54 protein-coding genes and 1 pseudogene (2 of these 55 only partly in view) are annotated in these 56,185 nt (G+C 60.4%); 36 read left to right on the plus strand and 19 right to left on the minus strand.

Annotated features, from left to right (window positions below; all coding sequences use genetic code 11):
• From J3P91_RS03930 to J3P91_RS03975, 10 genes and pseudogenes are all read left to right on the plus strand, one after another.
• On the plus strand, positions 1-5,254 hold the 3' portion of the coding sequence (locus J3P91_RS03930) for a hemagglutinin repeat-containing protein (RefSeq protein ID WP_434602806.1). 7,160 nt of this gene lie to the left of the window's left edge; the window shows 5,254 of its 12,414 coding nt (coding positions 7,161-12,414); its start codon lies off the left edge, out of view; the stop codon is at positions 5,252-5,254.
• Positions 5,255-5,674: 420 nt separating this feature from the next.
• Positions 5,675-5,797, plus strand: a pseudogene (locus J3P91_RS03935) (IS3 family transposase); the annotation flags it as partial.
• Between the two features lie 267 nt (positions 5,798-6,064).
• Positions 6,065-6,358, plus strand: coding sequence for a hypothetical protein (locus J3P91_RS03940; protein WP_434602807.1), 294 nt, complete (start codon positions 6,065-6,067; stop codon positions 6,356-6,358).
• 318 nt (positions 6,359-6,676) lie between these two features.
• Complete coding sequence (locus tag J3P91_RS03945; protein ID WP_434602808.1) at positions 6,677-7,114, plus strand: hypothetical protein; 438 nt, start codon at positions 6,677-6,679, stop codon at positions 7,112-7,114.
• 87 nt (positions 7,115-7,201) lie between these two features.
• Positions 7,202-7,609, plus strand: a complete 408-nt coding sequence (locus J3P91_RS03950) for a hypothetical protein (protein WP_434602809.1) — start codon at positions 7,202-7,204, stop codon at positions 7,607-7,609.
• Positions 7,610-7,936: 327 nt separating this feature from the next.
• Positions 7,937-8,302 (plus strand): hypothetical protein, encoded by a 366-nt coding sequence (locus tag J3P91_RS03955; protein ID WP_434602810.1) that lies wholly within the window; start codon positions 7,937-7,939, stop codon positions 8,300-8,302.
• A gap of 34 nt (positions 8,303-8,336) precedes the next feature.
• Positions 8,337-8,897 carry a hypothetical protein gene (locus J3P91_RS03960; RefSeq protein WP_434602811.1) on the plus strand — a complete coding sequence of 187 codons (561 nt, stop codon included), beginning with the start codon at positions 8,337-8,339 and terminating at the stop codon, positions 8,895-8,897.
• Positions 8,898-9,367: 470 nt separating this feature from the next.
• Positions 9,368-9,754, plus strand: coding sequence for a DUF6124 family protein (locus J3P91_RS03965; RefSeq protein WP_434602812.1), 387 nt, complete (start codon positions 9,368-9,370; stop codon positions 9,752-9,754).
• A 90-nt stretch (positions 9,755-9,844) separates the two neighbouring features.
• A complete protein-coding gene (locus J3P91_RS03970) occupies positions 9,845-10,135 on the plus strand; it encodes a hypothetical protein (protein WP_434602813.1) in 291 nt (96 codons plus the stop codon).
• A gap of 66 nt (positions 10,136-10,201) precedes the next feature.
• Positions 10,202-10,456, plus strand: coding sequence for a hypothetical protein (locus tag J3P91_RS03975; protein ID WP_434602814.1), 255 nt, complete (start codon positions 10,202-10,204; stop codon positions 10,454-10,456).
• A gap of 146 nt (positions 10,457-10,602) precedes the next feature.
• Here J3P91_RS03975 and J3P91_RS03980 read toward each other — a convergent pair whose 3' ends face one another.
• The gene (locus J3P91_RS03980; RefSeq protein WP_434569824.1) at positions 10,603-11,319 is read right to left on the minus strand and encodes an SIMPL domain-containing protein; all 717 of its coding nucleotides are present in this window, start codon (positions 11,317-11,319) and stop codon (positions 10,603-10,605) included.
• Between the two features lie 241 nt (positions 11,320-11,560).
• Here J3P91_RS03980 and J3P91_RS03985 point away from each other — a divergent pair, with 241 nt between their 5' ends.
• The 4 genes from J3P91_RS03985 (at position 11,561) to J3P91_RS04000 (ending at position 16,200) form a co-directional block, all read left to right on the plus strand.
• The gene (locus J3P91_RS03985; RefSeq protein WP_434602815.1) at positions 11,561-12,823 is read left to right on the plus strand and encodes an ATP-binding protein; all 1,263 of its coding nucleotides are present in this window, start codon (positions 11,561-11,563) and stop codon (positions 12,821-12,823) included.
• Positions 12,816-13,376 (plus strand): response regulator transcription factor, encoded by a 561-nt coding sequence (locus J3P91_RS03990; RefSeq protein WP_003177957.1) that lies wholly within the window; start codon positions 12,816-12,818, stop codon positions 13,374-13,376. The genes J3P91_RS03985 and J3P91_RS03990 overlap by 8 nt, the downstream gene beginning before the upstream one ends.
• Before the next feature lie 91 nt (positions 13,377-13,467).
• Entirely contained in the window at positions 13,468-15,195 is a 1,728-nt protein-coding gene (locus J3P91_RS03995) for an ABC transporter ATP-binding protein/permease (RefSeq protein ID WP_434602816.1), read from the plus strand.
• A 258-nt stretch (positions 15,196-15,453) separates the two neighbouring features.
• Positions 15,454-16,200, plus strand: a complete 747-nt coding sequence (locus J3P91_RS04000) for a FadR/GntR family transcriptional regulator (protein ID WP_305496837.1) — start codon at positions 15,454-15,456, stop codon at positions 16,198-16,200.
• Positions 16,201-16,296: 96 nt separating this feature from the next.
• Here J3P91_RS04000 and J3P91_RS04005 read toward each other — a convergent pair whose 3' ends face one another.
• Complete coding sequence (locus J3P91_RS04005; protein ID WP_434602817.1) at positions 16,297-16,686, minus strand: hypothetical protein; 390 nt, start codon at positions 16,684-16,686, stop codon at positions 16,297-16,299.
• A 371-nt stretch (positions 16,687-17,057) separates the two neighbouring features.
• On the opposite strand from J3P91_RS04005, the gene kdgD reads away from it, so the two are divergent.
• From kdgD to J3P91_RS04030, 5 genes are all read left to right on the plus strand, one after another.
• Positions 17,058-17,969, plus strand: a complete 912-nt coding sequence (kdgD, locus tag J3P91_RS04010) for a 5-dehydro-4-deoxyglucarate dehydratase (RefSeq protein WP_186613371.1) — start codon at positions 17,058-17,060, stop codon at positions 17,967-17,969.
• 67 nt (positions 17,970-18,036) lie between these two features.
• A complete protein-coding gene (locus tag J3P91_RS04015; protein WP_434569820.1) occupies positions 18,037-19,482 on the plus strand; it encodes an aldehyde dehydrogenase family protein in 1,446 nt (481 codons plus the stop codon).
• Positions 19,483-19,567: 85 nt separating this feature from the next.
• Complete coding sequence (locus J3P91_RS04020) at positions 19,568-20,932, plus strand: MFS transporter (protein ID WP_434602818.1); 1,365 nt, start codon at positions 19,568-19,570, stop codon at positions 20,930-20,932.
• Between the two features lie 12 nt (positions 20,933-20,944).
• Entirely contained in the window at positions 20,945-22,498 is a 1,554-nt protein-coding gene (gene garD, locus J3P91_RS04025; RefSeq protein WP_434602819.1) for a galactarate dehydratase, read from the plus strand.
• A gap of 311 nt (positions 22,499-22,809) precedes the next feature.
• Positions 22,810-23,751 carry an AEC family transporter gene (locus J3P91_RS04030; RefSeq protein WP_434602820.1) on the plus strand — a complete coding sequence of 314 codons (942 nt, stop codon included), beginning with the start codon at positions 22,810-22,812 and terminating at the stop codon, positions 23,749-23,751.
• 115 nt (positions 23,752-23,866) lie between these two features.
• On the opposite strand, the gene J3P91_RS04035 is transcribed toward J3P91_RS04030, so the two are convergent.
• From J3P91_RS04035 to gatC, 6 genes are all read right to left on the minus strand, one after another.
• Complete coding sequence (locus tag J3P91_RS04035; protein WP_072430755.1) at positions 23,867-24,247, minus strand: carboxymuconolactone decarboxylase family protein; 381 nt, start codon at positions 24,245-24,247, stop codon at positions 23,867-23,869.
• Positions 24,244-25,302, minus strand: coding sequence for a calcium/sodium antiporter (locus tag J3P91_RS04040; protein ID WP_434604992.1), 1,059 nt, complete (start codon positions 25,300-25,302; stop codon positions 24,244-24,246). The genes J3P91_RS04035 and J3P91_RS04040 overlap by 4 nt, the downstream gene beginning before the upstream one ends.
• Positions 25,303-25,351: 49 nt before the next feature.
• The gene (locus J3P91_RS04045) at positions 25,352-25,729 is read right to left on the minus strand and encodes a septal ring lytic transglycosylase RlpA family protein (protein ID WP_434569816.1); all 378 of its coding nucleotides are present in this window, start codon (positions 25,727-25,729) and stop codon (positions 25,352-25,354) included.
• Between the two features lie 185 nt (positions 25,730-25,914).
• The gene (gatB, locus tag J3P91_RS04050; RefSeq protein ID WP_434569815.1) at positions 25,915-27,360 is read right to left on the minus strand and encodes an Asp-tRNA(Asn)/Glu-tRNA(Gln) amidotransferase subunit GatB; all 1,446 of its coding nucleotides are present in this window, start codon (positions 27,358-27,360) and stop codon (positions 25,915-25,917) included.
• Positions 27,361-27,370: 10 nt separating this feature from the next.
• Complete coding sequence (gene gatA, locus J3P91_RS04055) at positions 27,371-28,822, minus strand: Asp-tRNA(Asn)/Glu-tRNA(Gln) amidotransferase subunit GatA (RefSeq protein ID WP_434602821.1); 1,452 nt, start codon at positions 28,820-28,822, stop codon at positions 27,371-27,373.
• A 16-nt stretch (positions 28,823-28,838) separates the two neighbouring features.
• Positions 28,839-29,126, minus strand: coding sequence for an Asp-tRNA(Asn)/Glu-tRNA(Gln) amidotransferase subunit GatC (gatC, locus tag J3P91_RS04060; RefSeq protein WP_072388421.1), 288 nt, complete (start codon positions 29,124-29,126; stop codon positions 28,839-28,841).
• A 214-nt stretch (positions 29,127-29,340) separates the two neighbouring features.
• Between gatC and mreB the strand changes: the two genes are divergently transcribed.
• From mreB to tldD, 8 genes are all read left to right on the plus strand, one after another.
• Positions 29,341-30,378 carry a rod shape-determining protein MreB gene (gene mreB, locus J3P91_RS04065; RefSeq protein ID WP_002555108.1) on the plus strand — a complete coding sequence of 346 codons (1,038 nt, stop codon included), beginning with the start codon at positions 29,341-29,343 and terminating at the stop codon, positions 30,376-30,378.
• A gap of 169 nt (positions 30,379-30,547) precedes the next feature.
• The gene (gene mreC / locus J3P91_RS04070; protein ID WP_434602822.1) at positions 30,548-31,636 is read left to right on the plus strand and encodes a rod shape-determining protein MreC; all 1,089 of its coding nucleotides are present in this window, start codon (positions 30,548-30,550) and stop codon (positions 31,634-31,636) included.
• Positions 31,633-32,121 carry a rod shape-determining protein MreD gene (mreD, locus tag J3P91_RS04075; protein ID WP_305496816.1) on the plus strand — a complete coding sequence of 163 codons (489 nt, stop codon included), beginning with the start codon at positions 31,633-31,635 and terminating at the stop codon, positions 32,119-32,121. Before mreC ends, mreD begins: the two co-directional genes overlap by 4 nt.
• Positions 32,122-32,284: 163 nt before the next feature.
• Entirely contained in the window at positions 32,285-32,881 is a 597-nt protein-coding gene (locus J3P91_RS04080; protein ID WP_434602823.1) for a Maf family protein, read from the plus strand.
• Positions 32,882-32,937: 56 nt separating this feature from the next.
• Entirely contained in the window at positions 32,938-34,395 is a 1,458-nt protein-coding gene (rng, locus tag J3P91_RS04085; protein WP_305496813.1) for a ribonuclease G, read from the plus strand.
• 61 nt (positions 34,396-34,456) lie between these two features.
• Positions 34,457-38,260, plus strand: coding sequence for a YhdP family protein (locus tag J3P91_RS04090; protein ID WP_434602824.1), 3,804 nt, complete (start codon positions 34,457-34,459; stop codon positions 38,258-38,260).
• Between the two features lie 135 nt (positions 38,261-38,395).
• Positions 38,396-39,259, plus strand: a complete 864-nt coding sequence (locus tag J3P91_RS04095) for a carbon-nitrogen hydrolase family protein (protein WP_434602825.1) — start codon at positions 38,396-38,398, stop codon at positions 39,257-39,259.
• A 5-nt stretch (positions 39,260-39,264) separates the two neighbouring features.
• Positions 39,265-40,707 carry a metalloprotease TldD gene (tldD, locus tag J3P91_RS04100; protein ID WP_003197828.1) on the plus strand — a complete coding sequence of 481 codons (1,443 nt, stop codon included), beginning with the start codon at positions 39,265-39,267 and terminating at the stop codon, positions 40,705-40,707.
• A gap of 155 nt (positions 40,708-40,862) precedes the next feature.
• Here tldD and yjgA read toward each other — a convergent pair whose 3' ends face one another.
• The gene (gene yjgA / locus J3P91_RS04105) at positions 40,863-41,387 is read right to left on the minus strand and encodes a ribosome biogenesis factor YjgA (protein ID WP_014336624.1); all 525 of its coding nucleotides are present in this window, start codon (positions 41,385-41,387) and stop codon (positions 40,863-40,865) included.
• A gap of 108 nt (positions 41,388-41,495) precedes the next feature.
• Here yjgA and pmbA point away from each other — a divergent pair, with 108 nt between their 5' ends.
• The 6 genes from pmbA (at position 41,496) to J3P91_RS04135 (ending at position 46,866) form a co-directional block, all read left to right on the plus strand.
• Positions 41,496-42,842 (plus strand): metalloprotease PmbA, encoded by a 1,347-nt coding sequence (gene pmbA, locus J3P91_RS04110; RefSeq protein ID WP_434569808.1) that lies wholly within the window; start codon positions 41,496-41,498, stop codon positions 42,840-42,842.
• A gap of 259 nt (positions 42,843-43,101) precedes the next feature.
• A complete protein-coding gene (locus J3P91_RS04115; RefSeq protein WP_434569807.1) occupies positions 43,102-43,497 on the plus strand; it encodes a FagA protein in 396 nt (131 codons plus the stop codon).
• Positions 43,490-44,866: a class II fumarate hydratase gene (locus J3P91_RS04120; RefSeq protein ID WP_434602826.1), complete on the plus strand. Its 1,377-nt coding sequence runs from the start codon at positions 43,490-43,492 to the stop codon at positions 44,864-44,866. The genes J3P91_RS04115 and J3P91_RS04120 overlap by 8 nt, the downstream gene beginning before the upstream one ends.
• A gap of 27 nt (positions 44,867-44,893) precedes the next feature.
• Complete coding sequence (locus tag J3P91_RS04125) at positions 44,894-45,334, plus strand: hypothetical protein (protein WP_434602827.1); 441 nt, start codon at positions 44,894-44,896, stop codon at positions 45,332-45,334.
• Between the two features lies 1 nt (position 45,335).
• A complete protein-coding gene (locus J3P91_RS04130) occupies positions 45,336-45,947 on the plus strand; it encodes a superoxide dismutase (RefSeq protein WP_434569804.1) in 612 nt (203 codons plus the stop codon).
• 28 nt (positions 45,948-45,975) lie between these two features.
• Entirely contained in the window at positions 45,976-46,866 is an 891-nt protein-coding gene (locus J3P91_RS04135; RefSeq protein ID WP_434569803.1) for a ZIP family metal transporter, read from the plus strand.
• A gap of 70 nt (positions 46,867-46,936) precedes the next feature.
• On the opposite strand, the gene J3P91_RS04140 is transcribed toward J3P91_RS04135, so the two are convergent.
• From J3P91_RS04140 to J3P91_RS04185, 10 genes are all read right to left on the minus strand, one after another.
• Positions 46,937-47,212 carry an HPr family phosphocarrier protein gene (locus J3P91_RS04140; RefSeq protein WP_434602828.1) on the minus strand — a complete coding sequence of 92 codons (276 nt, stop codon included), beginning with the start codon at positions 47,210-47,212 and terminating at the stop codon, positions 46,937-46,939.
• A 15-nt stretch (positions 47,213-47,227) separates the two neighbouring features.
• The gene (gene rapZ, locus J3P91_RS04145) at positions 47,228-48,085 is read right to left on the minus strand and encodes an RNase adapter RapZ (protein ID WP_434569801.1); all 858 of its coding nucleotides are present in this window, start codon (positions 48,083-48,085) and stop codon (positions 47,228-47,230) included.
• A gap of 2 nt (positions 48,086-48,087) precedes the next feature.
• On the minus strand, positions 48,088-48,552 hold the full coding sequence (gene ptsN, locus J3P91_RS04150) for a PTS IIA-like nitrogen regulatory protein PtsN (RefSeq protein WP_210642854.1): 465 nt from the start codon (positions 48,550-48,552) through the stop codon (positions 48,088-48,090).
• Between the two features lie 12 nt (positions 48,553-48,564).
• A complete protein-coding gene (hpf, locus tag J3P91_RS04155; RefSeq protein WP_039592236.1) occupies positions 48,565-48,873 on the minus strand; it encodes a ribosome hibernation-promoting factor, HPF/YfiA family in 309 nt (102 codons plus the stop codon).
• Positions 48,874-48,949: 76 nt separating this feature from the next.
• Positions 48,950-50,443: an RNA polymerase factor sigma-54 gene (locus J3P91_RS04160; RefSeq protein WP_434602829.1), complete on the minus strand. Its 1,494-nt coding sequence runs from the start codon at positions 50,441-50,443 to the stop codon at positions 48,950-48,952.
• A gap of 163 nt (positions 50,444-50,606) precedes the next feature.
• On the minus strand, positions 50,607-51,332 hold the full coding sequence (gene lptB, locus J3P91_RS04165) for an LPS export ABC transporter ATP-binding protein (RefSeq protein WP_305496791.1): 726 nt from the start codon (positions 51,330-51,332) through the stop codon (positions 50,607-50,609).
• The gene (lptA, locus tag J3P91_RS04170; RefSeq protein WP_305496790.1) at positions 51,332-51,880 is read right to left on the minus strand and encodes a lipopolysaccharide transport periplasmic protein LptA; all 549 of its coding nucleotides are present in this window, start codon (positions 51,878-51,880) and stop codon (positions 51,332-51,334) included. The genes lptB and lptA overlap by 1 nt, the downstream gene beginning before the upstream one ends.
• Positions 51,867-52,439 carry an LPS export ABC transporter periplasmic protein LptC gene (gene lptC / locus J3P91_RS04175; RefSeq protein ID WP_434602830.1) on the minus strand — a complete coding sequence of 191 codons (573 nt, stop codon included), beginning with the start codon at positions 52,437-52,439 and terminating at the stop codon, positions 51,867-51,869. The genes lptA and lptC overlap by 14 nt, the downstream gene beginning before the upstream one ends.
• Before the next feature lie 7 nt (positions 52,440-52,446).
• Entirely contained in the window at positions 52,447-52,971 is a 525-nt protein-coding gene (locus J3P91_RS04180) for a KdsC family phosphatase (protein ID WP_305496788.1), read from the minus strand.
• Positions 52,972-53,946 carry a KpsF/GutQ family sugar-phosphate isomerase gene (locus J3P91_RS04185; protein ID WP_434569798.1) on the minus strand — a complete coding sequence of 325 codons (975 nt, stop codon included), beginning with the start codon at positions 53,944-53,946 and terminating at the stop codon, positions 52,972-52,974.
• A gap of 273 nt (positions 53,947-54,219) precedes the next feature.
• On the opposite strand from J3P91_RS04185, the gene J3P91_RS04190 reads away from it, so the two are divergent.
• The 3 genes in view from J3P91_RS04190 to mlaD are tightly spaced (each overlapping or abutting the next) and all read left to right on the plus strand, a layout consistent with a single transcriptional unit that may run on beyond the window.
• The gene (locus tag J3P91_RS04190) at positions 54,220-55,029 is read left to right on the plus strand and encodes an ATP-binding cassette domain-containing protein (RefSeq protein WP_305496786.1); all 810 of its coding nucleotides are present in this window, start codon (positions 54,220-54,222) and stop codon (positions 55,027-55,029) included.
• Positions 55,029-55,826 carry a lipid asymmetry maintenance ABC transporter permease subunit MlaE gene (gene mlaE / locus J3P91_RS04195; protein WP_434561153.1) on the plus strand — a complete coding sequence of 266 codons (798 nt, stop codon included), beginning with the start codon at positions 55,029-55,031 and terminating at the stop codon, positions 55,824-55,826. The genes J3P91_RS04190 and mlaE overlap by 1 nt, the downstream gene beginning before the upstream one ends.
• Positions 55,826-56,185, plus strand: the 5' portion of a protein-coding gene (gene mlaD, locus J3P91_RS04200; RefSeq protein ID WP_030139861.1) for an outer membrane lipid asymmetry maintenance protein MlaD. 108 nt of this gene lie beyond the right edge of the window; the window shows 360 of its 468 coding nt (coding positions 1-360); the start codon lies at positions 55,826-55,828; its stop codon lies off the right edge, out of view. Before mlaE ends, mlaD begins: the two co-directional genes overlap by 1 nt.

Below are 56,185 nucleotides of genomic sequence, written 5' to 3' on the forward strand. Positions count from 1 at the left end.
CCAGGCCGGTGGCGCCGTCAATATTAATGCGCAAAACAACATCGACAACAGCGTTGTGCGGCCTGGTTACAGCTACGTCGGCAGCGGTCCACGGACCAATACCGGGGCAGCCGGCAGCCCGTACTCCACGCGCATCACACTTAATCAACAACTACCGCCCAATCTGGCGCAACAACAAGTCAATCCGGTAGCCCTGCCTGGTTTCAGCCTGCCCACTGGCCAGAACGGCCTGTTCCGCCTGAGCGGGCAGCGCGGTGGTGCACCAGCCATCAGCGGCCCGCAAAGCTGGACACTGGGTAACGCAAGCCTGACTCCGGTTCAGCGCCAACAGGGCCTGCCTGCCGTCCATGCCAGGGACCTGCAAGCAGGCAACGTCCCTCAAGCCAGCGCCAGCAACCTTGACCTGAGCATCGCAGCACGCCAGGCAACCAATGTTGGCGACCAGGCCAGCACATTCGACACCAGCACCGGCGGCGCCCCCGTGGCCGGCGCCATGCCTGGCCGCACCACCGCGTTTACGGTCAACCGCGTCCAGGGCCTGCCTACGCACACCGTTCCGGCCAACCCGCATAAGTACTTGATCGAAACCAACCCGGTGCTCACCGACCTCAAGCAATTCATGAGCTCGGACTATCTGCTGGCAAACCTCGGCTACGACCCGGACCAGAGCGCCAAGCGCCTGGGTGACGGGTTGTATGAGCAGACCCTGATCCAGCAAGCCGTGGTCGCCCGCACCGGCCAGCGTTTCATCGACGGCCAGACCTCCAACGAGGACATGTTCAAGTACCTGATGAACAACGCCATCGCCAGCAAGCAGACGCTCAACCTGGCCCTGGGCGTCAGCCTCACCTCCGAGCAAGTCGCGGCGCTGACCCACGACATCGTCTGGATGGAAAACGTCGAGATCAATGGTGAACAAGTTCTGGTCCCCGTCCTGTACCTGGCTAACGCCAACAACCGCCTGGCGGCCAACGGCGCGCTGATCCAGGGCAGCGACGTCACTCTGATCGCCGGCAAGGACCTGAATAACGCCGGGACCCTGCGTGCCAGCAACAACCTGTCCGCGACCGCCACCAACGACCTGGTCAACAGCGGTCTGGTGGAAGCGGGCAATCGCCTCCACCTGCTGGCGGGCAACAACCTCGTCAACAAGGCCGGCGGCATCATTGCCGGACGCGAGGTCACGCTCACCGCCACCCGGGGCGACGTGATCAACGAACGCACCGTCACCACCCACGAAAGCGACAGCGGTTACCGTCGCGAACGCACCGATTTCATCGACAGCGCCTCACGTATCGAAGCCGCGAATAACCTGACCATCAGCGCCGGACGTGACATCAACAACGTTGGCGGCGTGCTCAAAAGCGGAGCCGACACCACCCTCAACGCCACCCGCGACGTCAACCTTGCCTCCGCCGAGCGCATCACCAGCGGCAATCGTGGCACGCATCGCAACGAAACCATCACCCAGTACGGCTCCAGCCTCGACATAGGTCGCGACCTGACCGCCAACGCCGGCCGCGACCTCACCGCTGTAGCCAGCCAGATCGACGCCAAGCGCGACATCACCATGAGCGCCATCGGCGACCTGACCTTGGCGTCTGCGGCGGATGAGCAGCATTCGTATGGCAAGAGCAAGAAGGTCACGGCTCAGGAAGACCATGTGAGCCAAGTCTCCACCAGCGTGACGGCGGGTGGGAACGTGACGCTGAGTGCCGGGAAAGATCTGGGGTTGATCGCCAGTCGGGTGAGCGCTGGGGATGAAGCGTATCTGGTCGCCGGTGCGAACCTGGTGCTGCAATCGGCTGAGGATTCAGACTACAGCTTCTATAGCAAGACCAAGAAGTCTTCTTCCGGGAAGAAGTTTCGGTTGGATGAGACCAGTAGTGTCACCAACGTTGCCAGCTCGGTTACCTCCGGAGGCAACAACGTCCTGACCGCCGGCAACGACCTGCTGATCAAAGGCAGCAACGTCATTTCCGAAAAAGGCAGCGTCGGCCTGGGGGCTGGCAACGATGTGGAAATTCTTGCCGTTACCGACTCCGAGAGCGCTCGCCACGAGCGCAGCAAAAGCAAAAGCAGTTGGGGCGGTTTGAAGTCGAGCAAGGTCCAGGACAAGTTGGCCGAAACTCAGACAACCGCCGTCGGTAGCCTGATCTCGGGCGACACCATCGCCGTCAGCGCCAAACGCGATGCCACTGTCACTGGCTCTGCGCTGGTCAGCACCAATGACCTGGCGGTACGCGCGGGCCGCGACCTGACCATCGATGCGGCAGAAAACACTTTCTCCCGCACCCAAATGCACAAGGAGAAAAATCGCGACCTGACGGGCGTGTTAACAGGCAACAATTTGGGCCTCGACGACATTACCGGCAACCAGCACCTGTCGATCAGCAACCAGAAACACAACGGTACCGCCTCACAGACCACCCTGACCGGCAGCACCATCGGCTCCAGCAAAGGCAACGTCAGCCTCGTTGCCGGTGGCGACCTCAACGTCATCGCCAGTGACTTGGTCAGCACCAAGAACATGAGCCTTCGCGGTTCGAACGTCACCATCGCCGCAGGCATGGAAACGGCGAAGCAAAGTACTGCCGATAAATCCAGCAGCCTGGCCGTGGGGCGTGTCGTCGGTGGGGCGATCATCGACACGGTCAATACCATTCGCTCGTCGGTCGAAGCCGCGAAGGATGCCGATGACCCTCGGCTCAAGGCCGTGAAGCTCGCGCAAGCGGCGCTGGCGGCTTACAACCTTGGCGGGATGGCTTCGGAGGCCAACGATCAAAAAAACGGTTTCGCCGATAAACAGGGCGGTACCGCGAGCAACGGCTCGTTGATCAAAATCGGTACCGAGCTCGCCAGTACCCACAGCAAAAGTACCAGCGATTACGCCAGCCAAACCGCCAAGCAAAGCACCCTTAACGCGGGCGCCACGTTATCCATCATCGCCAACGGCAATGCGGCGGCAAACGACGGCGATCTACACGTCATCGGCAGCAGCATCAAAGCGGCCAATACTTCGCTGCTCGCCAGCAACGACATCATCCTGGAAAGCGCACAGAACACGGCGGATTGGTCCAACCGTAACAGCAACAACAAAACCGCTATCGGCGCGAGCTTCAACATCGGCCAGCAAAACGGCTTCACCTTGGACCTCGGTGCACAACTTGCCAAAGGCATGGGCAATGGCAGTTCCGTCACGCAGGTCAACACGACGGTCGATACCGGTTCGTTGCTGTTGCGCAGCGGCGGCGACACCACGCTGGCGGGCGCTCAGGTTCGTGCTGATGAAATCAACGCGCTGATCGACGGCAACCTCAACATCATTTCCCGCCAGGACACCCAAGACCAGAAAAGCAAGCAAAGCAGCGGCGGTTTTGGTGCGAGCATCTGCATTCCACCGTTCTGCTACGGCACACCTGTAGCCGCCTCGGCCAACCTGGCCGCTGGCAACATGAACAGCGAATACAAAGCCGTCACGGACCAGACCGGCCTGTTCGCGGGAACGGGTGGCTATACCGTTGATGTGGGCAAGACCACCACCCTTGAAGGCGGGGTGATTGCCAGTGATGCCTCGGCGGATAAAAACACGCTGATCACCGACCGACTCATCGCGCGCGACATCAAGAACGTCAGTGAAATCGAGGCTCAGTCCGCAGGTATCAGCATCTCGGGCAGTTACGGTGGCGCTGGGGCGAGCGCCTCGGTGGGGGGCTTGTACGGCATTGCCCTAAGCGAATCCGACAAGAGCCATACACGTAGCGCGGTGAGTGAAGGCACGATCATCGTCCGCAATCCGGAGGGGGCACTGGACACGGTTGGCCTGAATCGCGATACGAAGAATGCCAACGAGCTTTTGGACAAGCCTGATGAAGAGGCGATGAACGAGCGTATCGAGCTGGTGAAGAGCTCGGTGGAGTTGGTGAAGGGGATTGGGGACGCGGTTGCGGCGGCCAAGATCAAGGAGGCTCAGAATCCCGAGAGCGAAGCGTCAAAAGTTGCTGTCGAGAAACTCAAGGATCAAGGGATTTTCAATCCGACAGAAGAGCAGATCAGCCAGCAGGTTCAACGTGACTATGGAATGGGCAGCAGCTTCCAGAAAGCGTCCCAGGCCATCGCTGCGATTGTACAAGGCGTTCTTGGGGGAAATATCACGGGAGCGTTGAGTGGCGCGGCGGCGCCCTACATTGCCCAAGAGATCAGAGACGCTACCGAAGGTGATCCGACTGCAAACCTGATGGCTCATGCGGTGCTGGGCGCATTGGTTGCCAGGGCCAGCGGTAACTCAGCCCTTGCCGGAGCAGTAGGGGCGGTTGCGGCGGAAGAGACCGCGCGGATTATTAAGGAGCAGTTGTACGGAGGTGTGAGCAACGACCAGCTCACGCCGGAGCAGAAGCAAACCATATCCAGCCTTGCCACGTTGGTTGCGGGTATCGGTGGGGCATCTGCCGGGACAAGTTCGCTTGACGCGGTGACTGCGGCGCTGGTTGGGAAGAACGCGGTAGAAAACAACCAACTGAGCTTCCAGGATGTAAATAATTTCGCACAAGAAATCATAAAGGCTAACAAGGAAGGGAAGTCCACCGAACCCATTTGGGAAAAATACAAGGCGTTGAGCGCCAAGCAACGTGCGGAGATGTTGGCTTCAAATTGTGGGGCGAGTTGCTCAATTTATTATCAAGCTGAAATGGATGGCGGTATTGTTGCTGCGGATGGGCTCAGTAGCCTGACGTGGTTCTTTGACCTGTCGACTGAAGATGCGCAGCGGATACGTCAGTTTGTCACCGAGGAAAATCAGGATGACATGGCGCTGCTCTATAACTCCTTGCCAGCCTGGGAAAAGGTTGCCCTGGTGGCGAAGGATACCGCCGAGGCGTTGGGTGCGGGTGGCTTGGCATCTAGGGGCAAGACGTCTGTTGCGGCGGTGGTTGCCAAAAATACGGGTAAAACCAACGGAACTGGCGCAAGGTTCGCCGATCAAGCCAAGCTTGACGACCATTTTGCACGTCATGGCAGTGACTTCGGCGCCAAAAGCGCTATCGAATACCAAGCGCAGGCTGACAGGTTTTTGACCACTCCGAAGGCCGCCAGCGTTCTAGAGAAAACTAGGGCAAATGGAGATGTCGTGCGATATAACCCTGGTACTGATGAGTTTGGTGTCGTTTCGAGCAGCGGAAGCATTCGCACCTACTATAAGCCTGATCCTGCGGTGCATGGTAAAGGCTCAAATTTGGATTACTTTAATGGTCAATGAAAATCACGATTATGTTTGCCCTGTTTGTGGGTACGACCGTCTTGATGAGCCGGCTTACGATAGCTTCGGCTGTGCCACGTACAATATTTGTCCGTGCTGTGGCACAGAGTTTGGATACGATGACTCGACAGTAGCGCATGCAGAGCTACGCAAAAAATGGATTTCTGAGGGTAAATTGTGGTGGAGTAAGCATCAATTGAAACCTAATGATTGGGATCCGGTAAGGCAGTTAAAAAAACTAGCCTCGTAATTGGCGAGAATTAGAAGAGAGAAAATAAAAACGAATAAAAACGGTACGGATTTATTTCGCGGGGGAGCCAAGGGTAGCCATCACCTCAAAAAGGGGACGGATTTATTTTAAAGCAGTGTCCCGTCCTGAATAAGGTTTACACCTTCTGATCTGCTTTTCAGGAGGACATAATGGAATCAGTAAAAAGGCGCAGTAAGCGAGACTACACGCTGACCTTCAAATTGTCGGTCGTCGATCAGGTCGAAAAAGGCGAGCTGAGTTATAAAGAGGCTCAGGAGCGCTACGGGATTCAATAGAGAAAAGGGGACAAGAAAAGGGGACAGATTTGTTTTCTGCCACAAAGGGGACTGCCACAAAGAAAAAGGGGACAGGTTTATTTTCTTTCGGATAAAAAGGGACAGATTCATTTTCTGAGCCTGTCATGACGGGGAATGATCAGGCCCTGATTGATTATGTAGGGGCAGAAGCTGATCGGAAAATAAATCTGTCCTTTTTTTTCGCCCTTTTTTCCTCCATTTTTTCAAAGTAAAAAATATTCTATATCATAGACAGGAAGTAAGGTGTTTGTGGACGGTTCTTGGTTTGATGAGTTTATAAAGCCTAGGCTAGGTGGGTATTCATTTGAGTGCTCAATATTTGTTAATGGTGACTTTGGTGATCTTGAGAGGATAGAGCTGGAAGGTTTAGATAAATTAGGAACGGTAGAGTTTTGGTCCAAAGGTTGGGTGGGGTTAGATGTGTATGACTGTGCTTGTGATGGGCAGATTATGAATGTATTGCTTTCGCCTGAGGAGAAGGACTCCGTTTTGCAAGAGTTTGAAAGATTTATTGGTGTGTTAATGCAGAGTGGTTAGGGAGTAAGGCAATCGCCACATTGACTCTGATGGTGATTAATGATGTTGGACCAAAAAGGGGACGGATTTATTTCTTGAGAAAAGGGGACGAGAAAAGGGGACAGATTTGTTTTCTGAGCCTGTGATGATGCGGAGTGGTCAGGCCCTAGTTTGATCGTGTAGCGGCAAAGCTGATCGGAAAATAAATCTGTCCCCTTTTTTTTCTCTGGCGACCAGAAGAGGTGTTCCGGACCTGAACCTGGTTAGCAGTGAAGGAAATAAATCTGTCCCCTTTTTTTCTTTTTTCGATGTTGGATTATGCGTCTAGGTTGAATCCAGATGATTTTAGGAAAAAGTAGTGATGAGCTTCGACTGTTGGGTTTTGGTGATTTAGGTCCGGTGCATATCGGTATGACTCGCGATCAATCGCGGGCGATATTGGGAGGTAATTTTGACGAATTCTTCAAAACGACAGGCTCTACAGTTCCGACTGACGCCTACGATGATCTAGGAGTGCATGTTTATTTTGATGAGGGTTTCACCATCATCGGCGTGGAATTTTTGAAATGGAGCGACCTCAGCTGGCGCGGACAGCGTTTGTCCGGTGCGGATGTACTTGAAGTTCAGCAGCATATGGTTGCGCGAGGCGAGGTCCTGAACTTTAATAGTTCAGGATTTGATGTGGACGGATTGGGTCTTAGGATTTATGCGCCTGATATCGGTGAGGAGGACGCTGTGATAGAGGCGGTTTATGTCAGCTTTGTAAAAAACAAATAAGTTTGCTAAAAGAAAAAAGGGCGAAAAAGGGGGGCATATTTATTTTATTTCGGAAAAAAAGGGACAGATTCATTTTCTGAGCCTGTCATGACGGGGAATGATCAGGCCCTGATAGATTATGTAGGGGCAAAAGCTGATCGGAAAATAAATCTGTCCCCTTTGTTGTTCTTTATGAGATTAATGTTCGGAATGGAATTATCAATACGGTTTTCCCAAAGTGATGGAGAGGCTATGGTCAATAACAGTTTAATTGAGCGATTTATTGCTCAAGAGTTGAGCCCTCATGTTCGTAAGGTTTTAAGTGAGGCCCTTCAGCAAAGAGCTGATTCCGATAAGGTTTTAGCTAGGCAGTGTGAGTTTAATTGTTTTGATGTTGAATTTGATTTTTTAAAAGGAATGGTTGTTGTTCAAGATATTCTCGACTCAGGGGAAGAGAGTAGCGTGGAACTGCCGATTGCAAATTTTGTTATTCTCTGTAGTTTGAATGATCGTTAATGGGGTGGTGGGGACGGACCATTTGGCCGAAATGTGGGTTTCTCAGGGACAGACCACGTTTCCGGGCAATACTTTTAATTCGACCAAAAAGGGGACGGATTTATTTCTAGCGAGAAAAGGGTACAGATTTGTTTTCTGAGCCTGTGATGATGCGGAGTGGTCAGGCCCTGGTTTGATCGTGTAGAGCAAAGCTGATCGGAAAATAAATCTGTCCCCTTTGTTCGTCCCCTTTGTTCACTTTGTTCATCGAGCCCGAGTTCGCCGTTGTTTGATCTTCCCCATTTGTCAAATCAAGGAACATTTAAATATTTAATTCTGGTGGGCCGAATGAGTGAATCAGATTGCATAACCTGTGAGCGGTGCGGAGGGGGGCTAAAGCTCTTCAAAAAGGCTAGCGCTCAAGGGTTGAAGTGCTATGACTGCGGTTGGTCGGTGGTTACGACGCATATAGCGGATATTAAGCTCGATGAGGTTGAATATAGCGTTAGCTGCGTCGGCGATTATAAAAATGAAGCGCACGTAAGAATTGTTTCTGATGTCGCGGGTTGTAATTTTTTAGTGGCTAGGAAAAAACTTCAGAGCGGTCGTTTTCTCGTGTTTGTCGGCCAGGCAGAGGGGGTTTTACGGGTTCGTAATGCTCTAGTTAATGTTGGGATTGAATGTAGTATTTCTCCTGTTTTTAACTGGGGGTAGGATGTGTTTTCAAGACTATGCGCATGGAGCAGTTATGAGTAAATTTTCACTGATGATCTTAGCCCTGATCCTGATCCTGACCTTACCCGCCTGCAAATCCAACGTCAGAGATTCCTCCCCCTCGCTGCTCAACAACGGCATCCAGTTCCAGCAAAACAAAGTGACTGTCGATGCACAGCACGCCAAGGTCATCATGAAAGCGTCCGGGGCCACTTATCCGGTGGAGTTTTCCATCAGACGTGCGGCGGATCCTGATCAGCGTTTGGATGTGCAGGGAACCGTGGTGGATACCGGTCGGGGCAAGGTGTTTGGCTGGATTGCCAAGGTCAACGAGACGGTGCACAGCGCAACCTTGAAGCACTTTCCGCAATTGGAGGTAGAGGCTGACGTTGATCAGCCCTTCGAGGTGTCAGGCTTCGCCAGTGGCGGGAGCATCGGTAATGGGTACCGCTGTGGTCCGGTCCGAAGCACTTTTACGCCGCAGCGAAGCAAGGTTTATTTGGTGGAATTCCAGTTTGTGGGCAGCCGGTGCGGGCAGCATGTGTTTGATGTCACGCAGCCACAGGAGCGTGTTCCTGTGGCGAGCTTGCCTTAGCTCGGAGCGAGTGGGCTGGGTGGCTTGATGTTGTCATGTCGTACTGAGGTGTCTGGTTTGGGGCTGCTGTGCAGCCCAGCGGGAGCAAGCTCCCTCGCCACGGAGGTTGTGTCGGGTTGTTAGGTGGCATGCGTCCTTCGAGAGTGTAGGAGCGTTCGACCTTAGATAAGGAAATGTCCGACGTGTTTTTAAGGTTGCCGGTCGGAACTGCGCTCTCTAGTCTTTTGCTTGTCGCTGCTACTCAGCGGCCGGGCGTGAGAAACCCGAATAATAGGCATCCAGCCTCGGTACCTGCATAATTGCAGCCAGCTTATCCGCTGCCTGTAGATGCGTTATGGCGGCTGTGTGCGGGCAGACCTCGGTCTGGCCGAGTACCTATTCTCGGATTTCTCACCCCTGCACACAGCTGCCACCCATTTGCCGAGTGAGAAACGGTAAGTGATGGCTCTCATCACTAATAGGTAAAAAAAATGGATAAGCCAGTCCCCGACCCACCCTTCAACAAAACCAACCCGCTTGCCGGCTTCGATTCCATCGAAGAGCTGCTGAAAGACCGCGCCGCCGCCGAGCGAGTCCTTGATCATTACCTCAACCCGAAACCACCTGAAACAAGTACCGATCCACGCATTGACAGTCTGTTCTCCGTCACGGCGGATGCCGACGCCGACACACTACTGACCAGCACCTCCGAAACCCTGGCCTCGATAAAAGCCATGGCCGAGGACCTCGCTTTCGAAGTGGAGGGCACGCGGCGCAGCGTGGCGCTGGGGATTCATCAGTTGGTGGAGTTGTGCCAGTTGTTGGTGGACAAGGCGCTGGACCAGTTGGAAGCGACGGTCCGTCCCGCCGAGGGTTAGCGCCAGCTCCCGCTGTACGGCCATCCACCTGTAAGTTCTGACAGTAGACGTGTTGTGCGCCTGGCCATACGGTGATCACAGGCGCGCTTCATGTATAGCGACGTCAAAACATTTATCTATGGAAGGGGCGTAACGATGGCCGCTAGAGAAATTCGCATGTCGTTTGAAGACTTTGAGGGTGACGGGAAAAAGGAGATGGTAGTTGAGTTCTATTCGAGGAAAAAACTCGAATTTGCAACTTATCTCACTTCGTCAAAGAGCAATGGAGTTTACGATCAGGTGGAGGTAAAGGGGGACATCGACGGTGACGGCGACTTCGATGCGCGTGACAAGAAACTGATCCGCAAGCTCGCTGAGGCGGCCGTGGCGATGCTGAAGTAAACCGCCGCTTATGCGGCACTTGCTATTACTGCCGTTCCGATTCGACTCGATGGACGAGGTATGTTGATGCCTGCCGAAGAAGTTCGCATAATACTCAGAAGTTTGGACGGTGACGAATACCCTGCGGTGCGGCTCGAGTTTCACCGCGAGGGACGTTGTTATTTCGTCACCTTTGTTTCTTCTCCGTCAAAGGATGGAACGTACGACAAGGTGGGTATAAAAATCGACTTGAACGAGGACGGCATGCGCGACGCACAAGATATTGAGTTGCTCACCCGCCTCGCTCAAGCGGCTGTGCCCTTGCTGAAGATGGCTCCATAGCAGACGCTCAATAGACGGTACTTTCTATCTGACACCGAGGTGTCTGCTTTGGGTCTGCTGCGCAGCCCAGCGGGAGCAAGCTCCCTCGCCACAGAGGCCCTCGGGGTTTCAGCCAGTAAGCGAACTGGCTGAAACCCCCGCCAACTTTACTGCATCAACACCTCAACCACCCCATCCGCCGTCATCGTCACCTTGCTGGTGCCCGCTTCAACTTCCGGCGTCACCGACTCGGCATCCATCGACGCCGCTTTCATCATCATTTGCGGGCGCATGTACGGTTGCGGGTAACCGTTGGTGTTGAAATTCAGGTTGACGATCTTGTAGCCCTTGCCACCCAGGGCCTCGGTGGCGAGTTGGGCGCGGGCCTTGAAGGCGTTGACGGCGTCCTTGAGCAGGGCGTCTTCGCTGGTCTGGCGGGTGGCGGTGGCGATGGCGAAGTCCATGCCGGCCATTTTCATGTCGCCCAGCAGTTCGCCGGTGAGTTTGGACAGGGCGGCGAAGTCGGCGCTTTCCAGGCGTAATTCGGCGCGTTCGCGCCAGCCGGTGATTTTCCCGCCTTTGTTGTCATAGACCGGGTAGCTGTTGCGGCTGCCCTGGCGCAGGTTGATGTCCTTGACTTGCTTGGCCTGGCCGATGGCTTTGTTCAGCGTGGTGCTGACGGCGGCGGCGAGTTTGGCCGGGTCGGTGTTCTGTTCCTCGGTGTAGAGGGTGACGATCATCAGGTCGCGGGCCACTTCCTGGCTGGCTTCGGCGTGCAGGGAAATCTGGTTGTAGTGCAGCTCATCGGCGGCCAGGGCCGGCAGGCTGGCGACGGCGCCGAGGCTGAGGGCGAGCAGGGCGGCGGGGCGACTGAACGTGTGCATGAAAGCTCCTTGGGATGATGCGCAGGGGTAGGTTCCGAGCCTGCGTGAACGATAAGACTCTAGCTTTTATAAGCGGGTTCGCACAGTTACAACTTCTATACAGATTGCGGGTGAGTGGCTTTTGTGGCGGAGGGGATATATAGCCTTCAGGGCTGTGGCGCTTTGCCGCATCTTCGCCTCTGCCTGCCGCGCCTTGGTTATACTCCGTGCGATCCGCCTGGAGCGCTCATCAGGAGAGCTCATGCTCGCCCCTTTGCAAATGACTTCCGCTTCGCGCCAGAACCTCTGGCGTCTGACGTTCATCCGCATTCTGGTCCTCGCGGCCCAGGCCGGCTCCGTGGGGCTTGCCTATTGGTTCGACCTGCTGCCGCTGCCCTGGCTGCAACTGGCGATTACCCTGGTGTGCTCCAGCGTACTCTGCGCATTGACGGCGATTCGCCTGCGCACTTCCTGGCCAGTGACCGAGCTTGAATACGCCGTGCAACTGGCCTGCGACCTGTTTATCCACAGTGCGCTGCTGTATTTCTCCGGCGGGTCGACCAATCCCTTCGTGTCGTATTACCTGGTGCCGCTGACGATTGCGGCGGTCACGCTGCCGTGGCGTTTTTCGCTGATCCTGTCCGGCATCGCCCTGGCGCTGTACACCTTGTTGCTGGCGCGGTTCTATCCGCTGGAAACCTTTCCCATTGCCCGGGAAAACCTGCAGATCTACGGCATGTGGCTGAGTTTTGCCCTGGCCGCCGCGGTCATCACGTTTTTTGCCGCGCGTATGGCCGAAGAGCTGCGTCGCCAGGAAGAGCTGCGGGCGATTCGCCGCGAAGAAGGCCTGCGCGACGAGCAACTGCTGGCCGTGGCGACCCAGGCCGCCGGCGCCGCCCATGAATTGGGCACGCCGCTGGCGACCATGAGCGTGCTGCTCAAGGAAATGCGCCAGGACCATCATGATCCGGCGTTGCAGGAAGACCTCAGCGTGCTGCAGGACCAGGTCCAGCTGTGCAAGGAAACCCTGCAATACCTGGTGCGTGCCGCCGAGGCGAACCGCCGGTTGGCCATCGAAATGCAGGACGTCACCGACTGGCTCGACGAGGCGCTGAATCGCTGGCACCTGATGCGCCCCGAAGCCAGTTATCGCTTCCAGTGCCTGGGCCAGGGCACGGTGCCGCGCATGGCGCCGCCGCCGGACCTGACCCAGGCCTTGCTGAACCTGCTGAACAACGCCGCCGACGCCTGTCCGGAAGGCCTGGAAGTGGTGCTGGACTGGAACGCCTATGAACTGACGATCTGCATTCGCGACCACGGCGCCGGTGTGCCGCTGGCGATTGCCGAGCAGATCGGCAAACCGTTTTACACCACCAAGGGCAAGGGTTTCGGCCTCGGCCTGTTTTTGAGCAAGGCCAGCGTGACACGCGCCGGCGGCTCGGTGAAACTCTACCCCCATGAGGAGGGCGGCACGCTCACCGAGCTGCGCCTGCCCCATGCCGACCGAGGAGACGAATATGAGTGACGAGATCCAAGTCGACGGCGAAGAACTGCCGCACCTGTTGCTGGTGGACGACGACGCCACCTTCACCCGCGTCATGGCCCGGGCCATGTCCCGACGCGGTTTTCGCGTCAGCACCGCCGGCTCCGCCGAAGAGGGCCTGACCATCGCCCAGGCCGACCTGCCCGACTACGCCGCCCTCGACCTGAAGATGGATGGCGACTCAGGGCTGGTGCTGCTGCCCAAGCTGCTGGAACTCGACCCGGAAATGCGCGTGGTGATTCTCACCGGTTATTCGAGCATCGCCACGGCGGTCGAGGCGATCAAGCGCGGCGCCTGCAATTACCTGTGCAAACCGGCCGACGCCGACGATGTGCTGGCCGCGTTGTTGTCCGAGCACGCCGACCTGGACACGCTGGTGCCGGAAAATCCGATGTCGGTGGACCGGCTGCAGTGGGAACATATCCAGCGGGTGCTGACCGAGCACGAAGGCAACATCTCCGCCACCGCCCGCGCCCTGGGCATGCACCGGCGGACCTTGCAGCGCAAATTGCAGAAGCGTCCGGTACGTCGCTGAACCTGCGCTGAACGAATGCTGTCCACCCTCGCGACACATCGGGCCGTTGCTTTATGATCGGCCCGAGTTTTCCCCTTATCGAGCCTTAACCATGAATCAGAACGCTGAATATTCCGCGGTCAATGACGCGGTGCGCGGCCAGTTTTTCCGCCGTGTCTGGCAAATGACCACGCCATACTGGCGCAGTGAGGAGAAGGGCAAGGCCTGGACGCTGTTGATCGCCGTGATTGCGCTGTCGCTGTTCAGCGTGGCGATTTCGGTGTGGCTGAACAATTGGTACAAGGATTTTTATAACGCCCTGCAGGAAAAGAACAGTGAGGCGTTCTGGAAGTTGATCCTGTATTTCGGCGGCATCGCCACGGTGGCGATCCTCGGCGCCGTGTATCGTCTGTACCTCACCCAGATGCTCACGATTCGCTGGCGGGCCTGGCTCACCGAGCAGCATTTTGCCCGTTGGCTGAACGACAAGAATTATTACCGGCTGGAGCAGGGCGGTTACACCGACAACCCTGACCAGCGGATTTCCGAAGACCTCAACAGCTTCACTTCCACCACGTTGAGCCTGGGCTTGGGGCTGCTGCGTACCGTGGTCAGCCTGGTGTCGTTCTCGATCATTCTGTGGGGCGTGTCGGGCAGCATCGAAGTGTTCGGCTACACGATCCCTGGCTATATGTTCTGGTGTGCGCTGCTGTATGCGGCGGTGGGCAGCTGGCTGACGCATTTGATCGGGCGCCGCCTGATCGGCCTGAACAACAACCAGCAGCGCTTCGAAGCCGACCTGCGTTTTTCCATGGTGCGGGTGCGGGAAAATGCCGAGAGCATTGCGCTATACAACGGCGAACCCAACGAGAACCGCCGCCTGAGCGAGCGTTTCGGCCTGGTGTGGCACAACTTCTGGGACATCATGCGCGTGTCCAAGCGCCTGACGTTCTTTACCTCTGGGTATGGGCAGATCGCGATCATCTTTCCATTTATCGTCGCTGCGCCGCGTTACTTTTCCGGAAAGATCCAACTGGGCGAGCTGATGCAGATCAACTCGGCGTTCGGCAATGTGCAGGACAATTTCAGCTGGTTCATCGATGCTTACGCCTCGCTCGCCGCCTGGCGCGCCACTTGTGACCGTCTGCTGAGTTTCCGCCAGGCCATGAGCGACAACGAAGACCGGGTACCGGCCATCGATGTGCAGAACCAGGGCAACGAACTGAAAGTCCGCAACCTCGGGCTGGACCTGAGCGACGGACGCCATTTGCTGACCCGCGCCGAATTGAGTGTCGAACCGGGCGAGCGGGTGATGCTCAGCGGTCGTTCCGGCAGTGGCAAGTCCACCTTGCTGCGGGCGATGGGACATTTGTGGCCCGCCGGGCACGGCAGCATCCTGCTGCCTTCGGCGCGTTATCTGTTCCTGCCGCAAAAGCCTTACCTGCCGATTGGCAGCCTGCGCGAGGTATTGAGTTATCCACAAGCGGGCGATATCTACCCCAACGAACGTTATGCACAGGTGCTGGAAACCTGTCGCCTGCCGCATCTGATTTCGCGGCTGGACGAAAGCAACCATTGGCAACGCATGCTCTCGCCGGGCGAACAGCAGCGCCTGGCCTTTGCCCGGGCATTGCTATACGCGCCACTGTGGTTGTACATGGACGAAGCGACGTCGGCGATGGATGAGGAGGACGAGGCGACGCTGTACCAGGCGTTGATCGACCAGTTGCCGGGCTTGAGCATCATCAGCGTCGGCCACCGAAGCAGTCTGAAACGTTTCCATGCACGACATGTGCGCATCGAGAATGGCCGACTGGTGGAGCAGGCCGTAACCGCCTGAAACCCCCAAACCTGATGTGGGAGCGAGCCTGCTCGCGAAGGCGGCGTGTCAGTTGCGGTTAAGTACTCTGACACATCGCATTCGCGAGCAGGCTCGCTCCCACAAGGGTTGCTGGTGAATCGCAGATTTATGTCTACAGCCGGTCTCCGTGTGAGCTTGCTCGCGATGAAAGCAACTCGGTTTCTGCACCAACGGTGATCGTACAACCACGTTGCGCTATGATGCGTATTCAGCCGCTCGTCAAAATAGAGATACACCATGGAAAACCCGCTCAACGTCCCACGTCTTCCCCGCAAGCGCCGCAGCCTGGCGCAGGAGCTGGTGACGGTGCTGTCCGAGCAGATTCGCGACGGTCTGCTCAAGCGTGGCGATAAATTGCCCACCGAGTCGGCGATCATGGAGGCCCATGGTGTCAGCCGTACCGTGGTGCGCGAGGCGATCTCCCGTTTGCAGGCGGCAGGGCAAGTGGAAACCCGCCACGGCATCGGTACATTCGTGCTCGATACGCCAAGCCCGAGCGGCTTTCGCATCGACCCGGCGACGGTGGTCACCTTGCGTGACGTGCTGGCGATCCTGGAATTGCGCATCAGCCTGGAGGTGGAATCAGCCGGGCTGGCGGCGCAGCGCCGCAGCGACGAACAATTGGCAGCGATGCGCGCGGCACTCGACGCGTTGAATGAAAGCGCGGCCCACGCCAGCGACGCGGTGGCCTCGGACTTCGCTTTCCATCTGGAAATCGCCCTGTCCACTGGCAACCGCTATTTCACCGACATCATGACCCACCTGGGCACCAGCATCATCCCGCGCACCCGGCTGAACTCGGCGCGCCTGGCCCATGACGACCAGCAACACTACATGGATCGCCTGAGCCGCGAGCACGAGGAAATCTACGAAGCCATTGCCCGCCAGGACTCCGACGCGGCCCGAGCGGCCATGCGTTTGCATTTGACCAACAGCCGTGAGCGGCTGCGTCAGGCCCATGAAGAGGCGCAGGCGCAGGGTTAACGCTCACTACTCTGGTGGCAAGGATGCTTTTGTGTGACTTCGGATCCTTGCGTCGACCTGACGTGCAGGTAAGCACTAGAGCTTGGGCTGAACGGCTTACGCCTGGATATTCAGCGTTATTGGCTCGGAGTACCTGTATTGCTGCGTCTCACCGTATGTCCGATAGCGTAGCTGGACCTCTTTGCCTACGTACGGTATCAGTGCCTCCCTGGGCAAAGTCATCAATGTGACCTCGGTCTTTGGCTGAGGATTTTCACGGTCCGTTATGTCGACCAATGGCGATCCATGTCTTTTCTCCCACTCAGGTTTTTCCCCATCGGGACCCAGTATCAAAAAGGCATCGTGGTCGTATTGAGGTACTTCTTGCTTTGCCGGAACCACAACGGTGAATGTACTTTCTTGCGTTGCTGACAGGTTGATGTCGACCGTCCTTGTCGATGTGTTTTCCGGGTAGTTCTGAACGGTTGGCTTCGCATATATTTCCATGATGTCATTCCCGTGAGGCGGCCCTGATCGTCGCGTACGGGCGGCTCACTTAAAAGATTGTGAAAGGGACTACGGCCGGGTACGGCACGGCCATACGTGGGTTATGCCCCCTCGCCGTAACGGCGCCTACTGGCAGAGTTGACAGTGGCGACGAGCGGTCCTGGTTCTCGGTCGGCAAGTTTCATCCGTCTCCCCTTCAAACCCAAAGCCCCGGTTTGCAAGGCTGCAAGGCGATTTCCCCTGGGCCAGAACCCGACAAAAGACAAAATGCAGTTGACGTTCATATTTTAAGTTGTACGATGACCTACAACTTCTCGCGAAGCTGAACCGCTTTCCTACAACACAACATTTGCGTCCAGGGTGTTCGAATAATGAATCCACAAGAACTGAAGTCCATCCTCTCGTCTGGCCTGCTGTCGTTCCCGGTCACCGATTTCACTGCCAATGGCGATTTCAATCGCGACAGCTACATCAAGCGCCTCGAGTGGCTGGCCCCGTATGGCGCCTCTGCATTGTTCGCAGCGGGCGGCACCGGTGAATTTTTCTCCCTGGCCGCCAGTGAGTATTCGCAAGTCATCAAGACCGCCGTCGATACCTGCGCCACCAGCGTGCCGATCCTCGCCGGTGTTGGCGGTGCGACCCGCCAGGCCATCGAATACGCTCAGGAAGCCGAGCGTCTGGGTGCCAAGGGCTTGCTGCTGCTGCCGCACTACCTGACCGAAGCCAGCCAGGACGGCGTTGCCGCCCACGTTGAAGCCGTGTGCAAATCGGTGAAAATCGGCGTGGTGGTCTACAACCGTAACGTCTGCCGCCTGAACGCCACCCAGCTGGAGCAGCTGGCCGAGCGTTGCCCGAACCTGATCGGCTACAAGGACGGCCTGGGCGATATCGAATTGATGGTGTCGATCCGTCGTCGCCTCGGTGATCGTTTCAGCTACCTGGGCGGCTTGCCGACCGCCGAAGTCTACGCCGCGGCCTACAAGGCCCTGGGCGTACCGGTCTACTCCTCGGCGGTGTTCAACTTCATCCCGAAAACCGCGATGGACTTCTACCACGCCATTGCCCGCGAAGATCACGAAACCGTCGGCAAGATCATCGACGATTTCTTCCTGCCGTACCTGGACATCCGCAACCGCAAGGCCGGTTACGCGGTGAGCATCGTCAAGGCCGGTGCGAAAATCGTTGGCTACGACGCGGGCCCTGTGCGCACGCCGCTGACCGACCTGCTGCCAGAAGAATACGAAGCCCTGGCCGCGCTGATCGACAAGCAAGGCAAGCAGTAACAGACCCGACAAAGCCGCTGAGCAATCAGCGGCTTTTTGCGTAAGGCTTATTGTAAGGAGAGCACTCGTGGCAGATTCAAAGCGTTTCGATAACTACATCAACGGTCAGTGGGTAGCCGGTGCCGACTATTGCACCAACATCAACCCGTCTGACTTGTCCGATGTCATCGGTGAATACGCCAAGGCTGACGCCGCTCAAGTCAACGCCGCCATCGACGCTGCTCGTGCTGCGTTCCCGGCCTGGTCGACCTCGGGTATCCAGGCCCGTCACGACGCGTTGGATAAAGTTGGCAGTGAAATTCTCGCCCGCCGCGAAGAACTCGGCCAATTGCTGGCCCGGGAAGAGGGCAAGACCCTGCCCGAAGCCATTGGCGAAGTGACCCGCGCCGGCAATATTTTCAAATTCTTCGCCGGCGAGTGCCTGCGCCTGTCGGGCGATTACGTGCCGTCGGTGCGTCCAGGCGTCAACGTTGAAGTCACCCGTGAAGCCCTTGGTGTGGTTGGCCTGATCACCCCGTGGAACTTCCCGATCGCGATCCCCGCGTGGAAAATCGCCCCGGCCCTGGCCTACGGCAACTGCGTGGTGATCAAGCCCGCCGAGCTGGTGCCGGGCTGTGCCTGGGCCTTGGCCGAAATCATTTCCCGCGCCGGTTTCCCGGCCGGTGCGTTCAACCTGGTCATGGGCAGCGGCCGCGTGGTCGGTGAAGTCCTGGTCAACAGCCCCAAAGTCGACGGCATCAGCTTCACCGGTTCCGTGGGCGTGGGCCGGCAGATCGCGGTCAACTGCGTGTCGCGCCAGGCCAAGGTGCAGTTGGAAATGGGCGGCAAGAACCCGCAAATCATCCTCGACGACGCCGATCTCAAGCAGGCCGTCGAGCTGGCGGTGCAGAGCGCGTTCTACTCCACCGGCCAGCGTTGCACCGCGTCGAGCCGCCTGATCGTCACCGCCGGTATCCACGACAAGTTTGTCGCGGCGATGGCCGAGCGCATGCAGTCGATCAAGGTCGGTCATGCCTTGAAGGCCGGCACCGATATCGGCCCTGTGGTCTCCGAGGCCCAGCTCAACCAGGACCTGAAGTACATCGACATCGGCCAGAGCGAAGGTGCGCGGTTGGTCAGCGGTGGTGGTGTGGTGACCTGCGATACCGAAGGTTATTTCCTGGCGCCGACGCTGTTCGCCGACAGTGAAGCCTCGATGCGCATCAGCCGTGAAGAAATCTTCGGCCCGGTCGCCAACGTCGTGCGCGTGGCTGACTACGAGGCGGCGCTGGCGATGGCCAACGACACCGAGTTCGGTCTGTCGGCCGGTATCGCCACCACCTCGTTGAAGTACGCCAACCACTTCAAGCGCCATTCCCAGGCGGGCATGGTAATGGTCAACCTGCCGACCGCCGGCGTGGATTACCACGTGCCGTTCGGCGGACGCAAAGGATCGTCCTATGGTTCGCGCGAGCAAGGCCGCTACGCGCAAGAGTTCTACACCGTGGTGAAGACCTCCTACATCGGCTCGTAATACGCAACACCGGTCGGTGCCGGGCTCCGGCGCCGACCGTACAATTTGATTTCCCGCATAAAAATAAATAGTGGAAGTAGATTACATGCAAGAGACCAAGCCGACGCACGTCCGCTATTTGATCCTGCTCATGCTGTTTTTGGTGACAACGATCAACTATGCCGACCGTGCCACCATCGCCATCGCTGGTTCCAGCCTGCAAAAAGACCTCGGCATCGATGCCGTCACCCTCGGTTATATCTTCTCCGCCTTCGGCTGGGCCTACGTGGCCGGGCAGATTCCTGGCGGGTGGCTGCTCGACCGTTTCGGTTCGAAAAAAATCTATGCCCTGAGCATTTTCACCTGGTCGCTGTTCACCGTGCTGCAAGGCTATGTCGGTGAATTCGGCATGTCCACGGCCGTGGTTGCGCTGTTCATGCTGCGCTTTCTGGTCGGGCTGGCCGAAGCGCCTTCCTTCCCAGGCAACGCCCGTATCGTCGCGGCCTGGTTCCCCACCGCGGAACGCGGCACCGCCTCGGCGATCTTCAACTCGGCGCAGTATTTCGCCACCGTACTGTTCGCACCGCTGATGGGCTGGATCGTCTACCGCTTTGGCTGGCAGCACGTGTTCATCGTGATGGGCGTGATCGGTATCGTGTTCTCGCTGGTCTGGCTGAAGGTGATCTACAGCCCGCGCCAGCACCCGATGATCAACGAGGCCGAGTTCAATCACATCGCGTCCAACGGCGCGATGGTCGACATGGACCAGGACAAGGGCAAGGAAAAGAAAGCCGATGGTCCGAAGTGGGATTACATCCGCCAGCTGCTGACCAACCGCATGATGCTCGGCGTGTACCTGGGCCAATACTGCATCAACGGCATCACCTATTTCTTCCTCACCTGGTTCCCGGTGTACCTGGTGCAGGAACGCGGCATGACCATCCTCAAGGCCGGTTTCATCGCGTCTTTGCCGGCCATTTGCGGCTTTATCGGCGGCGTGCTTGGCGGGGTGATTTCCGACTACCTGCTGCGCAAGGGCCACTCGCTGACCTTCGCCCGCAAGGCGCCGATCATCGCCGGCCTGCTGGTGTCCAGCAGCATCGTGGCGTGCAACTACGTGGACATCGAATGGATGGTGGTGGGCTTCATGGCCCTGGCCTTCTTCGGTAAAGGCGTCGGTGCACTGGGCTGGGCCGTGGTCTCCGACACCTCGCCAAAACAGATCGCCGGCTTGAGCGGTGGCCTGTTCAACACCTTCGGCAACCTGGCGTCGATTACCACGCCAATCGTCATCGGCTACATCATCAGCTCCACCGGTTCGTTCAAGTGGGCGCTGGTGTTTGTCGGTTGCAACGCGCTGATGGCGGTGTTCAGCTACCTGGTGATCGTGGGCCCGATCAAGCGTGTCGTGCTCAAGGAACCAACGGCCAGGGATGTCGACATTTCCGGCCTGTCTGAAGCCAAATCCTGAGGAGCGGCGTCGATGAATCTGATTGAACATGCCGATTCGCCCCGTTACATCCGCCTGCATGAGCGGGACAACGTAGTGATCGTCGTCAACGACCAGGGCGTACCGGCCGGGACCGAATTCCCGGACGGCCTGGTTACTGTCGACTTCGTGCCGCAAAGCCACAAAGTCACCCTGGAGGATATTCCCGAGGGCGGCGAGGTGATTCGCTACGGCCAGGTCATTGGCTACGCGCTGCAGCCGATCCCGCGTGGCAGCTGGGTCAAGGAAGACCAACTGCGCATGCCCACCGCGCCACCGCTGGACAGCCTGCCGTTGTCCACCGATGTGCCGGCCGCCGATGCGCCGCTTGAGGGCTACACCTTCGAGGGTTATCGCAACGCCGACGGTACCGTCGGCACGCGCAACATCCTGGGTATCACCACCACGGTGCAGTGTGTGACCGGCGTGCTGGACCATGCGGTCAAGCGCATCAAGGATGAGCTGCTGCCCAAGTATCCGAACGTCGATGACGTGGTGGCGCTGACCCACAGCTACGGCTGTGGCGTGGCGATCACCGCCACCGATGCCTATATCCCGATTCGCACCGTGCGCAACCTGGCGCGCAACCCGAACCTGGGCGGCGAGGCGCTGGTGATCAGCCTGGGCTGCGAGAAATTGCAGGCCGGGCAGGTCATGCACGAGGGCGACAGTTCGGTGGATCTCAGCGAGCCGTGGCTGTATCGCTTGCAGGACTCCAGCCACGGTTTCACCGAAATGATCGAGCAGATCATGGAGCTGGCCGAGACCCGCCTGAAAAAGCTCGACCAGCGCCGTCGCGAAACCGTGCCGGCCTCGGAGCTGATCCTGGGCATGCAATGCGGCGGCAGCGATGCGTTTTCTGGCATCACCGCGAACCCGGCCCTGGGCTACGCCTCGGATTTGCTGCTGCGGGCCGGTGCGACGGTGATGTTTTCCGAAGTCACCGAAGTGCGCGATGCGATCTATCTGCTGACGTCCCGGGCGCAAACCCGTGAAGTCGCCGAGGAGCTGGTGCGCGAGATGGACTGGTACGACCGCTATCTGGCCAAGGGCGAAGCCGATCGCAGCGCCAACACCACGCCGGGCAACAAGAAGGGCGGGCTGTCTAACATCGTCGAAAAATCCCTGGGCTCGATCGTCAAGTCCGGCAGCAGCGCGATTAACGGCGTGCTCGGCCCGGGCGAGCGCTTCAAGCAGAAGGGCCTGATCTTCTGCGCCACGCCGGCCAGTGATTTTGTCTGCGGTACGCTGCAACTGGCGGCGGGGATGAACCTGCATGTGTTCACCACCGGACGCGGTACGCCGTACGGTTTGGCGATGGCGCCGGTGGTGAAGGTCTCGACCCGCACCGAACTGGCCCAACGCTGGCCCGACCTGATTGATGTCGACGCCGGCCGGATCGCTACCGGGCGTGCAAGCATCGAAGAGTTGGGCTGGGAGCTGTTCCACTACTACCTGGATGTGGCCAGCGGCAAGAAGCAGACCTGGGCCGAACGGCACAAGCTGTACAACGACATCACGCTGTTCAACCCGGCGCCGATTACCTGATCTGGCGCTGATCGCGAGCAAGCTCGCTCCCACAGGGATATGGGGTGCATGTGGATTTTGTGATCGCTGGAGATCCAGTGTGGGAGCGAGCTTGCTCGCGATGGGGGCGGTACATTCAGCATTGATGCAAGCTGACCTGGCGCCTTCGCGAGCAAGCTCGCTCCCACAGGGATATGTGGTGAGTGTGGATTTGTGTCCGATCCAGTACAAATGTGGGAGCGAGCCTGCTCGCGAAGAGGCTCGACCAGACGCCAACGCCGTGAGTGGCTATCATTAGCCACCTAACGACACCCTCCTCAAGGTCCCCCGGCATGCTGGCAATTTTCCTCGAAACCCTGAACATCACCGCGCCGGTGTTTGCCATGCTGTTTCTGGGGACGCTGCTCAAGCGTATCAATTGGATCAACGACAACTTCATCTACATCGCCTCGTCGCTGGTGTTCAACGTCACCATGCCGGCGCTGTTGTTCCTCGGCATCCTGCATGCCGACCTGCATGCGGCGTTGCAGCCGGACCTGCTGATCTATTTCTCGATCGCCACCCTGGCGAGTTTTGCCATGGCCTGGGGCTGGGCGATCTGGCGGTGTCCGCGTGAAGATCGCGGTATCTACACTCAGGGCGCGTTTCGTGGCAACAACGGGGTAATCGGCCTGGCGCTGGCGGCAAGCATGTACGGTGACTACGGCATTTCCCTCGGCGCGATTCTCGCGGCGCTGGTGATCCTGTTCTACAACACCTTGTCGACCATCGTGTTGGCGGTCTACAGCCCGGTGATCAAGTCCGACCCATGGAGCATCTGCAAAAGCGTGGTCAGCAACCCGCTGATCATCAGCGTGCTCGCCGCCGCGCCGTTCGCCTATTGGCAAATCGGCCTGCCGAACTGGTTCGAGACCTCGGCCAGGTACTTGTCGCAAATGACCTTACCCCTGGCGTTGATCTGCATCGGCGGCACGCTGTCGCTGGCGGCCTTGCGCAAAAGCGGCAAGATGGCCCTGAGTTCGAGCCTGGTGAAAATGGTCGGCCTGCCCCTGGTGACCACGTTGGGCGCCTGGCTATGGGGCTTTCGCGGCGCCGAGTTGGGGATCCTGTTCCTGTACTTCGGCAGCCCCACCGCCGCCGCCAGCTTCGTCATGGCCCGCGCGGCCGATGGCAACCATGAGCTGGCGGCGGCGATCATCGTCATCACTACGCTGATGGCGGCGATTACCACCAACGTGGGGATTTTTGTGTTGCAGTGGGGTGGGTGGATCTAGCCGCGGATTTGCAGTGCCCTTTCGATCCATTCGCGAGCAGGCTCGCTCCCACAGGTGACTGCGATACCCTCTGGCCCTTGTGGGAGCGAGCCCGCTCGCGAAGGCAATCCCACAGTCACTCAGGCTTCTGATAGCTATCAATCACTTCCTGCGCCGCCCGAAACGCATCGATCGCCGCAGGCACGCCCGCGTATACCGCGCAATGCAGCAGTGCCTCACGAATCTCCTGTACCGTGCAGCCGTTGTTCAAGGCGCCGCGCACGTGGCCTTTGAGTTCCTGGGGGCACTTGAGGGCGGTGAGGGCGGCGAGGGTGATCAGGCTGCGGGTTTTCAGCGGCAGGCCTTCGCGGCTCCAGACACTTCCCCAGGCGTGCTCGTTGACGAAATCCTGCAGTGGCTGGGTAAACTCGGTGGCGTTGCCCAGGGCGCGATCGACGAAGGCGTCGCCCATCACCTGGCGACGCATGTCAAGGCCGGTCTTCGGAGTGTCGGTCATGGCAAATCCCTCTTGTGGTGTTGGCGGCGCCAGGCGCGCACGGAAGTGAACAGCAAGAACGCCAGCAGCGCCGGCAGCACGTAGAACAGCATCAGCCGTTCCAGTTGGCCGGCCAGGGGCATGCCGGTGGTGAACGACACCACGTGCAGCCCGTAAGCCAGGTACAAGCCCAGCAACAGCAGCCCTTCGGCGCGGGTGACGCGGTAGCCGGAATAGAATACCGGCAGGCACAGCACCGCCACGCCGAGCATTACCGGCAGGTCGAAGTCCAGGGCATTGGGCGAGACCGAGAGCGGCGAAGGGGCGGCGAGAGCGGTCACGCCGAGTACGCCCAGCAGGTTGAACAGGTTGCTGCCGATCACGTTGCCCACCGCAATGTCCCGCTGGCCACGCAGTGCGGCGATCAGCGAGGTGGCGAGCTCCGGCAGCGACGTGCTGACGGCAACGATGGTCAGGCCGATGATGCGCTCCGACAGTCCCAGGTCCGTCGCCACTTCCACTGCGGCGCCCAGTAACAGGTGCCCGGCGAAAACCAGCATGGCCAGGCCCGACGCGATCATTACCAGGCTTTTGGGCCAGGCCATGTCGACCACTTCGCCCAGCGGATGCGGTCGTCCCGAATGCCGGGACTGGCGCAGCAGCAGCGCCAGGTACACCGCCAGGGCTATCAGCAGCAGCGCTCCGTCCAGTCGGCTCAGCTCTTCGTTCCAGGCCAGTACGAAAACCAGCAGGCACGCGCCGATCATCAGCGGGATGTCCAGGCGCACCAGTTGTCGCGAGACGCGCAACGGAATGATCAGCGCCGACAGGCCTAGAGTCACAAGGAGGTTGAAAATCGTGCTGCCGATGACGCTGCCCACGGCGATGTCGGCGTTCTGCGCCAGGGTCGCCTGCAGGCTGACGGCCATCTGTGGCGCGCTGCTGCCGAAAGCGACGACGGTCAGGCCGATTATCAATGGACGCACCTGCAAGCGCGCCGCCAGGCCGACAGCGGCACGCACCAGCAGCTCGGCGCCGGCGATCAGCAACAGCAAGGCGCCGAGCAATTCGATCAGGCTGAGCAGGGATAAAGCGTTGATCAGGGAAATGGCCGGACTCCGTCTGTCAGTCGTCGAGGGCTTGTACGCGCACCCGCGCGGTACCGCTACGCAGCATGCCCAACTGTTCGGCAGCGGCGCGCGATACATCGATCAGTCGGCCGCGTGAATACGGACCACGGTCGTTGATGCGGACCACGACGCTGTCGTTGTTTTTCAGGTTGGTGATTTTCACCCGGGTGCCGAACGGCAACTGGCGATGAGCGGCTGTCAGGCCGTGCTGGTCGAAACGTTCGCCGCTGGCGGTGCGTTTGCCGTGATGCCGGGAACCGTAATAGGAGGCGACGCCGGTCTGGTCGTAGCCGTGTGGATCGACCGTCCCGCTCTGGCTGGCACAGCCGGCCAGCAGGGACAGCAGGGCGCAGGCGCCGAGGAGACGCTTCATGTAGGGGGTTTCCACATCAGTGTGGTTGTGAAAGTTATTGTGGCGAGGGAGCTTGCTCCCGCTGGGTCGCGGAGCGACCCCCAACAATCCGTTGCCAGATAGAGGGGACTGCTGCGCAGTCCAGCGGGAGCAAGCTCCCTCGCCACGGGGGATCGAGCCAGACAGCGAGACTGGCTCCATGGCCATCAGCCCTCGAGCTTGCTTTTTAGCAGTTCGTTGACCTGTTGCGGGTTGGCCTTCCCCTTGGAGGCTTTCATGGCCTGGCCGACGAAGAAGCCGAACATCTTGCCGCGCTTGGCTTCGTCCGCCGCGCGGTACTGTTCGACCTGCTCGGCATTGGCCGCAAGCATTTCATCGAGCACGGCGCTGATCGCACCGGTGTCGGTGACCTGTTTCAAGCCGCGCTTCTCGATGATCTCGTCGGCGCTGCCTTCGCCATTGGCCATGGCTTCGAAGACCATCTTGGCGATCTTGCCGGAAATGGTGTTGTCCTTGATCCGCAACAGCATGCTGCCCAGTTGCTCGGCCGAGACCGGCGACTCGTCGATTTCCAGGCCCTGCTTGTTCAACAGGCTGCCCAGTTCGACCATCACCCAGTTGGCCGCCAGCTTGGCGTCGCCGCCGATGCTCACGACTTTCTCGAAGTAATCGGCCTGTTCGCGGCTGGTGGCCAGGACGTTGGCGTCATAGCTCGACAGCCCGAACTGCGCCTGGAAGCGCTCGCGCTTTTGCGGCGGCAGTTCCGGCAGGGTGGCGCGCACTTCGTCGAGGAAAGAGTTCTCGATGACCACTGGCAGCAGGTCCGGATCGGGGAAATAACGGTAGTCGTTGGCTTCCTCCTTGCTGCGCATCGGACGGGTCTCGTCCTTGTTCGGATCGTACAGGCGAGTCTGCTGGATGACCTTGCCGCCATCCTCGATCAGTTCGATCTGGCGCTGGATCTCGCTGTTGATCGCCTTCTCGATGAAGCGGAACGAGTTGACGTTCTTGATCTCGCAGCGGGTACCGAACTCGGTTTGGCCCTTGGGACGGATCGACACGTTGCAGTCGCAGCGCAGCGAGCCTTCGGCCATGTTGCCGTCGCAGATGCCCAGGTAACGCACCAGCGCGTGGATCGCCTTGACGTAGGCCACGGCTTCCTTGGCGCTGCGCATGTCCGGCTCGGAGACGATTTCCAGCAGCGGCGTGCCGGCACGGTTCAGGTCGATGCCTGTGGCGCCGTTGAATTCTTCGTGCAGGCTCTTGCCGGCGTCTTCTTCCAGGTGCGCACGGGTGATGCCGACGCGCTTGACCGTGCCGTCTTCCAGCGCGATGTCCAGGTGGCCCTTGCCGACGATCGGCAATTCCATCTGGCTGATCTGGTAGCCCTTGGGCAGGTCCGGGTAGAAGTAGTTCTTGCGGGCGAACACGTTGTGCTGGCCGATCTCGGCGTCGATCGCCAGGCCGAACATCACCGCCATGCGCACCGCTTCGGCGTTGAGCACCGGCAATACGCCGGGCATGCCCAGGTCTACCAGGCTGGCCTGGGTGTTGGGCTCGGAACCGAAGGTGGTCGAGCTACCGGAAAAGATTTTCGATCGGGTGGTGAGCTGGGTATGAATCTCCAGCCCGATCACGACTTCCCATTGCATGTGTTTCTCCTCAGAAGCCGGTTGGGGTGCGGGTGTGCCAGTCGCTGTTCAGCTGATACTGGTGCGCCACGTTGAGCAGGCGGCCTTCCTGGAAATACGGCGCGAGCAGTTGCACGCCCACCGGCAGGCCATCGACGAAGCCGGCCGGCATGGACAGGCCCGGCAAGCCGGCGAGGTTGGCGGTGATGGTGTAGACGTCTTCCAGGTACTCGGCGACCGGGTCGCTGTTCTTGGCGCCGAGCTTCCAGGCCGGGTTCGGCGTGGTCGGGCCGAGGATGATGTCGACCTCGTTGAAGGCGGCCATGAAGTCGTTTTTCACCAGGCGGCGGATTTTCTGCGCCTTGAGGTAGTAGGCGTCGTAGTAGCCGGCGGACAACGCGTAGGCGCCGACCATGATCCGGCGCTGCACTTCGGCGCCGAAGCCTTCGCCACGGGAGCGCTTGTACAGGTCGATCAGGTTCTGCGGGTTTTCGCAGCGATAGCCGAAGCGCACGCCGTCGAAGCGCGACAGGTTCGAGGAGGCTTCCGCCGGGGCGATCACGTAATACGCCGGAATCGCGTGCTGCATGTTCGGCAGGCTGATTTCCTTGATCACCGCGCCGAGCTTTTCCAGCGCCTTGACGCTGTTGTGAACCAGTTCGGCGATGCGCGGATCGAGGCCGGCACCGAAGTATTCCTTCGGCACGCCGATCCGCAGGCCTTGCAGCGAGCCGTTGAGGCTGGCGCTGTAGTCCGGCACCGGTTCATCGATGCTGGTGGAGTCGTTCGGGTCGAAGCCGGCCATGCCTTGCAGCAGGAGCGCGCAATCTTCGGCGGTGCGTGCCAGCGGGCCACCCTGGTCGAGGCTGGAGGCGTAGGCGATCATGCCCCAGCGCGAGACGCGGCCGTAGGTCGGCTTGAGCCCGGTGAGGTTGGTGAACGCCGCCGGCTGGCGAATCGAGCCGCCGGTGTCGGTGGCGGTGGCCGCCGGCAACAGGCGCGCAGCCACGGCAGCAGCGGAACCACCGGACGAACCGCCCGGTACGTGTTCCAGGTTCCAGGGGTTTTTCACCGCGCCGTAGTAGCTGGATTCGTTGGCCGAACCCATGGCGAATTCGTCCATGTTGGTCTTGCCCAGCGTCACGGCGCCAGCGGCGGCCAGCTTGGCGACCACGGTGGCGTCGTACGGGGCCTTGAAGTTGTCGAGCATCTTCGAGCCGCAACTGGTGCGGATGCCCTGGGTGCAGAACAGGTCCTTGTGGGCGATCGGCGCGCCGAGCAGGGCGCCGCTCTCACCGTTGGCGCGACGGGCGTCGGCGGCCTTGGCCTGGCTCAGGGCCAGTTCTTCGGTGAGGCTGATGAAGCTGTTGAGCTGCGGGTCGAGCTGGGCAATGCGCGCCAGCAGGGCCTTGGTCAGCTCTTCGGAGGAAAATTTCTTGTCGGCGAGTCCGCGGGCGATCTCGGCCAGGGTCATGTGATGCATGAGAGGCTCTTTCCCTTTAGTCGATGACTTTCGGAACCAGGTACAGGCCGTTTTCGACCGCCGGTGCGATGGACTGGTAGGCCTCGCGGTTATCGGACTCGGTGACGACGTCGGCGCGCAGGCGCTGGCTGGCTTCCAGTGGGTGGGCCAGCGGCTCGATACCGTCGGTGTCGACCGCCTGCATCTCGTCGACCAGCCCTAGAATGCTGTTCAGGGCAGAAGTAATGTGTGGAAGATCGGCTTCATTTAGGCCCAGACAGGCCAGATGAGCGATTTTTTCCACGTCGGAGCGTTCAAGCGCCATGGGATTCTCCAGTGGAAAACAAAACGGACGCAGTCTGTCCGTGTGTTAGATTGTCGGAACACTACCGCATTTCTACGGCCCTACGGCCGCGATCTCGGGGTTTGGTGCACAGAAAAGCGGCCAATTTAACATATTGGCGCCTTGCCCAAAATCCCTGTCGTTGTTAGAGTTTGCCGCACTTTTTTACCCACGCGTTGCCTAGGGTCCCTTTCCCATGTTCAAGAAACTGCGTGGCATGTTTTCCAGCGATCTTTCCATCGACCTGGGCACTGCCAACACCCTTATTTACGTGCGCGAGCGCGGTATCGTCCTGAATGAACCCTCGGTCGTGGCCATCCGCACCCACGGTAACCAGAAAAGTGTCGTGGCTGTCGGTACGGAAGCCAAGCGCATGCTGGGCCGCACACCGGGCAACATTGCAGCCATTCGCCCGATGAAGGATGGCGTGATCGCCGACTTCAGCGTCTGCGAAAAGATGCTGCAGTATTTCATCAACAAGGTTCACGAAAACAGTTTCCTGCAGCCCAGCCCTCGCGTGCTGATCTGCGTGCCCTGCAAATCCACCCAGGTGGAGCGTCGCGCCATCCGCGAATCGGCCCTCGGTGCCGGTGCCCGTGAAGTATTCCTGATCGAAGAGCCGATGGCCGCTGCCATCGGTGCCGGCCTGCCGGTGGAAGAAGCCCGCGGTTCGATGGTCGTCGATATCGGTGGCGGTACCACTGAAATCGCCTTGATCTCCCTGAATGGCGTGGTCTATGCCGAGTCCGTGCGTGTCGGCGGCGACCGTTTCGACGAAGCAATCATCACCTACGTGCGCCGCAACTACGGCAGCCTGATCGGCGAATCCACCGCCGAGCGCATCAAGCAGGAAATCGGCACCGCCTACCCGGGCGGCGAAGTGCGTGAAGTCGACGTGCGCGGCCGTAACCTGGCCGAAGGCGTTCCTCGCGCCTTCACCCTCAACTCCAACGAAGTGCTCGAGGCGCTGCAAGAGTCGCTGGCGACCATCGTGCAGGCTGTCAAGAGCGCCCTGGAGCAGTCGCCGCCGGAACTGGCGTCGGACATCGCCGAGCGCGGCCTGGTGCTGACCGGTGGTGGTGCGCTGCTGCGTGACCTCGACAAGCTGCTGGCCCAGGAAACCGGGCTGCCGGTGATCGTCGCCGAAGACCCGCTGACGTGCGTTGCCCGCGGCGGTGGCCGTGCGCTGGAAATGATGGACAAGCACACCATGGACTTGCTCTCCAGCGAATAAGCTGGCGGGATCGTCTATGTTGTTCGCTTCCGGGCAGCACTTTGCAGTGCTGCCCGTTGGCGTTTATCTTCTGTCATTCGTATCCAGGCCGGTTGATGCCGTATGAATAAAGACAACATTTGCCCGGGAGGAGCGGCCTATTAAACCGCTTTTTGCCAAGGGCCCCTCATTGGGCGTACGCCTGCTGGTGCTGGCCGTGCTATCGGTCGCGCTGATGGTGGTCGATGCCCGCTTCACGCTGCTCAAGCCGGTGCGCAGCCAGATGTCGCTGGTGTTGATGGAGTCCTACTGGATCACCGACCTGCCGCAGCGGCTGTGGCAGGGTGTGGCCAGCCAGTTCGGCAGCCGCACCGAACTGGTCGCCGAAAACGAAAAACTCAAGACCGAAAACCTGCTGTTGCAGGGGCGCATGCAAAAGCTCGCGGCCCTCACCGAGCAGAACGTGCGGCTGCGCGAGTTGCTCAACTCCTCGGCGCTGGTCAATGAGAAGGTCGAGGTCGCCGAGTTGATCGGCATGGACCCCAACCCCTTCACGCACCGGATCATCATCAACAAGGGTGAGCGCGATGGCGTCGTCCTCGGCCAGCCGGTGCTCGATGCCCGTGGCCTGATGGGGCAGGTGGTCGAGCTGATGCCCTACACCTCCCGCGTGCTGCTGTTGACCGACACTACCCACAGCATTCCGGTACAGGTCAATCGCAACGGCTTGCGGGCGATTGCCAGCGGCACCGGCAATCCCGAGCGCCTGGAGCTGCGGCATGTGGCCGACACCGCCGACATCAAGGAGGGCGACCTGCTGGTCAGCTCGGGTCTTGGCCAGCGATTCCCGGCGGGGTATCCGGTGGCGACGGTCAAGGAAGTCATCCACGATTCCGGCCAGCCATTCGCCATTGTCCGGGCGGTACCCACGGCCGCGCTGAACCGTAGCCGTTACCTGCTGCTGGTGTTCAGCGACAACCGCACGCCTGAAGAGCGCGCCAATGACGCCGCCGTGGCCCAGGAAGTCCAGGATCGGCAAGGTGGCGAATCGACGGCGCCTGCTGCGCCTGCACCCGCACCCGCGGCGGTCCCGGCCACGGTGCCAAAACCCCAAGTGGCGGCACCCGCCACGGCAACCACCCCGCCGGCCGCACCCGCTGCGACGCCTGCCCGGCCGCCCGCCCATGCGACGACATCCCAACCTGCACGGCCCGCGGCCAAGCCACCGGCCTCGACACCCGCCGCTACACCGGCGACCAGGGGAGCACGAGAAGAATGAGCAGTACTCGATCCGGTAACGGCTGGATGGTCTGGCTGACCTTCGCCATCGGCCTGTTGCTCAGTGTGTCGCCGCTGCCGCAGTTCATGGAGATCCTGCGTCCGTTGTGGCTGGCCTTGCTGCTGGCCTTCTGGGCACTGGCTTTGCCGCACAAGGTCGGCATGGTTACCGCCTGGTGCCTGGGCCTGACCGAAGATGTGCTTTATGGCACGTTGCTGGGGCAGAACGCGCTTATCCTGACCTTGATCACTTTCCTGGTGCTCTCGCTGCAACAGCGCCTGCGGATGTTTCCCATGTGGCAGCAGAGCCTGGTGATCCTGGTGATCTTTGGCCTGGCGCAACTGGTGCAATTGTGGCTCAGCGCACTGACCGGCAATCGTCAGCCGACGCTGGCGCTGGTCTTGCCGGCCCTGGTCAGTGCGTTGCTCTGGCCTTGGGTCAGCTTCGGTTTGCGTGGCTTGCGCCTGCGTTTCAAGATCAACTGATGCGGTCGGGGTCTCTAGACTTTTTTGAATACCTACATCCCAGTGGCGAGGGAGCTTGCTCCCGCTGGGCTGCGTAGCGGCCCCATTTTTACGGTTGCTGCGCAACCGAGCGGGAGCAAGCTCCCTCGCCACAAAAGCCGGCGCGTACAAGGGAGATGTCTTGATGAAACCGCTTTACCTTGCCTCGGGCTCGCCGCGTCGGCGTGAATTGCTCACACAGATCGGCGTTCCCTTTACTGCGATCAGCGCGGACATCGACGAAACTCCCCTCGACCACGAAACCCCATCGGCCTATGTCGAGCGCCTGGCGCGGGGCAAGGCCGAGGCCGGGCTGCACTCGTTGCAGAACGGCACCGATTGCTGTGTGCTGGGTGCCGATACCGCGGTGGTACTGGATGGCCGGATTCTCGGCAAGCCCCAGGACGAGGCCGATGCCAAGTCGATGCTGCTGAGCCTGTCCGGTCGCGACCATGAGGTATTGACCGCGATTGCCGTGCTCGATGGCCAGCGTTGCGAATCCCGGGTGGTTCGCAGTCGGGTGCGCTTTCGCCCGGTCATGGAGCAGGAAGCGATTGCCTATTGGGCCAGCGGCGAACCCCGGGACAAGGCGGGCGGCTATGGTATCCAAGGGCTGGGCGCGGTGTTCATCGCCGACCTCGAAGGCAGTTATTCGGCCGTGGTCGGCCTGCCACTATGCGAAACCGCAGAACTGCTCGACCATTTCGGCATACCCTGTTGGCAACCCTTGAGCGCGCGCTGAGCGCCGTCTGACCAGATGCGGCCATAATCGTGAATATGCCTGAACGAGACCCTGCCATGAGTGAAGAGATCCTGATCAACATCACGCCGATGGAATCGCGCGTGGCGGTGGTTGAAAACGGCGTCCTGCAAGAGGTCCATGTCGAGCGTACGCAAAAACGCGGGATCGTCGGCAATATCTACAAGGGCAAGGTGGTACGGGTGCTGCCGGGCATGCAGGCGGCCTTCGTCGATATCGGCCTGGACCGCGCGGCGTTCATCCACGCCTCGGAAATTTCGATGCGCGAAGGGCCGGCGGTAGAGAGCATCAGCGCCTTGGTCCATGAAGGCCAGAGCCTGGTGGTGCAGGTCACCAAGGACCCCATCGGCTCGAAGGGCGCGCGCCTGACCACCCAGTTGTCGATTCCGTCGCGCTATCTTGTGTACATGCCGCGCACCGCCCACGTTGGCATCTCCCTGAAGATCGAGGACGAAGCCGAACGCGAGCGTCTGAAGAAGGTTGTCAGCGACTGCGTTGAGAAAGAAGGCATCAAGGAGGCCGGCGGTTTCATCCTGCGCACGGCCGCCGAGGGCGCCGGGGCCGATGAAATCCTCATGGATATCCGCTACCTGCGCAGGCTCTGGGACCAGATCGCCGAGCAGATCAAGACCATCGCCACGCCGAGTGTGATCTACGAGGACCTGGGCCTGGCGCTGCGGACCCTGCGGGACCTGGTCAGCCCGAAGATCGAGAAAATCCGTATCGATTCCCGGGAAACCTTCCAGAAAACCACCCAATTCGTCGCCGAGCTGATGCCGGAAATCGCCGACCGCCTGGAGCACTACCCTGGCGAGCGGCCGATTTTCGATCTGTACGGCGTCGAAGATGAAATCCAGCGAGCCCTTGAACGCAAAGTGCCGCTCAAATCCGGCGGTTACCTGGTGGTCGATCCGGCCGAGGCGATGAGCACCATCGACGTCAATACCGGTGCATTCGTCGGCCATCGCAACCTTGAGGAAACCATCTTCAAGACCAATCTTGAAGCGGCCACGGCCATCGCCCGGCAACTGCGCCTGCGTAACCTGGGCGGGATCATCATCATCGACTTCATCGACATGGAAGACGAAGAGCACCAGCGCCAGGTGCTGCGGACCCTGGAAAAACAGCTCGAACGCGACCACGCCAAGACCAACATCATCGGCATTACCGAACTGGGCCTGGTGCAGATGACTCGCAAGCGCACCCGCGAGAGCCTTGAGCAGGTGCTGTGCGAGCCGTGCAGCAGTTGCCAGGGCCGGGGCAAGCTGAAGACTCCGGAAACCGTGTGTTACGAAATCTTCCGGGAAATCCTCCGGGAGGCGCGCGCCTACCAGGCCACCGGCTATAGAGTGTTGGCGAACCAGAAGGTGGTGGATCGCCTGCTGGATGAGGAGTCCGGCAACGTCGCGGAACTGGAGGCCTTTATCGGGCGCACGATTCGCTTCCAGGTGGAAACCATGTATTCCCAGGAACAGTACGACGTGGTGTTGCTCTGAAGCGGCGCGCGCAGCGCCAGGGCGGCGAATATGAATGCCTTTGCCAGGGGAGCCCGCTGACATGGAGCGTCTGACACGCCTTATGGGGACGCTGACTCGCTGGGGGCTGGGCCTGTGTGCGCTGCTGCTGATACTGCTGGCCTTGTATGTCAGCCTCGGCCGGGAGTTGATCCCGCTGGTGGCCGAGTATCGCGCCGAAGTCGAGAGCCGGGCCGGCGAAGCGTTGGGCATTCCTGTGCACGTTGGTAGCCTCGAAGGCAGCTGGAGCGCCCTGGCGCCCGTCCTGGCGGCGCGCGACGTGGTTGTCGGCGAGGGGCCCAACGCCTTGCACCTGGATCAGGTACGTGCCGTGCCTGCGGTGTGGGACAGCCTGCTGGCGCGCCAGGTGCGCATCGCTCATCTGGAAGTCAGCGGCCTGAAGGTCAGCCTGAAAGAGGGCGCTGACGGCAAATGGTCCCTTGAAGGCCTGCCGGTGAAGGATGATCAGCCGCTCGATGCGCAGCAGTTGCTTGAGCGCATGCAGATGATTTCAAAACTGTCGGTGCTCGACAGTCAGGTCACCTTGCAACCGCTGGACCATCCGCCCCTGAGCCTGACCTATGTTGGTCTGAGCTTGCGCACCGGTCCGGCTCGCCAGCGCCTGGACGCACGTCTTACCCTGCCTGACGGCCAGCCCGTGGCGCTCAACCTGCGCACTCGTATCCGCGCCAGCGATTGGCGAAATGGCGAGGCCGACGCGTACCTGAGCCTGCCGCAAAGCGACTGGTCGAAATGGCTGCCGAAACGCCTGACCCGGCAGTGGGATTTTGCCGAGATCAAGGCCGGTGGGGAATTCTGGCTCAGTTGGGGCGAGGGCACGGTGCAAAGCGCCGCCGTGCGGTTGAACGCGCCACAGATCAAGGGCGCCTATGCCGATCGCAAGCCAGTGCAGATCCACAACCTGGCCCTCAACGGATATTTCCAGCGCAGCAGCCAGGGGTTCACCGCGACCTTCGACTCGCTGGCGATGAACCTGGGTGAGACGCGCTGGGAAACACGCCTGCAATTGCAACAGAACGGCGCCACCGAGAAGGTCGAGGAGCGTTGGCACGTGCAGGCCGATCGCCTTGACCTGACGCCGCTCACGCCGTTGCTCAATGCCTTGGCGCCATTGCCCGAAGGTGTCGCCACGGCGATCGACCGGCTCAAGGTGACTGGTGGCCTGCGCAACGTGTTGCTGGATTACCGGCCACAGAACACCGGTGATCAGAAAATCAGCTTCGCCACCAATCTGGACACGGTCGGGTTCGACGCCTATCGCGGCGCCCCGGCGGCGCGCAACGTCTCCGGCAGCCTCAGCGGTGACCTCGGCGGCGGTGAGCTGCGCATGGACAGCAAGGATTTTTCCCTGCACCTGGACCCGATTTTCGCCAAGCCGTGGCAATACTTTCAGGCCAATGCCCGGCTGACCTGGAAGCTCGACAAGCAGGGATTCACCCTGATCGCACCATACTTGAAGGTGCTGGGAGAGGAAGGGCGGATTGCCGGCGACTTCCTGATCCGCCTGCATTTCGACCACAGCCAGGAAGACTACATGGACCTGCGGGTCGGCCTGGTGGACGGTGACGGGCGCTACACCGCCAAGTACCTGCCGGCCGTCCTCAGTCCGGCGCTGGATGAATGGTTGCGCACCGCCATTGTCAAGGGCGCGGTGGACGAGGGTTTTTTCCAGTACCAGGGCTCGCTGAACAAAGGTGCCGAGGACGCGTCTCGCAGCATCAGCCTGTTTTTCAAGGTGCATGACGCCGAGCTGGCGTTCCAGCCGGGCTGGCCTTCGGTCAGCAAGGTCAGCGGCGACGTCTTTGTCGAGGACAGCGGCGTGCGTATCTATGCCAGCCAGGGGCAACTGCTGGACACCCAGGTCAAGGATGTTGTGGTAACCATTCCCCACGCGCCGGCCGGGCAGAATGTCCATCTGTTGTTGGACGGCGGCTTTGCCGGGGTATTGGGCGACGGGCTGAAAATCCTCCAGACCGCACCCATCGGCACGGCCGAGACCTTCGCCGGTTGGGAAGGCGAGGGCGATCTGCAAGGCAAGGTGAACCTGGATATCCCGCTGGCCAAAGGTGAACAGCCGAAGATCCTGGTGGATTTCAGTACCGACAAGGCCCGGCTCAAGCTCAGCGAGCCGGCGCTGGAGCTTACCCAGCTCAAGGGCGATTTTCGTTTCGACAGCGCCAAGGGGCTCAGTGGCAAGAACATCGCGGCCCGGGCATTCGACCGGCCGGTAAGCGCGCAGATTTTTGCCGAAGGCCGTGCCGGTGCGCTCGACACACGGGTGGTAGCGTCCGGGCGGGTCGAGGTCAAGAAGCTTACGGATTGGTTGAGCGTGACCCAGCCATTGCCCATCTCCGGCGTGGTTCCCTATCAGTTGCAAGTGACGCTCAACGGTGCCGACAGCCAATTGTCGGTCAGCTCCGATCTCAAGGGCGTGGCGGTGGATCTCCCGGCGCCCTTCGGCATGGCTGCGGATGTCGGGCGCGACACAGTGTTCCGTATGACGTTGCAAGGGGCGGAGCGTCGCTACTGGGTCGACTATGGCGACCTGGCCAGTTTCACTTACGCCGCGCCGAGCGGAAAAATCGCTGACGGGCGTGGCGAATTGCTGCTGGGCGCCGGCGAGGCGGTTCTGCCTGGCGCCAAGGGGCTGCGGCTGCGCGGCACATTGTCGGAGCTGGACGTGAGCCCCTGGCAGGATCTGTTGGGCAGATATGCCGGCAAGGACCCGGGCGGCAGTGCCCGGCAGGTGCTCAACAGTGCCGATCTCAAGGTTGGCAAGCTCACCGCGATGGGCACGACGCTTGACCAGGCCTCGGTGCAGTTGGACCGCAAGGCCGATGCCTGGGCCCTGCGGCTCGATAGCCAGCAGGCCAAGGGCAGCGTCAACCTGCCGGATGCGAAGGCCGCGCCAATCGGGATCCGCCTCGACTATGTGCGCCTGCCGGCCGCGGACCCGACGGTCCAGGCCGACGAAAACGCCCCGGACCCGCTGGCCTCGGTCGACCCGAGCAAAATCCCGGCGATGGATATCGCCATCGACCAGTTGTTCCAGGGGCCGGATCTCATTGGTGCCTGGTCGCTGAAAGTCCGGCCGACGGGCAAGGGCATCGCGCTGAATGACCTGGACATGGGCCTCAAGGGCATGGTCCTGCATGGCAATGGCGCCTGGGAGGGCCTGCCCGGTTCCACCAGCAGTTGGTACAAAGGCCGGATCAAGGGCAAGAACCTCGCCGATGTGCTCAAGGGTTGGGGGTTTGCGCCTAGCGTGACAAGCCAGGAATTCCATCTGGACGTCGACGGACGCTGGCCCGGTTCACCTGCATGGGTCGCCACCAAGCGTTTCTCCGGCAGCCTCGATGCGTCACTCAACAAGGGTCAGTTCGTCGAAGTCGAAGGCAGCGCCCAGGCCTTGCGGGTTTTCGGCCTGTTGAACTTCAACTCCATCGGCCGGCGCTTGCGCCTGGATTTCTCCGATCTGTTCGGCAAGGGACTGAGCTACGATCGGGTCAAGGGCCTGCTGGTGGCGAGCAGCGGTGTGTACGTGACTCGCGAGCCGATCACCCTGACCGGACCTTCGAGCAACCTGGAACTCAACGGAACGCTGGACATGGTGGCCGACCGGGTCGATGCCAAGCTGCTGGTAACCTTGCCTGTCACCAATAACCTGCCGATCGCCGCGTTGATCGTCGGCGCACCGGCGGTGGGTGGGGCGCTGTTTCTGATCGACAAGCTGATCGGCGACCGCGTCGCGCGTTTTGCCAGCGTAAGATACGACGTCAAGGGGCCGTGGAAAGAGCCGAAGATCACTTTCGACAAGCCGTTTTGACAGGTAGTGACAATCCCTTTGTGGGAGCGAGCCTGCTCGCGAAGGCATAGGATCAGTGCAAGTGATGTGAACTGACCCAGCGCTTTCGCGAGCAGGCTCGCTCCCACAAGGGAGATTCGATAGTAAGGAGGCACCATGCCAATCGCCGTGGTTCAAATGGTCAGCCAGAGCGATGTGCTCGCCAACCTGGCCCGTGCCCGGGTGTTGCTGGAGCAGGCCGCGGCGGGTGGCGCACGGCTGGCGGTGCTGCCGGAAAACTTCGCGGCCATGGGCCGGCGGGACGTTGCCGATATCGCGCGGGCCGAAGCCTTTGGTCAGGGTCCGATCCTGCCGTGGTTGAAACAGGTCGCGCGCGACCTCAGGTTATGGATTGTGGCCGGCACGTTGCCGTTGCCGCCGGTGGGCCAGCCCGAGGCCAAGGCCCATGCATGTTCGTTGCTGGTGGACGACCAGGGCGAGATCGTCGCGCGTTATGACAAGCTGCACCTGTTCGACGTGGACGTGGCGGACAATCGCGGTCGTTACCGTGAATCCGATGACTATGCTTATGGCGGCAACGTGGTGGTTGCCGACACACCGGTGGGCCGGGTTGGCCTGACAGTCTGCTACGACTTGCGTTTTCCCGAGCTCTACAGCGAGTTGCGGGCGGCCGGGGCCGAGCTGATTACCGCGCCTTCGGCGTTTACCGCGGTGACCGGCGCTGCGCATTGGGACGTACTGATTCGCGCCCGGGCCATCGAAACCCAGTGCTACGTGCTGGCGGCCGCCCAGGGTGGGTTGCATCCGGGGCCCCGGGAAACCTTTGGCCATGCCGCGATAGTCGACCCGTGGGGGCGTGTGCTGGCGCAACAGGATCAAGGCGAGGCCGTGCTGCTGGCCGAGCGCGACGACAGTGAACAGGCGTCCATCCGGGCGCGCATGCCGGTGGCGAGCCATCGGCGCTTTTTCTCGCAGGGCGCCCGACAGCGACCTGTCCAAGACGACGAATTCAAGGCGTAAAACATATGAGCGGGTTGTTGTCCTCAGTCAGTGAACACCTTTTAGCCCCCGGCGGCGTGACCCTCGAAAGCCTGCAAGGCGTGCTGGGCGACCTGGCCGGTCCGGGCATCGATGCGGCCGACCTGTATTTCCAGGGACAGATTTCCGAGTCCTGGTCGCTGGAAGACGGCATCGTCAAGGAAGGCAGTTTCAACCTCGACCAGGGTGTGGGCGTGCGTGCCCAATCCGGCGAAAAGACCGGGTTTGCCTACAGCAACGCCATCACCCTTGAGGCCCTCGGCGCCGCGGCTCGTGCGGCTCGCTCGATTTCCCGGGCCGGGCAGAATGGCACGGTCCAGGCGTTCAGCAGCCAGGACGTGGCCCAGCTGTATGCGCCGGACAACCCACTGGAAGTCATGAGTCGCGCCGAAAAGGTCGAGCTGCTCAAGCGCATTGACGTCGCCACGCGTGCCCTCGACCCGCGTATCCAGCAGGTGTCGGTGAGCATGGCCGGGGTCTGGGAGCGGATTCTGGTGGCCTCCACCGACGGTGGCCTGGCGGCGGATGTGCGGCCGCTGGTGCGTTTCAACGTCAGCGTGATCGTCGAGCAGAACGGTCGCCGTGAGCGCGGCGGCCATGGGGGTGGCGGTCGTACCGACTATCGTTATTTCCTAAGTGAAGACCGCGCCATGGGCTATGCCCGCGAAGCGCTGCGCCAGGCGCTGGTGAACCTTGAGGCCATCCCGGCCCCGGCCGGCACGTTGCCAGTGGTGCTCGGCTCCGGCTGGTCCGGCGTGCTGCTGCACGAAGCCGTGGGCCACGGCCTGGAAGGTGACTTCAACCGCAAGGGCAGTTCGGCCTACAGCGGGCGCATGGGGGAGATGGTCGCCTCGAAACTCTGCACCATCGTCGACGACGGCACGCTCGCCGGGCGTCGTGGTTCGCTGAGCGTCGACGACGAAGGCACCCCGACCGAATGCACCACGCTGATCGAGAACGGCGTGCTCAAGGGCTACATGCAAGACAAGCTCAATGCCCGCTTGATGGGCGTGGCCCGCACCGGCAACGGTCGCCGCGAGTCTTACGCGCACCTGCCCATGCCGCGCATGACCAACACCTACATGCTCGGCGGCCAGAGCGATCCGGCGGAAATCATCGCGTCGGTGAAGAAGGGCATCTACTGCGCCAATCTCGGCGGCGGCCAGGTGGACATCACCAGCGGCAAGTTCGTGTTTTCCACCAGCGAGGCCTACCTGATCGAAGACGGCAAGATCACTGCGCCGGTCAAGGGTGCGACGTTGATCGGCAACGGGCCGGAGGCGATGAGCAAAGTTTCCATGGTCGGTAACGACCTGGCGCTGGACAGCGGCGTGGGCACGTGCGGCAAGGATGGGCAGTCAGTGCCGGTGGGTGTCGGTCAGCCGACCCTGAAGATCGATGCGATTACCGTGGGTGGCACGGGCGCATAAAAATATTCAGGGATGTGCGCACGTCATCGTGGCGAGGGAGCTTGCTCCCGCCGGGCTACGCAGTAGCCCCAATGCGGTTGCTACGCAACCGAGCGGGAGCAAGCTCCCTCGCCACGGTAACTGCCGCCTCTTGCAGAGGAGTCAAGCTGTTACGATCAGCGCAGGCCGCGTTGAGTCTCGTCCAGCTCACGGATGTACTTGAAGATTTTACGGCTCGACGCCGGCGGCTTGTTCTGCGCCAGTTCGTGCTGGGCCTGACGGATCAGCGAGCGCAGTTGCTGGCGATCGGCCTCCGGGTAGTCGATGACGAATTTTTCCAGAGTGCCGTCATCGCCTGCGATCAGGCGATCACGCCAGCGTTCCAGGTTGTGGAAACGCTCGTTGTACTGCCGGGTGGAGGCATCGAGCTGGTCGAGCAGAACCAGGATGGCGTCAGTGTCCTGGTCGCGCATCAGCTTGCCGATGAATTGCAGGTGCCGTTTACGCGCGATATTCGCGGTGTGCTTGGGCGCATCGGCCAGGGCCCGGCGCAAGGCGTCGGTCAAGGGCAGTTTGGCCAGCAAGTCAGGCTTGAGTGTTGTCAGGCGCTCGCCGAGGTCAACCAGAGCATGCAGCTCGCGTTTGACCTGGGATTTGCTTTTTTCACCCTCGTAGAGGGAGTCGTCGTAAGAATCAACCATGGTGGCAGTCCGCAAAGAAACGCCGCCATGATAACCAGTCGGGGGCCGCTTGTCCGGCCCGGTCGCTCGATGGCCATTACCGAAAGCAGAATTTGAGTGGAGAACACCATGAGTGCAGTTCAAAGCGTCGGCCCGCAAGCATTGCCGGCACTGCAGGAACAGGTCGAGCAGATCCTCGCCGAAGCCAGGCGACAGGGCGCCAGCGCGTGCGAAGTGGCGGTGTCGCTGGAGCAGGGGCTGTCGACGTCGGTGCGCCAACGCGAAGTGGAGACCGTCGAATTCAATCGCGACCAGGGCTTTGGCATCACCCTTTACGTGGGGCAGCGCAAGGGGTCGGCCAGCACCTCGGCCAGCGGCCCTGACGCCATTCGCGAAACAGTCGCCGCTGCATTGGCGATTGCCCAGCATACGTCCGAAGACGAAGCCTCCGGCCTGGCCGATGCCGCGCTGATGTGCAAGGAGCTCAAGGACTTCGATCTGTTCCACGCCTGGGACATCACGCCCGAGCAGGCCATCGAGCAGGCACTGCGCTGCGAAGCGGCAGCATTCGACGCCGACAGCCGGATCAAGAATGCCGACGGCACTACGCTCAATACCCACCAAGGGTGCCGCGTTTATGGCAACAGCCATGGTTTCATCGGCGGGTACGCATCGACGCGTCACAGCCTCAGCTGCGTGATGATCGCCGAGGCCAATGGGCAGATGCAGCGCGACTACTGGTACGACGTGAGTCGCCAGGGCACATTGCTGGCGGACCCGGTGAGCATCGGCCAGAAGGCTGCGCAACGGGCCGCCAGTCGCCTGGGCGCGCGGCCTGTGCCGACCTGTGAGGTGCCGGTGCTGTTCTCCGCCGAGTTGGCCGGTGGCTTGTTCGGCAGCTTCCTGTCAGCGGTGTCCGGCGGCAACCTGTACCGCAAATCCTCGTTCCTCGAAGGCGCGCTGGGCCAGAAACTGTTTCCGGAATGGATGACCATCGACGAGCGTCCGCACCTGATGCAGGCCATGGGCAGTTCGGCTTTCGACGGGGATGGCCTGGCCACCTATGCCAAGCCGTTCGTGGAAAACGGCGAGCTGGTTTCGTACATCCTCGGCACCTATTCGGGTCGCAAATTGGGCATGCCGAGCACCGCTAACGCCGGTGGCGTGCACAACCTGTTCGTCACTCATGGCGAGGAAGACCAGGCAGCGCTGCTGCGGCGCATGGGGCGTGGGTTGTTGGTCACCGAGCTGATGGGCCACGGCTTGAACATGGTGACAGGCGATTATTCCCGTGGCGCGGCGGGGTTCTGGGTCGAAAATGGCGAGATCCAATTCCCGGTCCAGGAAGTCACCATTGCCGGCAACATGCGCGACATGTTCAAGCAGATCGTGGCGGTGGGCAGCGACTTGGAGCTGCGCAGCAACATCCGCACCGGCTCGGTGCTGATCGAGCGAATGATGGTGGCGGGTAGCTGAAACTCATCGCTTCAAAAAAGGCGCGTCATCCGTTGGGATGACGCGCTTTTTTTGTGCCCGCAGAAACCCGCGACGAGAGAGCTTTTGTGGCGATGGAGCTTGCTCCCGCTCGGTTGCGCAGCGACCGCAAAATCCTGGGGCCGCTGCGCGACCCAGCGGGAGCAAGCTCCCTCGCCACGATGGTGAGTGCTATCTTGCTGTTGTGTTGGTTCTTATTATCATCTAATAATGAATCTCATTCGCCGATTGAGCCCCGGTCATGAGTCTTGCCCTGCACGAACAACCCTACCTTGAAAACTGGCGCTGGATGAGTCGCCAGATCCGCTGCGCGATGAGCCCGGACGAGCCGCGGCTGATCGAACACTACCTGGCCGAGGGGCGCTACCTGGCCTGCTGCACCGCCACCTCGCCGTGGATGATTGGCGAAACTGCCTTCCGGCTGTTGCTCGACACCGCTTCGGATGTCGCGCTGCCCTGGCACTGGCGCAACCTCTGCCTGGATCAAGCCTGGCGCCCTTTGCGTGAACTTGAGCGGCAGGCGCTTTGCCGCTGCCGCCTCAAGCGTTGGCAAAGCCATGCCTGGGCGCTGGCTAGCTGCGCGCTGGAGCCGTCGATTTCCCTTATTGAACTGGAGCAAGGATTTCCCGATGAGTAATACCCGTATCGAACGCGACAGCATGGGTGAACTTCAGGTCCCCGTGGACGCACTCTATGGCGCGCAGACCCAGCGCGCGGTGGATAATTTTCCGGTCAGCGGCCAGCGCATGCCGGCGCAGTTCATTCGTGCCCTGATCCTGGCCAAGGCCGCCGCCGCACGCGCCAATGTCGAGTTGGAGCAAATCAGCGTCGCCCAGGGCAAAGCCATCGTCGATGCGGCCCAGGGCCTTCTCGAAGGCGACTTCATGGCGCATTTCCCGGTGGATATCTTCCAGACCGGCTCCGGCACCAGTTCCAACATGAACGCCAATGAAGTGATTGCCACGCTTGCCAGTCGCTTGCTGGGAGAGGTGGTCAACCCGAACGACCACGTCAATTGTGGCCAGAGCAGCAACGACATCATCCCCACCAGTATTCATGTCAGCGCCGCGCTGGCCCTGCACGAGCAATTGCTGCCGGCGCTGTTGCACCTGGTCCAGGTGATCGAACGCAAGGCCGAAGAAGTCCACCCCTTCATAAAGACTGGCCGCACCCACCTGATGGATGCCATGCCGGTGCGCTTGAGCCAAGTGCTCGACGGTTGGGCGCAGCAGCTCAAGGCCAACATCGGCCACTTGCAGGATCTGTTGCCGAGCCTGCAGTCCCTGGCCCAGGGCGGTACGGCGGTTGGCACTGGCGTCAATGCCCATCCACGCTTCGCCGAATTGTTCAGCCAGCAGTTGACGCAACTGACCCAGGTGCAATTCAGCCCGGGCAAGAACCTGTTCGCGCTGATCGGCTCCCAGGACACTGCCGTGGCGGTTTCCGGACAGCTCAAGACCACTGCCGTGTCGCTGATGAAAATCGCCAACGACCTGCGCTGGATGAACTCAGGGCCGCTGGCCGGGCTGGGCGAGATCGAGCTCGAAGGCCTGCAGCCGGGCTCCTCGATCATGCCCGGCAAGGTCAACCCGGTCATCCCCGAAGCCACCGCCATGGTCGCGGCCCAGGTCATCGGCAACGACACGGTGATTACCGTCGCCGGCCAGTCGGGCAATTTCGAACTCAACGTGATGCTGCCGATCATCGCCCAGAACCTGCTGAGCAGCATCGCCCTGATGTCCACCGCCAGCCGATTGCTGGCGGACAAGGCCATCGCCACGTTCAAGGTCAACGAAGCCAGGCTCAAGGAAGCGCTGTCGCGCAATCCTATCCTGGTCACGGCACTGAATCCGATCATTGGTTACCAGAAGGCCGCTGAAATAGCCAAGAAGGCTTATCAGCAGGGTCGCCCGGTGATCGATGTCGCCTTGGAACACACCGACCTGTCGCGCGCCGAACTGGAGATCCTGCTGGACCCGGAAAAGCTCACCGCCGGTGGTGTGTAACCCCGACACTTGTGTGGAGGACTCATCATGGAGCATTGGAAACGTACGATCGAACGGGCCAATCACCATTTCCTGCAGGGTGAGTGGGTGGATGCCCGCGAAGCCTACCTGCAGGCCCTGGCCCTGGCGCAGGTGTTGTTCGAGCGTTGGGCGGATGCCGACGAAGCCGTAGCCGCCTGTGTCGTGTCGCATCACAACCTGGCGGATCTGCACTTGCGCCTGAACCAGCCGGAGGAGAGCGCCGAGTACCTCTGCGCGATTCACCAACGGTTATTGCAGACCATGCAGGACGAACGCCTGGCGCCGGCCCTGCGTGCCGCCGCGATGCGCCAGAGCCACAGGACCTACGTCGAACTGCTGAATTTCATCAGCGAGCATGGCGAGTACCCACGCACTCAGCGCCTGCTGCACAACGCTGCCGTTTCGTCCCGGCACAGCCCAATCCCTCATCATTACGGAGTCCACTGAGATGGCTTTCACCTTGCCTGCATTGCCTTACGCCTACGATGCCCTGGAACCGCACATCGATGCGCAGACCATGGAGATTCACTACACCAAGCATCACCAGACTTATATCAACAACCTCAACGCGGCGGTGGATGGCACTGAATATGCCGATTGGCCCATAGAAAAACTGGTGGCCAGCGTGGAGCAATTACCGCAGGCGCTACGAGCCGCGGTGATCAACCAGGGCGGTGGTCATGCGAACCACTCGCTGTTCTGGGAAGTGATGACGCCCCACGGTGGCGGCCAGCCGGACGGTGCGCTGGCAGCGGCGATAGACGCGCAGTTGGGCGGTCTCGATCAGTTCAAGGAAGCCTTCACGAAAGCGGCACTGACCCGTTTCGGCAGCGGCTGGGCCTGGTTGAGTGTGACCCCGCAAAAGACTCTGGTGGTGGAAAGCAGCGGCAACCAGGACAGCCCGCTGATGGGCGGCAACACGCCGATCCTGGGCCTGGACGTCTGGGAGCATGCCTATTACCTGCTGTATCAAAACCGCCGTCCGGAATACATCAACGCGTTCTACAACGTGATCAATTGGCCAGAAGTCGCCCGGCGCTATCAGGCTGCGCTTGCTTGATGTTCTTATAAACAACCCAAGGCTGACTATGGACACTGAAACTCTGGCGATAGGCGGCGGGCGAATGTTCCGCTATGCCTTGGGCTCGCTGTTGCTGTTGGCCGGCATGACATTATTGGTGGCCCAAGGGCTGGCGTGGCTGGACCTTGAGCCAAAAATGTTGCGTGCGCTCCAGGGCGGCGGGCTTTGCGCCTTGGGTACGGCGTTGGGCGCGGTGCCGGTGCTGGTGATACGGCGCATGCCTCAAGCCATGAGCGATTCACTGCTGGGCTTCGGGGCGGGGGTGATGCTCGCCGCCACCGCGTTTTCGCTCATCGTGCCGGGCATTGCCGCAGCCGAGCAGTTGGGCTTCACGCCTTGGGCGGCCAGCGGGCTCATCTGTTTCGGCATCCTGTCGGGTGCGTTCGGACTGTACCTGGTGGACCGCAAGGTCTCTGCCAGCCCTGAAAGACTGGTTGCGACCCCAGGACGACCGGTTATTGCGCCGCGGATCTGGTTGTTCGTGTTCGCCATCATCGCCCACAACATCCCGGAAGGCATGGCGGTGGGCGTTTCGGCGGGCGGCGGCATGGCGGATGCCGATAGCCTGGCGATGGGCATCGCTTTGCAGGATGTGCCGGAAGGGCTGGTGATTGCGCTGGTGCTGGCCGCGGCGGGGATGTCGCGGGTCAAGGCGTTCCTGATTGGCGCAGCGTCAGGGCTGGTCGAGCCGGTGTTCGCATTGCTCTGTGCCTGGCTGGTGACGTTGGCCGAGGTGCTGTTGCCGTTGGGGTTGGCGCTGGCCGCCGGAGCGATGCTATTGGTGGTGACCCATGAGGTCATCCCCGAGTCGCGCCGCAATGGGCATGAAAAACTGGCGAGCCTGGGGCTTTTGATTGGGTTCTGCTTGATGATGGTGATGGATACGGCGTTGGGGTGATGTGCAAGTGGATGAGCTTTTGTGGTGAGGGAGCTTGCTCCCTCACCACCGGCAAGTCAGCAGTACCTGATTACTCGCCTTCGTCGAAATAGTTGTTGATCAGTGCCACCAGCGCATCCATGGCTTCCTGCGCCTGTTCACCTTCGGTACTCAGGTGGATCTTGGTGCCTTTACCCGCAGCCAGCATCATCATCGCCATGATGCTCTTACCGTCGACTGTCGCCTCCGGCGTGCGCCCGACCCTGATCGTGGTTTCTGGAAACTTGCCCGCGACACCTACGAATTTCGCCGATGCACGGGCATGCAAACCCAGCTTGTTGATGATTTCAATTTCCCGAGCAGGCATCGCGATGTGAATCCTTTAGCTGAGGTCGCGGTGGCGAACCTGGACATTCTTCAAGGTTTGTTGCAGGAGCTGACCCAGGCGTTCGGTCAGGTATACGGAACGGTGATGACCGCCAGTGCAGCCAACGGCAATCGTGACATAGGCACGGTTGTTGGCGGCAAAACGCGGCAGCCATTTGAGTAGATAGCTGGAGATGTCCTGGTACATTTCCTCGACATCCGGCTGGGCAGCCAGGTAGTCGATCACCGGCTGGTCGAGCCCGGACTGCTCGCGCAGTTCAGGTTTCCAGTAAGGATTGGGCAGGCAGCGGACATCAAACACCAGGTCGGCATCCACGGGCATGCCACGCTTGAAGCCGAACGACTCCACCAGGAAGGCCGTACCGGGTTCCGGCTGGTTCAGCAGGCGCAACTTGATGGTGTCGCGCAACTGGTACAGATTCAGGTGGGTAGTGTTGACCTTCAGGTCCGCCAGGTCGGCAATCGGCCCCAGCAGTTGGCTCTCGTCATGGATCGCTTCAGCCAGGGAGCGGCTGGCGTTGCTCAACGGGTGGCGTCGACGGGTTTCCGAAAAGCGCTTGAGCAGGGTTTCTTCGTCTGCGTCCAGGTACAACACGTCGCACTGGATGTGCCGGCTGCGCACTTCCTCAAGCAACGCCGGGAAGCGCGACAAATGGCTCGGCAGGTTGCGGGCGTCGATGGACACGGCGACCAGCGGTTGCGCCAGCTCGGTATGGATCAGGGCGCGCTCGGCCAGTTCCGGAAGCAGGCCGGCCGGCAAATTGTCAATGCAATAGTAGCCGCTGTCCTCAAGGACGTTGAGGGCCGTGCTTTTACCGGAGCCGGAGCGGCCACTGACGATGATCATGCGCATGTTTAATGGCCGTTCTGCTCGTCCAGGACTACCTGATACAAGGCTTCGTTGCTCGGGGCGCTGCGCAGTTTTTCGCGTACTTCCTTGCGGTCTAGCATGCTGGCGATCTGGCGCAGCAGCTCGAGGTGCGCATCGGTCGCCGCTTCCGGGACCAGCAATACGAACAGCAGGTCGACCGGGGCGCCGTCGATGGCGTCGAAATCGATGGGGGCTTCAAGGTGTAGCAGCGCACTGATCGGCGCGGAACAACCCTTGAGGCGGCAATGGGGAATGGCGATGCCGTTGCCAAAACCGGTGGAACCGAGTTTTTCACGGGCAACCAACGCCTCGAAAACGTCCTGCATTTCCAGATCCGGCACTTCGCGGTGGATCAGGTTGGCGATTTGTTCGAGGGCTTTCTTTTTACTGCCACCCGGCGCGTTCACCTGGGAACGGCCGGGGGTCAGGATGGATTCTAGTCGGATCATGGATTGGGGGGGTTAACGACCGGTTGCGCCCTGAAGGAGGCTCTGGGTCTTTTCCTTATGCTTTTTGAGTTGGCGATCCAGCTTGTCGGTCAGCAGGTCAATCGCGGCATACATGTCTGAATGCTCTGCGTTGGCAACTACTTCTCCGCCGGGAATATGCAGCGTGGCTTCGATTTTCTGCAGCAGCTTCTCGACGTTCATCGTGACTTGCACGTTGGTGATCTTGTCGAAATGCCTTTCCAATCGGTCGAGTTTTTCGCCGATGTAGGTGCGCAGGGGTTCGGTCACTTCCAGTTGGTGTCCACTGATGTTGACTTGCATACAGCTTCTCCTTCGTTGCCAGTGCATAAAGCGGCAGGTAGAAATACCTGCCACTGGAACGCTGTGGCGTGGCCTGTTACATCAACCGCTTGCGTTCGCTCGAAGGCGCGATTCCCAGGGATTCGCGGTATTTGGCGACGGTACGGCGGGCCACCTGAATGCCTTGTGCCTCCAGTAAACCAGCGATCTTGCTGTCACTCAACGGCTTTTTCTGATTTTCCGCAGCGACCAGTTTTTTAATGATCGCGCGGATGGCCGTGGACGAGCATTCACCGCCTTCGGAGGTACTGACGTGGCTGGAGAAAAAGTATTTCAATTCATAGATGCCCCTTGGGGTATGCATGAATTTCTGGGTAGTCACCCTCGAAATCGTCGACTCGTGCATGCCCACCGCCTCGGCGATGTCATGCAAGACCAACGGTTTCATCGCTTCGTCACCGTACTCCAGGAAGCCGCGCTGATGCTCGACGATCTGGGTGGCGACTTTCATCAGGGTTTCGTTGCGGCTTTGCAGGCTCTTGATGAACCAGCGCGCCTCCTGCAACTGATTGCGCATGAAGGTATTGTCGGCGCTGGTGTCGGCACGCTTCACAAAACCGGCGTATTGGGCATTGACCCGCAGCTTGGGTACCGATTCCTGGTTCAGCTCCACCAGCCAGCGATCGTTGTGCTTGCGTACGATCACATCGGGGACGACATACTCGGGCTCGGTGGATTCGATTTGCGAGCCGGGGCGCGGATTCAGGCTTTGCACCAGTTCGATGACCTGGCGCAGCTCATCTTCCTTGAGCTTCATCCGACGCATCAACTGGCTGTAGTCGCGGCCGCCCAGCAGGTCGATGTAGTCGGTGACCAGGCGCTTGGCTTCGGCCAGCCATGGCGTCTTGGCGGGCAGCTGTCGCAATTGCAGCAGCAGGCATTCGCCTAGGTTGCGAGCGCCAATGCCGGCGGGTTCGAATTGCTGGATGCGATGCAGGACAGCTTCGATCTCGTCCAGCTCGATATCGAGCTCCGGGTCAAAGGCTTCGAGGATTTCTTCGAGGGTCTCGTCCAGGTAGCCCTGGTTGTTGATGCAATCGATCAACGTCACCGCGATCAGACGGTCGGTATCCGACATCGGCGCCAGGTTCAGTTGCCACAGCAGATGGCTTTGCAGGCTTTCGCCAGCAGAGGTGCGAGTGGTGAAGTCCCACTCGTCGTCGTCACCGCCTGGCAGGCTGCTGGCGCTGGTCTGGTAGACGTCTTCCCACGCCGTGTCCACGGGCAGGTCATTGGGAATGCGTTCGCTCCATTCGCCATCGTCGAGGTTATCTACCGTCGGGGCGGCTTCCTGATAGGACGGTTCCGGGACCTCCGGGGTAGTTTTCTGCTCGACGTTGTCGGCCAGTGGGTCGGTATTGTCGAAGTCGTCGCCTTCTTCCTGGCGTTCGAGCATCGGATTGGACTCCAGCGCCTCCTGGATTTCCTGTTGCAGGTCCAGGGTCGACAATTGGAGTAGGCGGATAGCCTGTTGCAGCTGCGGTGTCATCGTCAGCTGCTGGCCCATTCTCAAGACTAGCGATGGTTTCATGGCTGGGGCTTAACACCTTATTCGCCGGCGCACATGCGCCATCCACTACAGGGCGCCGAAGCGCCAAACTTAAGCAAATTATATGCCTGAAACTGAAGTGTTTGCCTAGGGGGCTATCTCAATTAATTGAGGGCGCCCGGGCATCCGCCAGGCCACCTTTGGCTTAAAGGCGGAACTCATGGCCCAGGTATACTTCCTTGACCAGTTCGTTGGCCAGGATGGTGGCGGAGTCGCCCTCGGCGATCAGCTGGCCATCGTTGACGATGTAGGCGGTTTCACAGATATCCAGCGTCTCGCGCACGTTGTGGTCGGTGATCAGCACACCGATTCCCTTGGCCTTGAGGTGATGGATGATCTGCTTGATGTCGCCCACCGAAATCGGGTCCACGCCGGCAAACGGCTCATCCAGCAGAATGAATTTCGGCGCGGTGGCCAGGGCGCGGGCGATCTCCACGCGGCGACGTTCGCCACCGGAAAGGCTCATGCCCAGATTGTCGCGAATGTGGCTGATATGGAACTCCTGCAGTAGGCTTTCCAGCTCCTGGCGACGGCCGGCCTTGTCGAGCTCCTGGCGGGTTTCCAGGATCGCCATGATGTTGTCGGCTACCGACAATTTGCGAAAGATCGACGCCTCTTGTGGCAGGTAGCCAATGCCAGCCTTTGCCCGGCCATGCATCGGCCGGTGGCTGACGTCCAGATCATCGATCAGCACTCGACCCTGGTCGGCCTGCACCAGGCCGACAATCATGTAGAAACAGGTGGTCTTGCCCGCGCCATTGGGGCCGAGCAAGCCTACGATCTGGCCGCTTTCGATGGACAGGCTGACGTCACGCACGACTTGGCGGTTCTTGTAGCTCTTGGCCAGATGCTGAGCTTTCAGAGTTGCCATTACTGGGCCTTCTGCTCGTCGGTTTTCTTTTTCGGCTGGATCACCATGTCGATGCGCGGGCGCGATTCGGTGACCTTGCTGCCTGTGGCGCGACCAGCGCTGGCGAGTTTCTTGTTGGTGTCGTAGACGATTTTCTCGCCTTGGGTCACGTTGTTGTCCTTGTCGACAACCTTGGCGCGGTCGATCAATACGACGCGGTCCTGGGAGGCGTGGTACTGGATGGTGACGCCATAACCCTGGACCGGCTTGGTGTCGCCCGCGGTTTGCATTTGCTCGAAGTAGGCCAGGTTGCCTACCGAGGTGACCACGTCGATGTCGCCGGACTGGGTGCGGGTGATGGTCACGGTATTGCCGGTGACCTTCATCGAACCCTGGGTGATGATCACGTCACCTTTATAGGTGGCGACGCCGTTCTTGTCGTCCAGTTGCGCGTCGTCGGCCTGGATGCGGATAGGCTGGTCGCGGTCGGTGGGGAGGGCCCAGGCGCTCGCGCTTCCCAGTGCTGCGCCCAGACTGAGCAAAATAGGGAGGGTTTTAGCGAGCTTCATACTGTCCTCTTACGTTCGATAGCAGGTGTATCCTGCTTTCCTTCAAATAGGCCTTCATTCCCGTGCCGGTCGACACGCCGCCGGCGCCGTCGATTCTAACGGGTTGCTCGGTCTGCGCATATTGGCGCTGCGGGAAGACTGTCATACGGGTACTGGTAATGATGGTCGTACGGTTCTTCTCATCGGTTCGGGCCACGCGTACCGAGTCGATCAGTTCCACCTCGGTGCCGCCGGGATTGACCTCGGCACGCTCGCTTTGTACGTGCCACGGAAACTCCGTGCCGCGGAACATGTTCAGGTCCGGCTTGGTGACCAGCGTGATGTCGCTGGCCTTCACGTGATCGACCTTGTCCGACGTCATCTCATACTGCAGCTTGCCGTCAGGCAAGTACTGCAAGGTGTGCGTGTTGGTCGCGTACCAGTCGATATCGTTTTCCGGCGCCTGGACCGCAGGCTGGTCGAGGAAGCGTTCCGGGCTGATGTTCCAGTAGCCCACCGCCGCGAAGATGGCGGTGATACAGCCGAACACCAGGATGGTGCGAATTTTCTTGCTTAGCATAGGTGGCTCACAGGTACGCGGCGTTGGCCGCTTCGAGGTGGCCCTGGGCACGCAGGATCAGTTCACAGAATTCGCGGGCCGCGCCTTCGCCGCCCCTCGCCGTGGTGACGCCATGGGCGTGCTCGCGTACGAAGGCAGCCGCGTTGGCCACTGCCATGCCCAGGCCGACACGGCGGATCACCGGAAGGTCTGGCAGATCGTCACCGAGGTAGGCGACCTGCTCATAGCTTAGATTGAGTTGGCCGAGGAGTTCATCCAGCACCACCAATTTGTCTTCGCGCCCCTGATAAAGGTGCGGGATGCCGAGGTTCTTCGCGCGCCGTTCGACCACCGGGGTCTTGCGACCGCTGATGATAGCGGTCTGCACGCCGGTGGCCATCAGCATCTTGATGCCCTGGCCATCAAGGGTGTTGAACGTCTTGAATTCGCTGCCGTCTTCGAGGAAATACAGGCGGCCATCGGTCAGCACACCATCCACGTCGAACACTGCCAGTTTGATTGCTTTGCCGCGTTGCAACAGGTCTGTGCTCATTTACATGACTCCCGCACGCAGCAAGTCGTGCATATTCAGGGCGCCCACCGGGCGGTCTTCGTCGTCGACCACCACCAGGGCGCTGATCTTGTGGTCTTCCATGATCTTCAAGGCTTCGGCGGCCAGCATCTCGGCCCGGGCCGTCTTGCCGTGGGGGGTCATGACCTCATCGATGGTCGTGCTGTGGATATCGATGGTGCGATCCAGGGTGCGACGCAGGTCGCCGTCGGTGAAGATCCCGGCGAGCTTGCCGTCCGCCTCCAGGATAACGGTCATGCCCAGCCCCTTGCGGGTCATTTCCATGAGGGCGTCCTTGAGCAGCGTGCCACGTTGTATCTGCGGCAATGCCTCCCCCGCGTGCATCACGTTCTCGACCTTGAGCAGCAGCCGGCGGCCCAGGGCGCCACCGGGGTGGGAGAAAGCGAAATCCTCGGCGGTAAAGCCCCTGGCTTCCAGCAAGGCCACGGCCAGGGCGTCGCCCATGACCAGCGCCGCCGTGGTGGAAGAAGTGGGGGCCAGGTTCAGCGGGCAGGCTTCGTGTTCGACATGCACGTTGAGGTTCACCTCGGCGGCCTTGGCCAGCGGCGAGTCGGGATTGCCGGTGAGACTGATCAACTGGATACCCAGGCGCTTGATCAACGGCAGCAGGGTAACGATTTCATTGGTGGAGCCGGAGTTCGACAATGCCAGGATGATGTCGTCCCGAGTAATCATGCCCATGTCGCCGTGGCTGGCTTCGGCAGGATGGACAAAAAACGCCGGGGTGCCGGTGCTGGCCAGGGTCGCGGCAATCTTGTTGCCGATGTGCCCGGATTTGCCCATGCCTACCACCACCACGCGGCCCTTGCTGGACAGAATCATCTCGCACGCGCGTACGAAATCAGCATCGATATGGGCCAGCAAACCTTGCACGGCTTCGAGTTCGAGGCGGAGGGTACGTTGTGCCGATTGAATCAGTTCGCTGGATTGGCTCATGTCAGAAATCGTATAGCCCGATGAAAAGGCGGCGATTATACCGGCAATGAACGATTCCCTCACGTTAGTTCGTCATGCTTTGTTCAGGCAGCCCCAACGCTTGACATGAAATGTGACGTTTTACCTCAAGCAAGGCTTAACGGGCGGGCGCCGGCCTTGGGCGCTTGGCCGTTGCAGTGATATAGTTCGCCGCCGGTTCGTGTGCCCGGCGTTACCGGCGTTTGTCGGCTGGCCGGGACATCCGAATATGAGGCTGCATCGCAAGGAGTTTAGATGAGTGCCGACAACGCCTACGCGGTCGAGCTGAAGGGGCTGTCCTTCAAGCGAGGGACGCGCAGCATTTTTAATGACATCGATATTCGCATCCCACGCGGCAAGGTGACCGGCATCATGGGGCCTTCCGGCTGCGGCAAGACCACGCTGCTGCGCCTGATGGGGGCACAATTGCGCCCCAGCGCCGGCGAAGTCTGGGTCAATGGCCAGAATCTTCCGGAATTGTCGCGCAGCGATCTGTTCGATGCGCGCAAGCATATGGGCGTGCTGTTCCAGAGCGGTGCGCTGTTTACCGATCTCGACGTGTTCGAAAACGTGGCGTTTCCCCTGCGGGTCCATACGGAACTGCCGGAAGAGATGATCCGCGATATTGTCCTGCTCAAATTGCAGGCAGTCGGGCTGCGCGGTGCCCTGGAGCTGATGCCGGACGAACTGTCCGGTGGCATGAAGCGTCGGGTCGCGTTGGCTCGGGCGATTGCCCTCGATCCGCAAATCCTCATGTACGACGAGCCCTTCGTCGGGCAGGACCCTATCGCGATGGGCGTGCTGGTGCGCCTGATCCGCTTGCTCAACGATGCGCTGGGCATCACCAGTATCGTGGTGTCCCACGACCTGGCCGAAACCGCGAGCATCGCTGACTACATCTATGTGGTCGGCGATGGCCAGGTGCTGGGGCAGGGCACGCCCCAGGAGTTGAAGGATTCGGACAACCCGCGTATTCGCCAATTCATGAAAGGTGATCCGGACGGCCCGGTGGCGTTCCATTTTCCGGCCACGGATTACCGTACCGATCTGCTGGGGAAGCGCTGATGCGCAAGAAGTCATTAATAGAAAGAGTCCGCCTGTTCGGTCGCTCCGGCATCGACGTGGTGGCAGTGCTGGGGCGTTCCTCGCTGTTCCTGATGCATGCCTTGCTCGGTCGCAACTCGACCGGCGGCGGTTTTGGCCTGCTGGTCAAGCAACTGCATTCGGTGGGGGTGATGTCCCTGGTGATCATCGTCGTCTCGGGGATTTTCATCGGCATGGTCCTGGCGCTCCAGGGCTTCAGCATATTGTCCAGCTACGGTTCGGAGCAGGCGGTCGGGCAGATGGTTGCGCTGACCTTGCTGCGTGAGCTCGGCCCCGTGGTCACGGCACTGCTGTTTGCCGGGCGCGCCGGTTCAGCGTTGACGGCCGAGATCGGTAACATGAAGTCCACCGAACAGCTGTCCAGCCTGGAAATGATCGGGGTCGACCCGCTCAAGTACATCATTGCCCCGCGCTTGTGGGCCGGCTTCATTTCCCTGCCGGTGCTGGCAATGATCTTCAGCGTCGTGGGGATCTGGGGCGGCTCATGGGTTGCCGTCGATTGGCTGGGGGTCTATGAAGGCTCCTACTGGGCCAACATGCAGAACAGCGTCGATTTTCTCGACGATGTGCTCAACGGTGTGATCAAGAGTGCCGTATTCGCTTTCGTGGTGACCTGGATCGCCGTGTTTCAAGGTTATGACTGTGAGCCCACGTCAGAGGGGATCAGCCGTGCCACAACCAAGACCGTGGTATACGCCTCGTTGGCCGTCCTGGGCCTTGACTTTATTCTGACCGCCTTGATGTTTGGAGATTTCTGATGCAAAACCGCACCCTGGAAATCGGTGTCGGCCTTTTCCTGCTGGCTGGCATCCTGGCTTTGCTGTTGCTGGCCCTGCGGGTCAGTGGACTGGCGCCGACCGCAAGCACCGATACTTATAAACTTTATGCTTATTTTGACAATATCGCCGGTTTGACGGTCAGAGCCAAGGTGACCATGGCCGGTGTGACCATCGGCAAGGTCACGGCAATCGATCTGGATCGCGACAGTTTCACCGGTCGGGTGACGCTGCAGCTGGAAAAGCGCGTGGATAACCTGCCGACTGACTCCACTGCATCTATTCTCACGGCTGGGCTGTTGGGTGAGAAATACATCGGTATCAGCGTGGGCGGGGAAGAC

The sequence above is a fragment of the Pseudomonas sp. Z4-7 genome, assembly GCF_051131965.1.
Taxonomy (GTDB): domain Bacteria; phylum Pseudomonadota; class Gammaproteobacteria; order Pseudomonadales; family Pseudomonadaceae; genus Aquipseudomonas.

Excerpts from the sequence above, each read along its gene's own strand:
- J3P91_RS04020 (WP_434602818.1), top strand. The coding sequence starts at position 19,568 with ATGCAAGAGACCAAGCCGACGCACGTCCGCTATTTGATCCTGCTCATG.
- J3P91_RS04045 (WP_434569816.1), bottom strand. The coding sequence starts at position 25,729 with ATGAAGCGTCTCCTCGGCGCCTGCGCCCTGCTGTCCCTGCTGGCCGGC.
- J3P91_RS03985 (WP_434602815.1), top strand. The coding sequence starts at position 11,561 with ATGCTCGCCCCTTTGCAAATGACTTCCGCTTCGCGCCAGAACCTCTGG.
- yjgA (WP_014336624.1), bottom strand. The coding sequence starts at position 41,387 with ATGGTTGATTCTTACGACGACTCCCTCTACGAGGGTGAAAAAAGCAAA.
- J3P91_RS04130 (WP_434569804.1), top strand. The coding sequence starts at position 45,336 with ATGGCTTTCACCTTGCCTGCATTGCCTTACGCCTACGATGCCCTGGAA.
- J3P91_RS03960 (WP_434602811.1), top strand. The coding sequence starts at position 8,337 with ATGAGTAAATTTTCACTGATGATCTTAGCCCTGATCCTGATCCTGACC.
- rng (WP_305496813.1), top strand. The coding sequence starts at position 32,938 with ATGAGTGAAGAGATCCTGATCAACATCACGCCGATGGAATCGCGCGTG.
- J3P91_RS04160 (WP_434602829.1), bottom strand. The coding sequence starts at position 50,443 with ATGAAACCATCGCTAGTCTTGAGAATGGGCCAGCAGCTGACGATGACA.
- J3P91_RS03990 (WP_003177957.1), top strand. The coding sequence starts at position 12,816 with ATGAGTGACGAGATCCAAGTCGACGGCGAAGAACTGCCGCACCTGTTG.
- gatC (WP_072388421.1), bottom strand. The coding sequence starts at position 29,126 with ATGGCGCTTGAACGCTCCGACGTGGAAAAAATCGCTCATCTGGCCTGT.
- J3P91_RS04140 (WP_434602828.1), bottom strand. The coding sequence starts at position 47,212 with ATGCCTGCTCGGGAAATTGAAATCATCAACAAGCTGGGTTTGCATGCC.
- J3P91_RS04080 (WP_434602823.1), top strand. The coding sequence starts at position 32,285 with ATGAAACCGCTTTACCTTGCCTCGGGCTCGCCGCGTCGGCGTGAATTG.
- mreB (WP_002555108.1), top strand. The coding sequence starts at position 29,341 with ATGTTCAAGAAACTGCGTGGCATGTTTTCCAGCGATCTTTCCATCGAC.
- J3P91_RS04125 (WP_434602827.1), top strand. The coding sequence starts at position 44,894 with ATGGAGCATTGGAAACGTACGATCGAACGGGCCAATCACCATTTCCTG.
- J3P91_RS03970 (WP_434602813.1), top strand. The coding sequence starts at position 9,845 with ATGTATAGCGACGTCAAAACATTTATCTATGGAAGGGGCGTAACGATG.
- J3P91_RS03980 (WP_434569824.1), bottom strand. The coding sequence starts at position 11,319 with ATGCACACGTTCAGTCGCCCCGCCGCCCTGCTCGCCCTCAGCCTCGGC.
- J3P91_RS04030 (WP_434602820.1), top strand. The coding sequence starts at position 22,810 with ATGCTGGCAATTTTCCTCGAAACCCTGAACATCACCGCGCCGGTGTTT.
- ptsN (WP_210642854.1), bottom strand. The coding sequence starts at position 48,552 with ATGATCCGACTAGAATCCATCCTGACCCCCGGCCGTTCCCAGGTGAAC.
- J3P91_RS04185 (WP_434569798.1), bottom strand. The coding sequence starts at position 53,946 with ATGAGCCAATCCAGCGAACTGATTCAATCGGCACAACGTACCCTCCGC.
- J3P91_RS04180 (WP_305496788.1), bottom strand. The coding sequence starts at position 52,971 with ATGAGCACAGACCTGTTGCAACGCGGCAAAGCAATCAAACTGGCAGTG.
- hpf (WP_039592236.1), bottom strand. The coding sequence starts at position 48,873 with ATGCAAGTCAACATCAGTGGACACCAACTGGAAGTGACCGAACCCCTG.
- lptB (WP_305496791.1), bottom strand. The coding sequence starts at position 51,332 with ATGGCAACTCTGAAAGCTCAGCATCTGGCCAAGAGCTACAAGAACCGC.
- kdgD (WP_186613371.1), top strand. The coding sequence starts at position 17,058 with ATGAATCCACAAGAACTGAAGTCCATCCTCTCGTCTGGCCTGCTGTCG.
- mreD (WP_305496816.1), top strand. The coding sequence starts at position 31,633 with ATGAGCAGTACTCGATCCGGTAACGGCTGGATGGTCTGGCTGACCTTC.
- J3P91_RS03955 (WP_434602810.1), top strand. The coding sequence starts at position 7,937 with ATGAGTGAATCAGATTGCATAACCTGTGAGCGGTGCGGAGGGGGGCTA.
- mlaE (WP_434561153.1), top strand. The coding sequence starts at position 55,029 with ATGCGCAAGAAGTCATTAATAGAAAGAGTCCGCCTGTTCGGTCGCTCC.
- gatB (WP_434569815.1), bottom strand. The coding sequence starts at position 27,360 with ATGCAATGGGAAGTCGTGATCGGGCTGGAGATTCATACCCAGCTCACC.
- J3P91_RS03965 (WP_434602812.1), top strand. The coding sequence starts at position 9,368 with ATGGATAAGCCAGTCCCCGACCCACCCTTCAACAAAACCAACCCGCTT.
- J3P91_RS04005 (WP_434602817.1), bottom strand. The coding sequence starts at position 16,686 with ATGGAAATATATGCGAAGCCAACCGTTCAGAACTACCCGGAAAACACA.
- J3P91_RS04115 (WP_434569807.1), top strand. The coding sequence starts at position 43,102 with ATGAGTCTTGCCCTGCACGAACAACCCTACCTTGAAAACTGGCGCTGG.
- gatA (WP_434602821.1), bottom strand. The coding sequence starts at position 28,822 with ATGCATCACATGACCCTGGCCGAGATCGCCCGCGGACTCGCCGACAAG.
- J3P91_RS03995 (WP_434602816.1), top strand. The coding sequence starts at position 13,468 with ATGAATCAGAACGCTGAATATTCCGCGGTCAATGACGCGGTGCGCGGC.
- J3P91_RS03950 (WP_434602809.1), top strand. The coding sequence starts at position 7,202 with ATGACGGGGAATGATCAGGCCCTGATAGATTATGTAGGGGCAAAAGCT.
- J3P91_RS04190 (WP_305496786.1), top strand. The coding sequence starts at position 54,220 with ATGAGTGCCGACAACGCCTACGCGGTCGAGCTGAAGGGGCTGTCCTTC.
- tldD (WP_003197828.1), top strand. The coding sequence starts at position 39,265 with ATGAGCGGGTTGTTGTCCTCAGTCAGTGAACACCTTTTAGCCCCCGGC.
- J3P91_RS03945 (WP_434602808.1), top strand. The coding sequence starts at position 6,677 with ATGATTTTAGGAAAAAGTAGTGATGAGCTTCGACTGTTGGGTTTTGGT.
- J3P91_RS04000 (WP_305496837.1), top strand. The coding sequence starts at position 15,454 with ATGGAAAACCCGCTCAACGTCCCACGTCTTCCCCGCAAGCGCCGCAGC.
- garD (WP_434602819.1), top strand. The coding sequence starts at position 20,945 with ATGAATCTGATTGAACATGCCGATTCGCCCCGTTACATCCGCCTGCAT.
- J3P91_RS03975 (WP_434602814.1), top strand. The coding sequence starts at position 10,202 with ATGCCTGCCGAAGAAGTTCGCATAATACTCAGAAGTTTGGACGGTGAC.
- J3P91_RS04090 (WP_434602824.1), top strand. The coding sequence starts at position 34,457 with ATGGAGCGTCTGACACGCCTTATGGGGACGCTGACTCGCTGGGGGCTG.
- J3P91_RS04035 (WP_072430755.1), bottom strand. The coding sequence starts at position 24,247 with ATGACCGACACTCCGAAGACCGGCCTTGACATGCGTCGCCAGGTGATG.
- J3P91_RS04095 (WP_434602825.1), top strand. The coding sequence starts at position 38,396 with ATGCCAATCGCCGTGGTTCAAATGGTCAGCCAGAGCGATGTGCTCGCC.
- rapZ (WP_434569801.1), bottom strand. The coding sequence starts at position 48,085 with ATGCGCATGATCATCGTCAGTGGCCGCTCCGGCTCCGGTAAAAGCACG.
- J3P91_RS04120 (WP_434602826.1), top strand. The coding sequence starts at position 43,490 with ATGAGTAATACCCGTATCGAACGCGACAGCATGGGTGAACTTCAGGTC.
- lptA (WP_305496790.1), bottom strand. The coding sequence starts at position 51,880 with ATGAAGCTCGCTAAAACCCTCCCTATTTTGCTCAGTCTGGGCGCAGCA.
- lptC (WP_434602830.1), bottom strand. The coding sequence starts at position 52,439 with ATGCTAAGCAAGAAAATTCGCACCATCCTGGTGTTCGGCTGTATCACC.
- pmbA (WP_434569808.1), top strand. The coding sequence starts at position 41,496 with ATGAGTGCAGTTCAAAGCGTCGGCCCGCAAGCATTGCCGGCACTGCAG.
- J3P91_RS04135 (WP_434569803.1), top strand. The coding sequence starts at position 45,976 with ATGGACACTGAAACTCTGGCGATAGGCGGCGGGCGAATGTTCCGCTAT.